38 protein-coding genes and 2 tRNA genes (1 of these 40 only partly in view) are annotated in these 48,239 nt (G+C 71.3%); 31 read left to right on the forward strand and 9 right to left on the reverse strand.

All coding sequences use genetic code 11. The annotated features are described in order from the left end of the window. Nucleotides 1-253 carry the 5' end (the start) of an FAD-binding oxidoreductase gene (locus ACFYOV_RS15890; protein ID WP_389087819.1) on the reverse strand. 1,085 nt of this gene lie to the left of the window's left edge, so 253 of the gene's 1,338 nt are visible here — the first part of the coding sequence; its start codon is at nt 251-253; its stop codon lies off the left edge, out of view. Between the two features lie 625 nt (nt 254-878). Beyond that, nucleotides 879-2,375 (reverse strand): amino acid permease, encoded by a 1,497-nt coding sequence (locus ACFYOV_RS15895; protein ID WP_389087821.1) that lies wholly within the window; start codon nt 2,373-2,375, stop codon nt 879-881. 259 nt (nt 2,376-2,634) lie between these two features. Here ACFYOV_RS15895 and ACFYOV_RS15900 point away from each other — a divergent pair, with 259 nt between their 5' ends. Beyond that, nucleotides 2,635-3,120, forward strand: coding sequence for a ribose-5-phosphate isomerase (locus tag ACFYOV_RS15900; RefSeq protein ID WP_389087824.1), 486 nt, complete (start codon nt 2,635-2,637; stop codon nt 3,118-3,120). A 103-nt stretch (nt 3,121-3,223) separates the two neighbouring features. After that, complete coding sequence (locus tag ACFYOV_RS15905; RefSeq protein WP_389087826.1) at nt 3,224-4,051, forward strand: Fpg/Nei family DNA glycosylase; 828 nt, start codon at nt 3,224-3,226, stop codon at nt 4,049-4,051. Between the two features lie 73 nt (nt 4,052-4,124). Here ACFYOV_RS15905 and ACFYOV_RS15910 read toward each other — a convergent pair whose 3' ends face one another. After that, nucleotides 4,125-5,390, reverse strand: coding sequence for a GNAT family N-acetyltransferase (locus ACFYOV_RS15910; RefSeq protein WP_389087828.1), 1,266 nt, complete (start codon nt 5,388-5,390; stop codon nt 4,125-4,127). Nucleotides 5,391-5,552: 162 nt separating this feature from the next. Between ACFYOV_RS15910 and ACFYOV_RS15915 the strand changes: the two genes are divergently transcribed. Further along, nucleotides 5,553-6,731 carry a PP2C family protein-serine/threonine phosphatase gene (locus tag ACFYOV_RS15915; RefSeq protein WP_389087830.1) on the forward strand — a complete coding sequence of 393 codons (1,179 nt, stop codon included), beginning with the start codon at nt 5,553-5,555 and terminating at the stop codon, nt 6,729-6,731. A 12-nt stretch (nt 6,732-6,743) separates the two neighbouring features. After that, nucleotides 6,744-7,265 carry an HD domain-containing protein gene (locus ACFYOV_RS15920; RefSeq protein WP_389087833.1) on the forward strand — a complete coding sequence of 174 codons (522 nt, stop codon included), beginning with the start codon at nt 6,744-6,746 and terminating at the stop codon, nt 7,263-7,265. Here ACFYOV_RS15920 and ACFYOV_RS15925 read toward each other — a convergent pair. Continuing rightward, a complete protein-coding gene (locus ACFYOV_RS15925) occupies nt 7,262-8,440 on the reverse strand; it encodes an acyltransferase family protein (RefSeq protein ID WP_389087835.1) in 1,179 nt (392 codons plus the stop codon). The two genes, ACFYOV_RS15920 and ACFYOV_RS15925, sit on opposite strands and share 4 nt — an antisense overlap. Nucleotides 8,441-8,984: 544 nt before the next feature. On the opposite strand from ACFYOV_RS15925, the gene ACFYOV_RS15930 reads away from it, so the two are divergent. Beyond that, nucleotides 8,985-9,179: a hypothetical protein gene (locus ACFYOV_RS15930; protein WP_365757329.1), complete on the forward strand. Its 195-nt coding sequence runs from the start codon at nt 8,985-8,987 to the stop codon at nt 9,177-9,179. Between the two features lie 332 nt (nt 9,180-9,511). On the opposite strand, the gene ACFYOV_RS15935 is transcribed toward ACFYOV_RS15930, so the two are convergent. Then, a tRNA-Gly gene (locus ACFYOV_RS15935) sits at nt 9,512-9,585 on the reverse strand. 179 nt (nt 9,586-9,764) lie between these two features. Between ACFYOV_RS15935 and ACFYOV_RS15940 the strand changes: the two genes are divergently transcribed. The 5 genes from ACFYOV_RS15940 to clpX all read left to right on the forward strand — a co-directional run bounded on the left by ACFYOV_RS15940 (nt 9,765) and on the right by clpX (nt 14,578). Further along, nucleotides 9,765-9,841: transfer RNA gene (locus ACFYOV_RS15940), tRNA-Pro, on the forward strand. A gap of 170 nt (nt 9,842-10,011) precedes the next feature. Next, entirely contained in the window at nt 10,012-11,415 is a 1,404-nt protein-coding gene (gene tig, locus ACFYOV_RS15945; protein ID WP_389087839.1) for a trigger factor, read from the forward strand. Between the two features lie 290 nt (nt 11,416-11,705). Next, the gene (locus ACFYOV_RS15950; protein ID WP_189287305.1) at nt 11,706-12,311 is read left to right on the forward strand and encodes an ATP-dependent Clp protease proteolytic subunit; all 606 of its coding nucleotides are present in this window, start codon (nt 11,706-11,708) and stop codon (nt 12,309-12,311) included. Between the two features lie 110 nt (nt 12,312-12,421). Beyond that, nucleotides 12,422-13,102, forward strand: coding sequence for an ATP-dependent Clp protease proteolytic subunit (locus ACFYOV_RS15955; RefSeq protein WP_389087841.1), 681 nt, complete (start codon nt 12,422-12,424; stop codon nt 13,100-13,102). A 189-nt stretch (nt 13,103-13,291) separates the two neighbouring features. After that, entirely contained in the window at nt 13,292-14,578 is a 1,287-nt protein-coding gene (gene clpX, locus ACFYOV_RS15960) for an ATP-dependent Clp protease ATP-binding subunit ClpX (RefSeq protein WP_389087843.1), read from the forward strand. A gap of 85 nt (nt 14,579-14,663) precedes the next feature. Here clpX and ACFYOV_RS15965 read toward each other — a convergent pair whose 3' ends face one another. Then, nucleotides 14,664-15,614, reverse strand: a complete 951-nt coding sequence (locus ACFYOV_RS15965) for a hypothetical protein (protein WP_389087845.1) — start codon at nt 15,612-15,614, stop codon at nt 14,664-14,666. Nucleotides 15,615-15,751: 137 nt separating this feature from the next. Here ACFYOV_RS15965 and ACFYOV_RS15970 point away from each other — a divergent pair, with 137 nt between their 5' ends. From ACFYOV_RS15970 to ACFYOV_RS16025, 12 genes are all read left to right on the forward strand, one after another. After that, nucleotides 15,752-18,376, forward strand: a complete 2,625-nt coding sequence (locus ACFYOV_RS15970) for a valine--tRNA ligase (protein WP_389087848.1) — start codon at nt 15,752-15,754, stop codon at nt 18,374-18,376. 181 nt (nt 18,377-18,557) lie between these two features. Beyond that, the gene (locus tag ACFYOV_RS15975; RefSeq protein ID WP_389087850.1) at nt 18,558-20,081 is read left to right on the forward strand and encodes a bifunctional folylpolyglutamate synthase/dihydrofolate synthase; all 1,524 of its coding nucleotides are present in this window, start codon (nt 18,558-18,560) and stop codon (nt 20,079-20,081) included. 5 nt (nt 20,082-20,086) lie between these two features. Next, nucleotides 20,087-20,437 (forward strand): DUF4233 domain-containing protein, encoded by a 351-nt coding sequence (locus ACFYOV_RS15980; RefSeq protein ID WP_389087852.1) that lies wholly within the window; start codon nt 20,087-20,089, stop codon nt 20,435-20,437. 66 nt (nt 20,438-20,503) lie between these two features. Then, complete coding sequence (gene ndk, locus ACFYOV_RS15985) at nt 20,504-20,917, forward strand: nucleoside-diphosphate kinase (protein ID WP_389087855.1); 414 nt, start codon at nt 20,504-20,506, stop codon at nt 20,915-20,917. Between the two features lie 293 nt (nt 20,918-21,210). Beyond that, on the forward strand, nt 21,211-22,230 hold the full coding sequence (locus tag ACFYOV_RS15990) for a rod shape-determining protein (RefSeq protein WP_389087857.1): 1,020 nt from the start codon (nt 21,211-21,213) through the stop codon (nt 22,228-22,230). A 171-nt stretch (nt 22,231-22,401) separates the two neighbouring features. Next, on the forward strand, nt 22,402-23,343 hold the full coding sequence (gene mreC / locus ACFYOV_RS15995; protein WP_389087859.1) for a rod shape-determining protein MreC: 942 nt from the start codon (nt 22,402-22,404) through the stop codon (nt 23,341-23,343). Between the two features lie 13 nt (nt 23,344-23,356). Beyond that, nucleotides 23,357-24,025 carry a rod shape-determining protein MreD gene (mreD, locus tag ACFYOV_RS16000; protein WP_389087861.1) on the forward strand — a complete coding sequence of 223 codons (669 nt, stop codon included), beginning with the start codon at nt 23,357-23,359 and terminating at the stop codon, nt 24,023-24,025. A gap of 115 nt (nt 24,026-24,140) precedes the next feature. Further along, nucleotides 24,141-26,459, forward strand: coding sequence for a penicillin-binding protein 2 (gene mrdA / locus ACFYOV_RS16005; RefSeq protein WP_389087863.1), 2,319 nt, complete (start codon nt 24,141-24,143; stop codon nt 26,457-26,459). Beyond that, complete coding sequence (rodA, locus tag ACFYOV_RS16010; RefSeq protein ID WP_389087865.1) at nt 26,456-27,658, forward strand: rod shape-determining protein RodA; 1,203 nt, start codon at nt 26,456-26,458, stop codon at nt 27,656-27,658. Before mrdA ends, rodA begins: the two co-directional genes overlap by 4 nt. A 68-nt stretch (nt 27,659-27,726) precedes the next feature. After that, nucleotides 27,727-29,343: a CHAD domain-containing protein gene (locus ACFYOV_RS16015; protein ID WP_389087868.1), complete on the forward strand. Its 1,617-nt coding sequence runs from the start codon at nt 27,727-27,729 to the stop codon at nt 29,341-29,343. 73 nt (nt 29,344-29,416) lie between these two features. After that, entirely contained in the window at nt 29,417-31,381 is a 1,965-nt protein-coding gene (locus ACFYOV_RS16020; protein ID WP_389087871.1) for a TIGR03960 family B12-binding radical SAM protein, read from the forward strand. A 53-nt stretch (nt 31,382-31,434) separates the two neighbouring features. After that, nucleotides 31,435-31,578 (forward strand): hypothetical protein, encoded by a 144-nt coding sequence (locus ACFYOV_RS16025; RefSeq protein WP_389087875.1) that lies wholly within the window; start codon nt 31,435-31,437, stop codon nt 31,576-31,578. Nucleotides 31,579-31,587: 9 nt separating this feature from the next. Here ACFYOV_RS16025 and ACFYOV_RS16030 read toward each other — a convergent pair whose 3' ends face one another. After that, a complete protein-coding gene (locus tag ACFYOV_RS16030; protein WP_389087877.1) occupies nt 31,588-32,583 on the reverse strand; it encodes a hypothetical protein in 996 nt (331 codons plus the stop codon). A 169-nt stretch (nt 32,584-32,752) separates the two neighbouring features. Next, a complete protein-coding gene (locus tag ACFYOV_RS16035) occupies nt 32,753-34,432 on the reverse strand; it encodes a SpoIIE family protein phosphatase (protein ID WP_389087880.1) in 1,680 nt (559 codons plus the stop codon). An 855-nt stretch (nt 34,433-35,287) separates the two neighbouring features. Here ACFYOV_RS16035 and ACFYOV_RS16040 point away from each other — a divergent pair. Further along, a complete protein-coding gene (locus ACFYOV_RS16040; protein ID WP_389087883.1) occupies nt 35,288-35,701 on the forward strand; it encodes a hypothetical protein in 414 nt (137 codons plus the stop codon). Nucleotides 35,702-35,825: 124 nt separating this feature from the next. Here ACFYOV_RS16040 and ACFYOV_RS16045 read toward each other — a convergent pair whose 3' ends face one another. Next, nucleotides 35,826-36,683: a hypothetical protein gene (locus ACFYOV_RS16045; RefSeq protein WP_389087885.1), complete on the reverse strand. Its 858-nt coding sequence runs from the start codon at nt 36,681-36,683 to the stop codon at nt 35,826-35,828. Between the two features lie 545 nt (nt 36,684-37,228). On the opposite strand from ACFYOV_RS16045, the gene ACFYOV_RS16050 reads away from it, so the two are divergent. The 8 genes from ACFYOV_RS16050 to obgE all read left to right on the forward strand — a co-directional run bounded on the left by ACFYOV_RS16050 (nt 37,229) and on the right by obgE (nt 48,077). Then, a complete protein-coding gene (locus ACFYOV_RS16050) occupies nt 37,229-38,377 on the forward strand; it encodes a hypothetical protein (RefSeq protein WP_389087888.1) in 1,149 nt (382 codons plus the stop codon). 48 nt (nt 38,378-38,425) lie between these two features. After that, the gene (locus tag ACFYOV_RS16055; RefSeq protein ID WP_389087890.1) at nt 38,426-39,217 is read left to right on the forward strand and encodes a TIGR03936 family radical SAM-associated protein; all 792 of its coding nucleotides are present in this window, start codon (nt 38,426-38,428) and stop codon (nt 39,215-39,217) included. A 256-nt stretch (nt 39,218-39,473) separates the two neighbouring features. Continuing rightward, entirely contained in the window at nt 39,474-43,763 is a 4,290-nt protein-coding gene (locus tag ACFYOV_RS16060; RefSeq protein ID WP_389087893.1) for an Rne/Rng family ribonuclease, read from the forward strand. A gap of 173 nt (nt 43,764-43,936) precedes the next feature. Beyond that, the gene (locus tag ACFYOV_RS16065; RefSeq protein ID WP_389087895.1) at nt 43,937-44,689 is read left to right on the forward strand and encodes a sugar phosphate nucleotidyltransferase; all 753 of its coding nucleotides are present in this window, start codon (nt 43,937-43,939) and stop codon (nt 44,687-44,689) included. After that, on the forward strand, nt 44,677-45,738 hold the full coding sequence (locus ACFYOV_RS16070; protein ID WP_389087898.1) for an iron-containing alcohol dehydrogenase family protein: 1,062 nt from the start codon (nt 44,677-44,679) through the stop codon (nt 45,736-45,738). The genes ACFYOV_RS16065 and ACFYOV_RS16070 overlap by 13 nt, the downstream gene beginning before the upstream one ends. A 195-nt stretch (nt 45,739-45,933) precedes the next feature. After that, entirely contained in the window at nt 45,934-46,254 is a 321-nt protein-coding gene (gene rplU, locus ACFYOV_RS16075; protein WP_006132815.1) for a 50S ribosomal protein L21, read from the forward strand. A gap of 14 nt (nt 46,255-46,268) precedes the next feature. After that, nucleotides 46,269-46,523, forward strand: a complete 255-nt coding sequence (rpmA, locus tag ACFYOV_RS16080; RefSeq protein WP_073938528.1) for a 50S ribosomal protein L27 — start codon at nt 46,269-46,271, stop codon at nt 46,521-46,523. A 105-nt stretch (nt 46,524-46,628) separates the two neighbouring features. Continuing rightward, entirely contained in the window at nt 46,629-48,077 is a 1,449-nt protein-coding gene (gene obgE / locus ACFYOV_RS16085; protein WP_389087902.1) for a GTPase ObgE, read from the forward strand. The last annotated feature ends 162 nt before the right edge of the window (nt 48,078-48,239 follow it).

Raw genomic sequence — 48,239 nt, forward strand, 5'->3', positions numbered from 1 at the left:
TGCGGTGCGTGGTGATCAGCACGCCACCCTCCGAAGGGCCGGGCGTCCCGTGTCCGGTGGCCCGCACTCCCACCCGCAGCCCGGCGCCCGCCGCGTACCGCACGGCGGCGGCCACCTCGTCGGCCGAGCGCGCGGGGACGACGAGAGCGGGGCGCTGGGTGAACCCCGTCTGGAATCCGGCGAGTTCATCGGGGTAGGCGGGGTCGGCGGGGCGCAGGACGGGCAGGCCGGTGATCGGCTCGTCGATGGTCATGGCGCCGAGCATGGCCGGATAACCTGACAGCTTCCGTCAGGTTATCGCCGATGGCCCGAGTCTCGGCGCCTTCGGGAAGGACCCCGCTGCCGGGACGCCCACCACGGCCGGGCCGCACCCGCCGCGAACAGCCTCGGAACGGCCGCGCCCCCGGCCCGCCCCGTCCCGGCCCAGGGCTCACGGCACCCCACGCCGACACCCCCCGTCGCCCCCGTCACCTCCGGGGGCACGACTGTCCCCGCCCACCCGGCGCTGTCTCCCCCGACCGCCCCCGCGCGGCGCCCCACCGCATCCGCCCGCCGACGGCGGCACCGGGCCCGCCCGCGGGTGCCGTCAGGCCGGCCGCGCTCCCGGTCGTGCGCGCCGGGAGGCAGGCAGGTTCGCCCGCGCTCCCCGTCGTCGGCGCCCGCGAGGCCGGACGACGGGCGGCGGGACGACGTACCGAGCGGGGGCCGAAGCGGGGCCGAGGTGCACTGCACTCGCCGGACGCCGGACGCCGGACGGGAACCGGCCGCCCGGTCCTCCTTCGCCCGCGGCGGCGTACGGGACACGACGGCCCGGGGCCCGCGGCGTGCGTGCCGCGGGCCCCGGGCCCTTCCGCAACGGTTCGAGGACGAGGGGGGCCTCAGCCCGCCGAGACCTCGTCCCGCGCCTCGGCGGCCGGTCGGCCCGCCAGTCGCTGCTTGACCACGGCGATGGCGAGCACGACGCCGGCGACCAGCATCGACAGCAGCACCGTGGTGCGGCCGTTGTGCTCGGTGTCGGTCAGCATGTAGCCGAGCACGAACACGATGAGCGCGGCGCTCGCCCAGGTCAGGTACGGGTACAGCCACATGCGCACGACCAGCTTCTCCGGCGCCTCGGCCTGGATGATCTTCCGCATGCGCAGCTGCGAGAAGCAGATCACCAGCCACACGAAAAGGGCCACCGCGCCGGAGGAGTTGACCAGGAAGAGGAAGACGGAGTCCGGGAACTTGTAGTTGAAGAAGACCGCCACGAAGCCGAACACCACCGAGACGATGATGGCGTTGCGCGGGACGCCCCGGCCGGTGGTCCGGGCGAACGCCTTCGGCGCGTCCCCGCGCTCACCGAGCGAGAAAGCCATGCGGGAGGCCGTGTAGAGCCCGGAGTTGAGGCAGGACAGCACGGACGTCAGCACGATGAAGTTCATGATCTGACCGGCGTGCGCGATACCGAGGGAGTCCAGGGCGGCGACGTAGGAGCCCTCCTCCTGGATGGACTCGGAGTTCCACGGCAGCAGGGCGACCACGACGAAGATCGAGCCCAGGTAGAAGACGCCGATGCGCCAGATGATGCTGTTGGTCGCCTTGGTGACGGCGCGCTGCGGGTCCTCCGACTCGCCGGCCGCGAGGGTCGCGATCTCACTGCCCATGAAGGAGAACACCACGAGCAGGATGCCGGTCAGGATGGCACCGGCTCCGTGGGGCAGGAACCCGCCGTGGTCGACGAGGTTGGCCACGCCGGCCTGGTCGCTGTCGACGCCGGGCAGCAGACCGAACACGGCCAGACCGCCGACCACGATGAACGCGGCGATGGCGACGACCTTGATGCCGGCGAACCAGAACTCGAACTCGCCGTAGGAACCGACCGACACCAGGTTGGTGGCGGTCAACACCACCATCACGATCAGCGCCCATCCCCACTGGGGAACGGCCGGTATCCACCCTTCGAGGATCTTCGCGCCCGCGGTCGCCTCCACCGCCAGCACGACGACCCAGAAGAACCAGTACAGCCAGCCGATGGAGAAGCCGGCCCAGGGGCCGAGCGCGCGGTCGGCGTGCGCGGAGAACGAGCCGGAGGTCGGGTTGGCGGCGGACATCTCACCGAGCATGCGCATCACCAGCACCACGAGCGTGCCGACGAGCGCGTACGACAGGAGGATGCCGGGGCCCGCGGTCGCGATGCCGGAGCTGGAACCGACGAACAGGCCGGCACCGATCACACCGCCGATGGCGATCATCGACAGATGGCGGTTCTTGAGTCCGGCCTGGAGCCCGGACCCGTGCCCTCCGGGACTGCTGGTGGTTTCTCGGGACGGTGCGGAGCCTCCGGGATCGCCGGGGCTGCCTCCGGTCGTCTTCAGGGTCGGCTGCGAGGTCATGGGACGGATTCCTTCTTCGCCGGGGAGCTGATCCCCGTCCGGCCGACCACGCGGGGGGTGTGTCGCGGCACTGCGACGGACGGGGCCTCGTACGAGCGGCGTACGAGCCGGTCCAGTGAATCGGAGGTGAATGAATTCGGGAACCTTCGAATCCATATTGTTACTTGAGGTTTCTCTGAGGTTTCGTAAGTGCCTCGGCCTTTTCGGCAATCGAGACCCCGCGCGCCGTCCCGGAAGCCCCCGTGTCACACTCGGAACCATGCGCGTGTACCTCGGTTCCGACCATGCCGGCTACGAACTCAAGAACCACCTCGTCGAGTGGCTCAGGAGCGCCGGTCACGAGCCCGTCGACTGCGGGCCCCACATCTACGACGCCCAGGACGACTACCCGCCCTTCTGCCTGCGCGCCGCCGAGCGGACCGCCGCGGACCCCGACGCCCTCGGTGTCGTGATCGGCGGCTCGGGCAACGGCGAGCAGATCGCCGCCAACAAGGTCAAGGGCGTGCGGGCGGCCCTCGCATGGAGCGCCGAGACGGCGGAGCTGGGCCGTCAGCACAACGACGCCAACGTGGTCGCGGTGGGTGCGCGCATGCATGCGGTGGACGAGGCGACGAAGTTCGTGGAGACGTTCCTGAACACCCCGTTCTCGGGGGACGAGCGTCACGCCCGCCGCATCGGGATGCTCGCCGACTACGAGACGACCGGCGACCTCCCCCCGATCCCGGCCCACCACCCCCAGCAGTAACCCGCACCCACCGTCCCCGCCGAGGAGCGATCGACCGCGGAGGGCTCCACGGCGGGGACGGTCACGGCCGGGACGGGACCGGCACAGCGAGAGAGAGGGACCCGTGCCCGAGGGTCACACCATTCACCGGCTGGCCGAGGACTACGCCGCCGCGTTCGCCCACGGCCGCCCCCTGCGCGTGACCAGCCCCCAGGGTAAGTTCTCCGACGCCGCGGCCCTGCTCGACGGCACCCCCCTGCACACCGCCGACGCCCACGGCAAGCACCTCTTCCTCGGCTTTCGCGACACCGCTCCCGGGCACACCGACTGGGTCCACATCCACCTCGGTCTCTTCGGCAAGGTCGGCTTCGGCGCGGCTCCCGCGCCGCCGCCCACCGACACCGTCCGGCTCCGCCTCGCCGACGACACGACGTACGTGGACCTGCGCGGCCCCACCACCTGCGCACTGATCACGGACACCGAGAAACGGGCGATACACGACCGCCTCGGCCCCGACCCGCTGCGTGGGGACGCCGATCCGGCCGCGGCCTACCGGCGCATCGGCCGCAGCCGGACCAGCATCGCCGCCCTGCTGATGGACCAGAAGGTCATCGCCGGCGTCGGCAACGTCTACCGCGCGGAGGTCCTCTTCCGGCACGGCATCGACCCCTACCGCCCGGGCCGCGACATCACCCCGTCCGCCTGGGAGACGATCTGGACCGACCTCGTCGCGCTCATGCGGGAAGGCGTCCGCAACAACCGCATCGACACCGTTCGTCCGGAACACACCCCCGAGGCGATGGGCCGCCCGCCGCGCGTCGACGACCACGGCGGCGAGGTATACGTCTACCGCCGGACGGCCCTGCCCTGTCACGTCTGCGCCACCGGGATCCGCACCGCGGCCCTCGCCGCCCGCAACCTCTTCTGGTGCCCCACCTGCCAACGCGGCTGACGCCGGGCGGGCGGCCGAGGCCCTCGCGGTGTCGCCGACCCCGCGCCGACGGGACGCCTCCCGGTCAGGGGCCTCAGAAACCGTGCGGCAGCCAGGGCGCCAGGGCACCCGGTCCGAAGGCCACCGATGCCTCCGCCAGCGCGCCGTGCCGCAGCTCCCGTACCCGCCCGGCCGCCGCCAGCGCGCCCAGCCCCACCCCGCCGAGATACGCCGCGCCCAACTCCCTCACCGACAGGGCGAGATCGGCCGCGTCCCGGGTGCGCACGCAGGACGCGCCCTTCGGGTCGCCACTCAGCCGCCAACGCCCGGAGTTCCAGGGGCAGAAGGCGTCCTCCACCTCGAACACCACGTCCACCGGCGCCTGATACGTGCGCGCCTCGAGCGCCGCGCCCACGTCGACCAGTCGCACGTACAGCGCGTCCCGCACGGCAGGCCGGCAGCGCCGGATGTCGGCCACCATGTACTGCCACGCCTCGTCCACCGGCCGCCCCTGTGCCACCAGCGTCGACGTCAGGTCGATGCCGAACAGGAAACGCCACAGCGCCCCCTCGGCCGCCGGGTCCAGCGCCGCGAGGCCGCTCAGCGACACCGTGCCGTCGGGCCCGCCCGGACCCCAGCCCGGCTTCACCCGGAACCGCGCGTACCCGACCGTCCCGCCGTCCCGCTCGGCGACGACGCACTGCAAGGGCGACGCCCCGTCCCGCTCGCTCTCCGGATCGAGCAACCCGACCCGCTCCCAGCCGGGCCGCCGGGCCAGCATCCCCGGCCGCGTCGGCACCAGCCGCGCGTACACCGCCTCGCACGCCCCGAGGACGTCGGCGGGCGCCGCGTAGCGCAGGCGTACGTCGTCCGTACCGTCCGGCACCGACAGTCCGGCCCGGCCGGTGTCGATCTCGGCGCTCACCTGGAAGGTCGCCGCGCCGTACCCGAACCGGCCGTAGATCGCCGGCTCGGAGGCGGTGAGCACCGCCAGGGGCTCGCCCCAGGACCGTACGTCGTCCAACTGCCGCCGCATCAGGGAAGTCAGCACCCCGCGCCGCCGGTGCGTGGCGGACACGCCGACCATCGTCACGCCCGCCGCCGGCACGGACGCGCCGCCCGGCACGGTCAGCCGGAACGAGAACGCCCCGGCCGTGCCCACGCACGCGTCCCCGTCCCAGACCCCCAGGGAGCGGTCGAACTCGGTCAGCGAGTTCCACAGGTCCCGCTCCTCGTCGGTCTCCGGAACCCCGCTGAACGCACGGACCAGCGTCCCGTACCACGTGTCCCATTCCTCCGGTACGAGAACCCGGAGTTCCGTTCCGCCGCCCGCGCCGGACGCCGTGCCGTCGTTCGCCATGCGCCATGCCTATCAGGGCAATGCGGGACGAGCGAGGGAATTTCCTCCGCGCGGCCACGGGGCGGCCTCCGGTGAAGTTGACTGTGAAGGCGATCCCCGGACGGGGGACAAGCTGGACCTCCCGTGCCAAGCGGCCGGTCCGATGGATAGGGTCCCGAACTAATGGCAGCAGGACGAGAGCGGCGCGCGGAAGCCGACACGTTCACGGCCCGGTTGAAGAAACAGTGGCACCGGGCCCGCGTCGGCATGCGCCGGTCCGCCGTCGACTACTTCCGCGGGGACGGTTCGGACTGGGTCGCGCTCGCCGGGCTGCTGCTGGCCATCCCGCTGATCGCGGCCGGCACCCTTGCCAACCCCGTGTGGTGCTCACCGGCCGCCCTGGTCCTGCCCATCGTCGTCGGCGGACTGCTGCTGCGCCCCGCCAGCCTGCTCGGCCTGTACGCCGCCGCGGCGACCGCGCTGATCGTGGAGTCCGTGCGGCTCGGCCCGTACACCGAGGGCGCCTCCCGGGTCACCCCCGGCGTGGTCCTCGTCGTCGCGGCCTGCGGTTTCTTCGGCCTGCTCGTCGCCCAGTTCCGCAGCCGGGTGGGCGTGCCCTGGCGACGCGGCGGCACCATGCTGTTCGACCTGCGCGAACGCATCCGGGTGCAGAGCAAGCTGCCCAAACTGCCGGAGGGCTGGCACCGGGAGATGGCACTGCGCCCGGCGGGCGGACAGTCCTTCTCGGGCGACTTCGTGGTCGCGGCCCGGACCAACGGCGGGCGCACCCTGGAGGTCGTCCTGACCGACGTCTCCGGCAAGGGCATGGACGCCGGCTCGCGCGCCCTGCTGCTGTCGGGGGCCTTCGGCGGACTGCTCGGCAGCCTGCCCCCGCACGGCTTCCTGCCCGCCGCCAACGGCTATCTGCTCCGCCAGGAGTGGGAGGAGGGCTTCGCCACCTCCATCCACCTGGTCCTCGACCTCGACTCCGGGGACTACGAGCTGTACTCCGCCGGGCACCCGCCGGGACTCCAGCTCAGCGCGGGCAGCGGCCGCTGGGAGGAGAAGGCCGCCGACGGGCCGCTGCTCGGCGTGTACGACGGCGCCCAGTTCGACCCCGTGAAGGGCTCGCTGCGCCCCGGCGACGTGCTGATGCTGTTCACCGACGGCCTGGTGGAGACCTCCGACCGGGACATCGTCGAGGGCATCGACCGCCTCACCGGCGAGGCCGACCGCTACGTCGCCGGTGGCTTCCACGGCGCCGCCTGGCACCTCATCGAGGCGGTCGCCAAGGACGTCAACGACGACCGGGCCCTGTTGCTGATCTGCCGGGAGGGCCCGACCGCGGCCGGGTCCCGCTGACACACTGGGCGGATGACCGACACCGCCCGAACCCCGCTGACCCCGTCCCAGGTCGAGGCCACCGCACGCGCCGCGCACGACGGCCAGACCGACAAGGCCGGCCGGCCCTACGCCGAGCACCTGCGGGCCGTCGCCGAGGGCGTGCGGGCACGCGGCGGGGACCCCGACCAGATCGCGGCGGCCTGGCTGCACGACGCCGTGGAGGACGACCGGCTGCCGGCCGCGTGGCTCGAGGAGGCGGCGCTGACCCGGCGGACCAAGGACATCGTCCGCGCGGTCACCAAGCGGTCCGGGGAGCCGCCCGAGGCGTACGCGGCCCGCATCCTCGCCACCCCCGGCGCCTTGCTGGTGAAGGAGGCGGACCTGGCGCACAACGCCGACCCGGCCCGGCTCGCGGTCCTCGACGAGGCCACCCGCACACGGCTGACCGAGAAGTACGCGCGGATGCGCGCACTCCTCGGTCTGCGGGGGGAACGGGACGACAGGACGGGCGACGGGGGAGCGGGTCACCCGGTGGCCGGCCGGGCCGACTAGGCGGAGACGGACTCCCGGGCGTGTGGCGCCCGCTGCTTCCCGGAACGGTCCGGCTCGGGGGCCGGACCCGCGGTGTCCGGCCTGAACGCCCACTCCATGCGCGGCTCCATGGCGAACCGGAAGGTCCGCCGCACCGGCCCGGTGCACAGCAGGGTCACCGCGACCGCACCCATCAGGGAGACGAAGGCCTGGCCGAGCGGCTGGTGCAGCGGGGCGTGGTCGAGCCAGCCCTCGTAGGCGGCGGTCTTCGTCACGAAGCCGTGCAGCAGGTAGCCGTACAGCGTGCCCGCGCCGAGCGCCGTGAACCACATGCGCCGGCCGGGCACCCAGGCGAAGAAGCAGGCGGTCAGCACGAGCGAGCAGCCGAAGAGGGCCAGCGTCACGACCGGTCCCGCCCACCACGGCATGCCCATCTCCTGCGCCGCCGCGCTCCGGTAGACCCACCGCGTGTCCATGTACGGCACCGCCCACCATCCGACGGCCAGCGCCACCAGCACCACCGGGACGGACAGGACGCGGACCGCGCGACGACGCACCATCTCGAAGTGCTCGCGCCTGAGGCACAGGCCGAGTACGAAGCACGGCAGGAACTGCAGGACGCGTTGCATGTCCAGGTCGTTGCGGATCTCGGGCGTCATGGACGCCAGCATGGCGACGCCGAGCGCCACCGGCAGCGGCCGGCGGAGCACCTTCCAGATCGGGGTGGTCAGCCGCCAGACGAACAGGGCGCACAGGAACCACGTCAGGTACCAGGGGTCCAGCAGACTGATCGCGAAGCCGGGGTCGTGGTCGACGACACGCTTGAACACCGAGTAGGCGATCTCGAAGAGGACGTAGGGCACGGCCACACCGGTGACCAGCCGCTTGACCCGGTCGGGGCGCATGTCGAAACTGCGCGAGAAGTAGCCGGAGACGATGATGAAGGCCGGCATGTGGAAGGTGTAGAGCACCAGGTACAGACCCTGCAGGCCCCGGCTGTCGTCATTGAGCGGGTCCCAGGTGTGGCCCATGGCCACCAGCACGATCGCCAGGTACTTGGCGTTGTCGAAGAAGGCGTCGCGCTGCTTGCCGGAGGGGGCCGGCCGGCTGTTCTGCTCGGGCTTCGGGCGCGGGCTCGGCACTGCGGGTGCCGGCGACTGAACCGCGCTTGCGGGGGACGAGGCAGCGTGAAACATCTGAGGCACCCTAGCGTTGTCCGCAGGTATTCGTAAAACACCCGACGTCATTACCGGTATTCACCTCGGATGCCCCGGATTGGTGAAAACGAACAGGGGGATGCGTGACGGCCAACACGCGTCGCCCGGAGGGGACTTCCGTAGCAAAGTGCCTTGCTTGTCACGATTATTCCGGACTAAACCACGCATAAGACCAGCAGGCGACTCCGGCGGAATGTCCCCTTCGGTCACCCTTCATCAGTCCGCCGAGGGGCCGTTGGGGCGTCCGCGACGGCAATTCGAATTACCTGCGAACGCGTTGTGTGGAAGCGGAAACGATCCGGTCGAATTGCCTGAGCGAGTGGCTGCTCGAATTTCCGTGCGGCCAACGGAGGTTGATACGGGTCACCAGGTACCCGTGTACCCGTGGCCGGCACTGTGAGACGGACGACGCGTCAGCCGCCGCATACCGGAGCGCCGTTGGTGGCACGATGGTTCTGGCGGGGTGCGCGGGGTCGCGTCGCCCGGACCGGGAGAGCGGAACCGACCGAGGGTGTGATCAGTTGTGGCCATTTCACTGTCTGTGGTGCTGCTGTTGGCGATCATCCTTGTTGTGATGATGAGAGGGGGGTCCATCAAGGCCGGCCCCGCGATCGTCGCGATCCTCTTCGGCTTCTTCCTCGCCTCGACGGGCATGGCGCCGTCGATCAACCGCTTCCTCAACTCGATAGCGGAGACGATCAACTCCATCAGCTTCTGACCCCGACCCCCGCGCGGGGCGTCCGAAGGTGATGCGCGGTGACGGGGCGGCGGGGGCCTGGCCGTGCCCGGCCGAACCCGTGGCTCTTCCCGCGGCCTCTCGCGCGCCCGGAGCCCCTCGGGCACGCCCCCGCCGGCACTCTCGGCGCCGAGCGGTCCGCCCCGCGTCCCGGCGGACGGCCCTCCGGCCGGCCCGCCGCAGTCGTCGACGGCCTTCGCCGGCGGCGCCCCGCGTCCGGCCCGGGAAGGCACTCCGGCGGCGCCCCCTTTCCGGCGCGGAAAAGCACTCAGGGCCGGTCGGAGGTTCGCACCTCCGACCGGCCCTGAGTCCCGTGGAGCGGGCGACGGGAATCGAACCCGCGTAGCCAGTTTGGAAGACTGGGGCTCTACCATTGAGCTACGCCCGCACAGCACGCGCCGCAGGTCGGATGACCGCGGCACTGACAGGCATCGTAGCGGGTGGTGCCCCCTCGTCGCACACCCCGTGGCCGCCCGCCCTCTCCGCCCCGCCGTCGGCGCCGCACCGCACCCGGGAAATGCGGCGGTCCGGGAGCCCGGCGGCATGTACCCTACGTGTCGCACCAGACGGGGTGTGGCGCAGCTTGGTAGCGCGTCCGCTTTGGGAGCGGAAGGCCGTGGGTTCAAATCCCGCCACCCCGACCACCATGTGTCACCCACCGGTGATCGCCTTTGGGGCGCCCTCGTCGCTGCCGTTACTATGCAAGCTGCACGCCCGTGTGTCGTCAGCGTCTGAAGTCCTCCGGGCGGCGAAATCCGCCGGGCCGCTCTGGCCCCGGCAGAAACCAAGAAGTCAGCCACAAGGAGACCGAACCGTGAAGAGCGCCGTGGAGACCCTGAACCCGACCCGGGTTCGGCTCACTGTCGAGGTGCCCTTCGAGGAGCTCAAGGACAGCCTCGACGCGGCGTACAAGAAGATCAACCAGCAGGTCACGGTGAAGGGCTTCCGCAAGGGCAAGGTCCCGGCCCGGGTCATCGACCAGCGGTTCGGCCGCGGTGCGGTTCTGGAGGAGGCGGTCAACGACGCCCTCCCGAAGTTCTACACCGACGCGGTCAACGAGGCCGAGCTGAGCCCCCTGGGTCAGCCCGAGGTCGACATCACGGAGCTGAAGGACGGCGAGACGCTGAACTTCACCGCCGAGGTCGACATCCGCCCGGCCATCGAGATCCCGGACTATTCCGGCATCGAGGTCGAGGTCGACGCCGTCGAGGTCACCGACGAGGACGTCGAGAAGTCGGTCGAGCAGCTCCGTGAGCGCTTCGCCTCCACCTCCCCGGTCGAGCGCGCCGCCGAGGACGGCGACGTGGTCACCATCGACCTGGAGGCCAAGGTCGACGGCGAGGTCCTCGAGGACGGCATCGCCAACGGCGTCTCCTACACCATCGGCTCCGGCGAACTGCTCGACGGCATCGACGACGCCGTCAAGGGTCTGTCCGCCGACGAGGAGGCCACCTTCACCTCCGAGCTGAAGGGCGGCTCCGCGGCCGGCAAGGAGGCCGAGGTCACCGTCAAGGTCACCCAGGTCGCCAAGCGCGAGCTGCCCGAGCTGGACGACGAGTTCGCGCAGCTCGCCTCCGAGTTCGACACCCTCGAGGAACTGCGGGCGGACAGCCGCAAGCGCCTGGAGCACATGAAGCAGTTCGACCAGGCCACGCAGGCCCAGGAGCGCGTCCTGGACAAGCTGCTCGAGCTGGTCGAGGTCCCGATCCCCGAGAAGCTGCTCGAGGACGAGACCAACACCCGCAAGCACAACCTCGAGCACCACCAGCTCGGCCAGATGGGTCTCACCCTCGACAAGTACCTGGAGATCCAGGGCAAGTCCGCCGAGGAGTTCGAGAACGAGACCCGCGAGGCCGCGGTCAAGGGCATCAAGACCCAGTTCGTGCTCGACGAGCTCGTCAAGCAGGAGAAGCTCAACGTCAACCAGGAGGAGCTCACCGAGCACCTCATGCGGCGCGCGGCCTCCTCCGGCATGTCCCCCGACCAGTTCGCCCAGGCGGTCGTCGAGGGCGGCCAGGTTCCGCTCCTGGTCGGCGAGGTCGCCCGCGGCAAGGCCCTGGCCGTCGTGGTCGAGAAGGCCACGGTCAAGGACACCAACGGCGAGATCATCGACCTCGAGGACGAGGACGAGACGGAGGCGGCCACCGAGGTCGCCACCGAGGCCACGGAGGCCGACGCCACCGAGGCCGACGCCGCCGAGGAGAAGACCGAGGGCTGACGCCCACGGCGCTGTGCACGACGGACAACGGACGGGCCCCGGGTCGCACGACGACCCGGGGCCCGTCTCGCGCCGAGCCCCGGGGGCCGGTCTCGCGCCGAGCCCCGGGGCCGGTCTCGCGCTACGCCCCCGGCGAACACTCCCCGGTCCGGGATTCCCCGAAGGGACCAGCGCGTTAGGGTCCATGAATACGAGGGCAGTGGAGTCCCCGAACGGCTCCAGCCCCGCAGGGAAACGTGAGACGGCCCGGCGCCGTCGTAAGACGAGCAGGTGGATACGTGACGAATCTGATGCCCTCAGCCGCCGGCGAGCCTTCCATCGGTGGTGGCCTCGGCGACCAGGTCTACAACCGGCTGCTCGGCGAGCGGATCATCTTCCTCGGCCAGCCGGTCGACGACGACATCGCCAACAAGATCACCGCGCAGCTGCTGCTCCTTGCCGCCGATCCGGACAAGGACATCTTCCTGTACATCAACAGCCCCGGCGGCTCGATCACGGCCGGCATGGCGATCTACGACACCATGCAGTACATCAAGAACGACGTGGTGACGATCGCCATGGGCCTCGCCGCCTCCATGGGTCAGTTCCTGCTCAGCGCCGGCACGCCCGGCAAGCGCTTCGCGCTGCCGAACGCCGAGATCCTGATCCACCAGCCCTCCGCCGGCCTCGCCGGTTCGGCCTCGGACATCAAGATCCACGCCGAGCGGCTGCTGCACACCAAGAAGCGCATGGCCGAGCTCACGGCGCAGCACACCGGCCAGACGGTCGAGCAGATCACCCGCGACTCCGACCGCGACCGCTGGTTCGACGCCTACGAGGCCAAGGAGTACGGCCTCATCGACGACGTGATCGCCACGGCCGCCGGCATGCCGGGCGGCGGCGGCACCGGGGCCTGAGCGGCCCCACGGGGTCCCGGAGCCCCGTGGGACCCACCGGGCCCCCGTCCGGGCCCGGCGCAGCCCCAGCAGCCCCAGCCGACCGCCTCAGCCCCTTCCCAGGAGACACCGTGAACGACTTCCCCGGCAGCGGCCTGTACGACCGCGCTCGTGCCGAGTACACCGGCCCTGCGGCCGAGTCCCGCTACGTCATCCCGCGCTTCGTCGAGCGCACTTCCCAGGGCATCCGAGAGTACGACCCGTACGCGAAGCTCTTCGAGGAGCGTGTGATCTTCCTCGGCGTGCAGATCGACGACGCGTCCGCCAACGACGTCATGGCGCAGCTGCTGTGCCTGGAGTCGATGGACCCGGACCGGGACATCTCGGTCTACATCAACAGCCCCGGCGGCTCCTTCACCGCCCTGACGGCGATCTACGACACGATGCAGTACGTCAAGCCGGACATCCAGACGGTCTGCATGGGCCAGGCCGCCTCGGCCGCCGCCGTGCTGCTGGCCGCCGGCACGCCCGGCAAGCGCATGGCGCTGCCCAACGCGCGCGTGCTGATCCACCAGCCCTACAGCGAGACCGGCCGCGGCCAGGTCTCCGACCTGGAGATCGCCGCCAACGAGATCCTGCGGATGCGCTCGCAGCTGGAGGAGATGCTGGCCAAGCACTCCACCCGGCCGATCGAGAAGATCCGCGAGGACATCGAGCGCGACAAGATCCTCACGGCCGAGGACGCGCTGCAGTACGGCTTGATCGACCAGATCATCACCACCCGGAAGATGGACAACTCCAGCCTGCGCTGACGCGGGGTCTCCGGGAGGCTGTATCGTCTGCCGCCCCTTGGCATGGTTTGGCACGGTTCACGTCAAGGCGAACCGTGCCAAGGGGGGCCCGAACGGGGGGCACGGCAAGGTACCGTCGGACATAAGGCAGCACCAGGAGCCGCTGGACGTTGACGTCCAGGCGTCTCCCAGGCGAAGGGGAAGCACACCGTGGCACGCATCGGTGACGGCGGCGATCTGCTCAAGTGCTCGTTCTGTGGAAAGAGCCAGAAGCAGGTCAAGAAGCTCATCGCAGGGCCCGGTGTGTACATCTGCGACGAGTGCATCGATCTCTGCAACGAGATCATCGAGGAAGAGCTCGCCGAGACCAGCGAGGTGCGCTGGGAGGAACTGCCCAAGCCCCGCGAGATCTACGAGTTCCTCGAGGGCTACGTGGTCGGCCAGGAGGCCGCCAAGAAGGCCCTGTCCGTGGCGGTGTACAACCACTACAAGCGGGTCCAGGCCGGCGAGAACGGCGGCGCGAGCGGCCGTGACGACGCCATCGAGCTGGCGAAGTCCAACATCCTCCTGCTGGGCCCCACGGGCTCCGGCAAGACCCTCCTCGCCCAGACCCTCGCCCGCATGCTGAACGTCCCCTTCGCCATCGCCGACGCCACGGCGCTGACCGAGGCGGGGTATGTCGGCGAGGACGTCGAGAACATCCTGCTGAAGCTCATCCAGGCCGCCGACTACGACGTCAAGAAGGCCGAGACCGGGATCATCTACATCGACGAGATCGACAAGGTCGCCCGCAAGAGCGAGAACCCGTCGATCACGCGCGACGTCAGCGGCGAGGGCGTACAGCAGGCCCTGCTGAAGATCCTCGAGGGCACCACCGCCTCCGTCCCGCCGCAGGGCGGGCGCAAGCACCCCCACCAGGAGTTCATCCAGATCGACACGACGAACGTCCTGTTCATCGTGGGCGGCGCCTTCGCGGGCCTGGAGAAGATCATCGAGTCGCGGGCGGGTGCCAAGGGCATCGGCTTCGGCGCCCAGATCCGCTCCAAGCGGGAGATGGAGTCCAAGGACACCTTCGAGGAGGTCATGCCGGAGGACCTGGTCAAGTTCGGCATGATTCCCGAGTTCATCGGCCGCCTCCCGGTCATCACCTCGGTCCACAACCTCGACCGCGAGGCCCTGCTGAAGATCCTCGTCGAGCCGCGCAACGCTCTGGTGAAGCAGTACCAGCGCCTGTTCGAACTCGACGGTGTGGAACTGGACTTCGAGCGCGAGGCCCTGGAGGCCATCGCCGACCAGGCCATCCTCCGCCAGACCGGCGCCCGCGGCCTGCGCGCCATCATGGAGGAGGTCCTCCAGGGCGTGATGTACGAGGTCCCGTCCCGCAAGGACGTGGCCCGCGTGGTCATCACCGCGGACGTGGTCCTCTCCAACGTCAACCCGACCCTCATCCCGCGCGACGCCCGCGGGCGGGGACCGGGCGAGCAGAAGACGGCGTAGCCGCCGCACGCCGCGCGGCGAAGGACACAGAAGGGGCCCCGGTCGCTCGACCGGGGCCCTGCGCGTGTCGTGTGCCGACCGGCCGTCAGGCCTTGACACGCACCTCGTCGCGGAGCTTCGTGGTGATGTCCGCGGCGGCGTCCTTGGTGATGTCCTTGGTGTTGTCCCCGGGGGAGACCACGGCGATGGTGCTGTAGTCGGCCCAGGCGCAGAACCAGTTGGTGGTCGGCTTCTTGGTGAGGTTGTTGGTGCCCTTGCCCGCCTGGCACTTCATCACCGCGCCGTCGATCTCGACCTCTTCGGGCTCGCCGACCAGTTCGGTCATGAGCGGATTGTCCGAGGAGTTCTCCTTGGTCTCCTTCTTGACCGACGCGAAGATCTTGTCGAGCGCCCCCTCGGGGTCCTTGATCTCGCCGTAGGCCCCGAAGAACGTCACGCCCTTGGCCTGCAGCAGCTCGGCCTGGTCGGGCAGCGTGGAGGGGTCGCTCGGGTCGTAGCTGCTGAAATCGGCCGTGGAGTAGGAGGCACCGACGGACTTGCCGTCCTTGACGCCGCCCTCCGCCAGGTCGTCCACCGTGCTGGAGCTGGAGTCCTGGCCGCCCTCGCCGACCCGCGTGTACTCGCCGAGCAGCTTCGTCGGCGTGGCCAGCTTGTGCGGTCCGTCGTCCTCCAGGCTGCCCGCGCCGCCGCCGCCGAACACGAAGTACGCGCCGACGCCGATCGCCGCCACGACCGCGACCGCGCCGATGATCAGGCCGGTCTTCTTGCTGCCGCCGCCCGGAGCCGGCGGCTGCGGCGGCATGCCGTACGGCGCCTGGCCGTACGGCGCCTGGCCGTAGGGGGGCTGCTGGGGCGGTACGCCCGGGCCGGGCTGCTGGGGGTAGCCGTAGCCGGGCTGGCCGGGCGGGGGAGCCTGCTGGGGGTAGCCGTAGCCGGGCTGGGGAGCCTGCGGCGGCTGGCCGTAGGGGCCCGGCTGGCCGTACGGTCCGGGCTGCTGGGGCTGCCCGCCGTACGGGCCCGGCTGGTTGTAGCTCATTACTGGGTTCCCCTCCGGATGCTTACGTGTCGTTGACATCCTTGCTCAGGAGCGACCGCTTCCGGCCATCGGGGGGTGCACCGTTACAAAGGAATCGCGTTTCGGGACTGCGCCGTGACACCCGTAAACTGACGCCCGTGACCGAGAACACTCAGCAGCCGCACGCAGCGCCCACGACCGAACTGCCGACCCAGTACGCGCCGGCCGACGTAGAGGGGCCGCTGTACGAGCGCTGGGTAGAGCGCGGTTACTTCGAGGCCGACGCCAAGAGCGAGAAGCCTCCGTACACCATCGTCATCCCGCCGCCGAACGTCACCGGCAGCCTGCACCTCGGGCACGCCTTCGAGCACACCCTCATCGACGCCCTGACCCGCCGCAAGCGCATGCAGGGTCACGAGACGCTGTGGCAGCCAGGTATGGACCACGCCGGCATCGCCACGCAGAACGTCGTCGAGCGGGAGCTCGCCAAGGAGGGCAAGTCCCGCCACGACCTCGGCCGGGAGGCCTTCGTCGAGCGGGTCTGGCAGTGGAAGGCCGAGTCCGGCGGGCAGATCAGCGGCCAGATGCGCCGCCTCGGCGACGGCGTCGCCTGGTCGCGGGAGCGCTTCACGATGGACGAGGGCCTGTCGAAGGCCGTCCAGACCATCTTCAAGCGGCTCTACGACGACGAGCTGATCTACCGCGCCGAGCGCATCATCAACTGGTGCCCGCGCTGTCTGACCGCCATCTCCGACATCGAGGTCGAGTACCAGGACGACGACGGCGAGCTCGTCTCCATGAAGTACGGCGACGGGGACGACACCATCGTCGTCGCCACCACCCGCGCGGAGACCATGCTCGGCGACACGGCGGTCGCCGTCCACCCCGACGACGAGCGCTACCGGCACCTCGTCGGCAAGCTGATCAAGCTGCCGCTGACCGACCGCTCCATTCCGGTCGTCGCCGACGAGCACGTCGACCCCGAGTTCGGCACCGGCGCCGTCAAGGTGACGCCCGCGCACGACCCGAACGACTTCGAGATCGGCCAGCGCCACGACCTGCCCGCCGTCGCCGTGATGGACGAGCACGCCGTCATCACCGCCCACGGCCCCTTCCAGGGCCTGGACCGGCTCGAGGCCCGCTCCGCCATCGTCGCCGCGCTGCGCGCCGAGGGCCGGATCGTCGCCGAGAAGCGGCCCTACGTCCACTCCGTCGGCCACTGCTCGCGCTGCAAGACCACCATCGAGCCGCGCCTGTCCATGCAGTGGTGGGTCAAGGTCGGCCCGCTCGCCAAGGCCGCCGGTGACGCGGTCCGTGACGGCCGGGTCAGGATCCACCCGCAGGAGATGGAGAAGCGGTACTTCGACTGGGTCGACAACCTCCACGACTGGTGCATCTCGCGGCAGTTGTGGTGGGGCCACCGGATCCCCGTCTGGTACGGGCCCAACGGCGAGATCGTCTGCGTCGGACCGGACGACGAGGCGCCCACCGGCGAGGGCTGGCGCCAGGACACCGACGTCCTCGACACCTGGTTCTCCTCCGGCCTGTGGCCGTTCTCCACGCTCGGCTGGCCCGAACAGACCGAGTCGCTCGCGAAGTTCTACCCGAACTCCGTCCTGGTCACCGGCTACGACATCCTCTTCTTCTGGGTCGCCCGGATGATGATGTTCGGCCTGTACGCGATGGACGGCACCCCGCCGTTCCACACCATCGCCCTGCACGGCATGGTCCGCGACCAGTTCGGCAAGAAGATGTCGAAGTCCTTCGGCAACGCGGTCAACCCGCTGGACTGGATGGACAAGTACGGCTCGGACGCGCTGCGCTTCACGCTCGCCCGCGGCGCCAACCCCGGTGTCGACGTCCCCATCGGCGAGGACTGGGTCCAGGGCTCGCGCAACTTCGCCAACAAGATCTGGAACGCCACCCGCTTCGCGCTGATGAACGGCGCCACGGTCGAGGGCCCGCTGCCGGACGCCTCCCGGATGTCCTCCACCGACCGCTGGATCCTGTCCCGGCTGAACTCGGTCGTCGCCGAAGTCGACGCCTACTACGACGACTTCCAGTTCGCCAAGCTGTCGGACGCGCTGTTCCACTTCGCCTGGGACGAGGTCTTCGACTGGTACGTCGAGCTGTCCAAGACCACCTTCCAGGCGGGCGGCGGACCGGCCGAGGTCAGCAAGCGCGTCCTCGGCGAGGTCCTCGACGTCACGCTCCGGCTCCTGCACCCGGTCGTCCCCTTCGTCACCGAGACGCTGTGGACGACGCTCACGGGCGGCGAGTCGGTGGTCGTCGCGGACTGGCCGAGGGACAGCGGCTTCCGGGACGCCGACGCCGAGCGCGAGATCGAGAGCCTCCAGTCCGTCGTCACCGAGGTCCGTCGCTTCCGCGCCGACCAGGGTCTCCAGCCCGGCCAGCGGGTCCCGGCCCGGCTCACCCTGGACGGCACGCCGTTCGCGCCGCACGAGGCGGCCATCCGGCAGCTGCTGCGCCTCCAGCCGGAGGGTGACGCCTTCACGGCCACGGCCACCCTCCCGGTCGCGGGTGCGGAGGTCGCCCTCGACCTCTCCGGCACGATCGACGTCGCGGCGGAGCGCAAGCGCCTCGCCAAGGACCTGGCGGCGGCGGAGAAGGAGAAGGCGCAGGCCAACGCCAAGCTCGGCAACGAGGCGTTCCTGGCCAAGGCCCCCGACCACGTCGTCGAGAAGATCCGCACCCGCCTCGCCAAGGCGGAGGAGGACATCGCGCGCATCCAGGCCCAGCTGGACAGGCTGCCGCAGGCGTAGCGACCCGCGAGGTCGTGGAGGCCCCGGTGCGACCGGCACCGGGGCCTTCGCGCGTGCGGGGCGCGGCATTGGACGGCGTGCGGCTCCGCCGCGTGGGCCCGCCCGCCCCCGCGGACCCGGCACCGGCCCGTGGACACAAGCCACTGCGGGTGATGTCGGCCGGTCTCCGTAGACTGGCCCCGTGAGCGAGCTCCCCCCGAACGGCAACCACGACGACCAGCCCGGCCCCCTCGACTCCTTCGACGAGATCATCGAGGCGGAGACCACCCGCGACCCCGATCTCGCGGTGATCGAGGCCGGCAGCCGCACCCTGCGCACCCAGGGCGGCCCGCCGCAGGCCGACGGGCCCGCGCGGCCGGAGGACCCCGAGGTCGACGAGGCCCTGCGGGAGGTCGAGAGCGAGCTGGCGACGCGCTGGGGCGAGACCAAGCTGGAGCCCTCCGTCAGCCGCATCTCCGCGCTGATGGACGTGCTGGGCGAACCGCAGCGGTCGTACCCCTCGATCCACATCACGGGCACCAACGGCAAGACCTCCACCGCCCGCATGATCGAGGCCCTGCTCGGCGCCTTCGAGCTGCGCACCGGCCGGTACACCTCGCCGCACGTGCAGTCGATCACCGAGCGGATCAGCCTCGACGGGGCGCCCATCTCCGCCGAGCGGTTCGTCGAGACGTACCGGGACGTCAAGCCGTACGTCGAGATGGTCGACGCGCAGCAGGAGTACCGGCTGTCCTTCTTCGAGGTGCTGACCGGCATGGCCTACGCCGCGTTCGCGGACGCGCCCGTGGACGTGGCGGTCGTCGAGGTCGGGATGGGCGGCAGCTGGGACGCGACCAACGTGATCGACGCGAGCGTCGCCGTGGTCACGCCCATCGACCTCGACCACACCGACCGGCTCGGCGGCACGCCCGCCGAGATCGCCACCGAGAAGGCCGGCATCGTCAAGCGGGACGCCACCGTGATCATGGCTCAGCAGCCGGTGGACGCCGCGCAGGTGCTGCTGAAGAAGGCCGTCGAGACCGACGCGACCGTGGCCCGCGAGGGCCTGGAGTTCGGGGTCGTCGCCCGGCAGGTCGCCGTCGGCGGTCAGCTGCTGACCCTGCGCGGACTCGGCGGCGAGTACACCGAGGTGTACCTCCCGCTGCACGGCGCCCACCAGGCGCACAACGCGGCCGTGGCGCTCGCCGCCGTGGAGGCGTTCTTCGGGGTGGGCGCCCAGCGCGCCGAACCGCTCGACGTCGACACCGTGCGCAAGGCCTTCGCGGCGGTCGCCTCACCGGGCCGCCTGGAGGTCGTACGGCGTTCGCCCACCGTCGTCCTGGACGCCGCGCACAACCCGGCGGGCGCGCGGGCGGCGGCCGGGGCGATCGGGGAGGCGTTCCAGTTCAGCCGGCTCGTCGGGGTCGTCGGCGCGAGCGGCGACAAGAACGTGCGCGGGCTGCTGGAGGCGTTCGAGCCGGTCTTCGCCGAGGTGGTCGTCACCCGCAACTCCAGCCACCGCGCGATGGACGTCGACGAACTGGCCGCGATCGCCGTCGAGGTGTTCGGCGAGGACCGGGTCCAGGTCGAGCCCCGGCTGCCCGACGCGCTCGAAGCCGCGATCACGCTGGCCGAGGAGGAGGGCGAGTTCGCGGGCGGCGGCGTGCTCGTCACCGGTTCCGTCATCACCGTCGGCGAGGCCCGACTGCTCCTGGGGAAGGGCTGAGAGACGTGCGGACGCTCTGTTCTTCGACGCTGATCGGCGAGTTCTTCATCATCGGCTTCGCCGGACTGGTCGCGATGAAGGACCCGGACATGTCCACCGGCACCGTATGGACGGTCTGCGGTATCGCGATGTTCGTGTCCGTGGCGCTGTGCGGGATGATCACCCGGCCCGGCGGCGTGGCCCTCGGCTGGGCCCTTCAGATCGCGCTGATCGCCTCCGGGGTCTTCGTCCCCGTGATGTTCTTCATGGGCGCGCTGTTCGCCGTGCTGTGGTGGGCCTCGGTGCACTTCGGGAGAAAGGTGGACGAGGCGAAGGCCCGGTTCGCCGCCCAGGCCGACCAGCCTGACGCTGCGTAACGGGCGACCGGACCTGCCCGGTAACCTCATCACCCCGCACACCCTTGATTCATAAGGAGCTCCGCCGTGACCCAGCGCACCCTCGTCCTCCTCAAGCCCGACGCCGTCCGTCGCGGCCTGACCGGCGAGATCATCAGCCGCATCGAGCGCAAGGCCGGCTGGCGGATCACGGCACTGGAACTGCGCACCCTGGACCAGGACACCCTCGAGCAGCACTACGGCGAGCACAAGGGCAAGCCGTTCTACGAGCCGCTGGTGGAGTTCATGGCCTCCGGCCCCGTCGTGGCGATGATCGTCGAGGGTGAGCGGGTCGTCGAGGGGCTGCGGCAGCTGGCCGGCCCTACCGACCCGATCGCGGCCGCGCCCGGTTCGATCCGCGGGGACTACGGCGTCATCGTCCGCGAGAACCTCATCCACGCCTCCGACTCCGATGAGTCCGCCGAGCGCGAGGTGAAGATCTTCTTCCCGGGGCGCGCGTAACGATCGTGTCGCGGCCGCGCGCGAGAACCCACGGCCGCCCTTCGGACGGTCTGGGGGCTTTGCCCCCGGACCTCCTTGGCATATGCGCGGCGTTCGGGGGAACGGATGCCCCCGATGGCCCGTCTCCACAAGCAGCGCGACGCGCCATCTGCTGACAATGGCGAAGACCCTCGCGCAGTGTTCGCGAAGGCGCGTCTACCATGGAAGCCTTCACGTCACAGCACCCACCTCGCCGACCTGATAAGCCCTCAAAAGCTCGTGGGAAGGCCAGACGAATCCTGATGGGGAACTCAATGTCGTTCATCGGCCGTGACATGGCTGTCGACCTCGGGACCGCCAACACGCTGGTGTACGTCAGGGGTCGTGGGATCGTACTCAACGAGCCGTCCGTCGTCGCGATCAACACCACCACCGGTGGCATCCTCGCGGTCGGTGCCGAAGCAAAGAAGATGATCGGGCGCACGCCCGGGAACATCGTCGCCGTGCGTCCGCTGAAGGACGGCGTCATCGCCGACTTCGAGATCACCGAGCGCATGCTCCGCTACTTCATCCTGAAGGTCCACAAGCACCGGTACCTGGCCCGCCCGAGGGTCGTCGTCTGCGTGCCCTCGGGCATCACCGGCGTGGAGCGCCGCGCCGTCATCGAGGCGTCGTCCCAGGCCGGCGCCCGCCAGGTGCACATCATCGAGGAGCCCATGGCGGCGGCCATCGGCTCCGGCCTGCCGGTCCACGAGGCCACGGGCAACATGGTGGTGGACATCGGCGGCGGCACCACGGAGGTCGCGGTCATCTCCCTCGGCGGCATCGTCACCGCGCAGTCCATCCGCGTCGCGGGCGACGAACTGGACAACGCCATCATCCAGCACATCAAGAAGGAGTACTCCCTCCTGCTGGGTGAGCGCACGGCCGAACAGATCAAGATCACGATCGGTTCGGCGTACGACCTGGACACCGACGAGCACACCGAAATCCGCGGCCGGGACCTCGTCTCCGGACTGCCCAAGACCGTCGTCATCTCCGCCGCCGAAGTGCGCAAGGCGATCGAGGAGCCGGTCAACGCCATCGTGGACGCCGTGAAGACGACCCTCGACAAGTGTCCGCCGGAGCTGTCCGGCGACATCATGGACCGAGGAATCGTTCTGACCGGCGGCGGAGCGCTGCTGCGCGGACTGGACGAGCGGCTGCGCCGGGAGACGGGCATGCCGATCCACATCGCCGAGGACCCCCTCGACAGCGTGGCGCTCGGCTCCGGCCGCTGCGTGGAGGAGTTCGAGGCGCTCCAGCAGGTGCTGGACGCCCAGCCCCGCAGATAGCACCGCAGTTCGATTCCGCCGTACGGGACGGTCATCCCTCGTACGGCGGATCGTTGATATGGAGGCATAAGCTCCCCACAGCGCCTCGCACACCTGAAGAACGCCCCCGCAAGCCCGATGAAGACCCCCACCTCCTACCCGTTCTCGACGAGGAAGGCACGGCCGCCGCACGTGAGGGACACACGAGAGAGCCGGCTGCTCCTGGTGCTGCTGATCGCCATCGCGTTCGCACTGATCACGGTGGACATCCGCGGCGGGGAGGATTCACCGGTCGACGGTGCCCGACAGGCCGCGGCGACCGTCTTCGGCCCGATCGAGAACGGGGTGTCCAGCGCGGTCGACCCGATCGGCAACGCGGTCTCCGCCGTCCGCGAGTCCGGCGAGCGCCACGACCGGCTCGCCGAGCTGGAGCGGGAGAACGCCGCCCTCAAGGCCGAACTCGGCAGCGACGACCGCAGCCGCAGCCGCCTCAAGCAGCTCGACAAGATGCTGAAGACCGCCGGCCAGGGCCAGTACGGCATCAAGGGCGCCCAAGTCATCGCCATCGGAGCCGCCCAGGGCTTCTCCTGGACCATCACCATCGACGTCGGCGCCAACGACGGCATCAAGCGCGACATGACCGTCCTCAACGGCGACGGACTCGTCGGCCGCGTCACCACCGTCGGCCCCGACACCGCCACCGTGCTGCTCGCCAGCGACCCCGACTTCACCGTCGGCACGCGCATGGAGGGCAGCGACGAACTCGGCTTCGCCTCCGGCCAGGGCGACCGCCCGCTGCGCGTCGAACTCCTCAACGGCAAGGCCGAGGTGAAGAAGGGCGACCGCCTGGTCACCTTCGGCTCGCAGGCCGACAAGCCCTTCGTGCCCGGCGTCCCCGTCGGCGTGGTGTCCCGCGTCGACCCCTCCGGCGGCGACCTCACCCGCACCCTCTACGTCACGCCGTATGTCGCCTTCAGCAAGCTCGACATCGTCGGCGTCGTCGTCCAGGCCCCCGGGAAGGACCCGCGCGACACGGTGCTGCCCAGGAAGCCCAAGCCGACCCCCACACCGACCGTGACGGTGACCGTCACCCCCTCCGCCCCTGCCGACGGCCTGAACCAGCAAGAGCAGTAGGAGCTGTCACCCCATGCGCGTCAACCGGATCCTGCTCTCCAGCTCGCTGATCGTCGTCGCCCTGGTGATCCAGGTGAGCGTCCTCGCCCGCCTCCACCTCCCGGGCGCCGTGCCCGACCTGCTGATGCTCACCGTCCTCGGTCTCGCCCTGGTGTACGGCCATGTCGGCGGCGCCCTCGTCGGCTTCGGCGCCGGTCTCCTCGCCGACCTCGCCCCGCCCGCCGACCACGCGGCCGGCCGCTACGCCCTCGTGCTGTGCGTCATCGGCTACCTCGCCGGCCTCGTCAAGCCCGAGACCGGCCGGCTGAAGTCGGCCACCGGCCCCATGGCCGTGGTCGTCGCCGCCGCGATCGGCTCCACCCTGCTCTACGCCGGGGTCGGCGCCCTCGTCGGCGACACCGCGGCCCGCCATGTGGGCCTCGGCGGGCTGCTGTTCACCGCCGCCCTGTACGACCTGCTGCTCGCCCCGTTCGTGGTCCCCGGCGTGATGGCCCTGGCCCGGCGCGCCGAGAACGACCCGCTCGCCGAGACCGGCTCCGCCCCCTCCACCGACATCTCCTCCGGCTGGCTCTCCGGAGGCACCGGACTGCGCATCGGACGCCAGCGCAACGGCCTGCGCGCCAAGGCCGCCAAGGCGCGGGTGGCACGCGCCGGCCGCATCAAGGGGGTCAAGCGCCTGTGACCTCACGGAAGTTCACCGGATCGGGTGAGCGGCGGCGGAACCCCGCCGGACCGGCCGGGCGTTCATCACTCGTACACCCGCACCCGCACGCGCACGGAGAGGGGGAGGAAGCCGCGTGACCAACATTCCCGAGACCGGCCGCAGCCCACGGGTCCAGATCCGGCTCGTCGTCATCCAGGTCCTCGTCCTCTCCCTCCTCGGCACCCTCGGCGGGCGCCTGTGGTACCTCCAGATCCGCGAGGGCGACCAATACGCCAAGGAGGCGTCCGGCAACCACGTCCAGCAGGTCGTCCAGCCCGCCGTCCGCGGCTCCATCCTGGACGCGCGCGGTGTGCCCCTCGCCGACAACGAGACCCGCCTGGTCGTCTCCGCCTCCCGCACCGATCTGCTGAAGATGCCGGACGACGGCAAGGCGGTCCTCACCAAGCTCGCCGGCGTCCTCGGCATGGCCCCCGAGGAGGTCAGGGAGAAGGTCCGGCTGTGCGACGCCAAGACCCCCCAGCCCTGCTGGAACGGCTCGCCCTACCAGCCCATCCCCATCACCGACGAGGCCACCCCCAAGCAGGCCCTCCAGATCCGCGAGCGCGCCGAGGACTTCCCCGGCATCACCGCCGAGCCCCAGGCCGTGCGCCGCTACCCGGGCCACGGCACGGCCAACACCGCCCAGGTCCTCGGCTACCTCTCGCCCGTCACCGACGAGGAGATCCAGAAGGCCCAGGACACCAGCTCGCCGTACCTGCGCTCCGACCAGGTCGGCCGGTCCGGACTGGAGCGCCAGTACGACAAGGAACTGCGCGGCAAGGCCGGCGTCACCCGCTACGAGGTCGACAACCTCGGCCGCGTCATCGGCAAGGCCCGCTCCGACGCCGCCCGGCCCGGCGCCAACCTCGTCACCAGCATCGACGCCCGCGTGCAGCGCATCGCCGAGTACGAGCTCAACGAGGCGATGAAGGCCGCCCGCAAGGAATGGGACCGCAACACCAACCGGAACTACAAGGCCGACTCCGGCGCCGTCGTCGTGATGGAGGCCAAGACCGGGCGCGTCGTCGCCATGGCGTCCAACCCGACCTACGACCCCAACGCCTGGGTCGGCGGCATCTCCGCCAAGGACTACGCACGCCTCACCGGCAAGACGTCCAACTACCCGCTGCTCAACCGCGCCATCCAGGGCCAGTCGGCACCCGGCTCCATCTTCAAGGTCATCCCCACGGCCGCAGCGGTCAACGCGGGCTACTCCTTCGACGGCCCCTACAACTGCTCCAGCTCGTACGCCATCGGCGGCCAGGTCTTCAAGAACTTCGAGTCCCAGAACCACGGCCCGATCAGCCTCGGCCGCGCCCTGGAGGTGTCCTGCGACACCGTCTTCTACCGGCTCGCCCACGAGGAGTGGAAGCGCGACGGCGGCAACAAGCCGAAGAAGAAGGCCGAGGACTGGTTCTACAAGACCGCCCACCAGTTCGGCCTCGGCAAGGAGACCGGCATCGACCTGCCCAACGAGGTCACCGGCCGCGTCCCCGACCGCCGATGGAAGCTGGACTACTGGAAGGCCAACAAGGACGCCTGGTGCAGGACCGGCAAGAAGGACGGCGACTACGCTCAGCGCATCGCCTACGAGAACTGCCTCGAAGGCAACCGCCTGCGCGCCGGTGACTCCGTCAACTACTCCATCGGCCAGGGCGACACCCTCGTCACGCCGATCCAGATGGCCACCATCTACGCGGCCATCGCCAACGGCGGCACCCTCTACAACCCCACCGTCGGCAAGGCCGTCATCAGCCCCGACGGCAAGCAGGTCACGGAGATCAAGCCCGAGGCGCACGGCAAGCTGCCGATGACGAAGAAGACCCGCGACGAGATAGACGAAGCCCTCGAGGGAGTCGCCACCCGCGGTACGGCCGCCTGGCGCTTCGGCGGCTGGCCGCAGGACGAGATCCCGATGCACGCCAAGACCGGTACCGCCGAGGTCTACGGCAAGCAGACCACCTCCTGGTTCGCCACCTACACCGAGGACTACTCGGTGGTCATGACGATCTCGCAGGGTGGTACCGGCTCCGGAGCCTCGGGTCCCGCCGTGCGCAAGATCTACAACGCGCTGTACGGCGTCTCCGAGGACGGCGCCATCGACAAGAAGAAGGCACTGCTGCCCACCCCGCAGAAAAAGCTGCCGAAGGTCAGGACGGACGGCACCATCACCTCCCCGAAGATCTCCAAGGACCCGGCCAAGGACCGGCCCACCGCCACACCCGACGCCCGGGCCACCCCGGCAGACGACGGCGCCACCCCCGCCGACCCGCAGCAGACGGCCACCGTGCCCTCACCGGAGGCCAACCGCGACACCCGGCGCCGCCGCAGGCGCCGCGGCAGCGACCCCGGGCGACCACGGTGCGGCACCGGGGGCCGACGCGGCACGGCACACCGGAGGTCGGTGACATGACCGGCGGTGTGAACAGCTTCCAGGTCTCCGGTTACGGACCCCAGCGGGCCGGCTGGACGCGGCTCTTCGCCCGCGACTCCCTGGCCCGCCGCCTCGACTGGCCGATACTGCTCTGCGCGATCGCCCTGTCACTGATCGGCTCGCTCCTGGTGTACTCCGCGACCCGGAACCGCACCGAGCTCAACCAGGGCGACCCGTACTACTTCCTGGTCCGGCACTGGCTCAACACCGGCATCGGACTGGCCCTGATGATCGGCACGATCTGGCTCGGCCACCGCACCCTGCGCACGGTCGTGCCGATCCTGTACGGCGTCTCCGTCTTCCTGATCCTGCTGGTGCTCACCCCGCTGGGCTCCACCATCAACGGCGCCCACTCCTGGATCAAGCTCGGCGGCGGCTTCTCGCTCCAGCCCTCGGAGTTCGTGAAGATCACGATCATCCTGGGCATGGCCATGCTGCTCGCGGCCCGGGTCGACGCGGGCGACAAGCAGTACCCCGACCACCGCACGGTCCTCCAGGCCCTCGGACTGGCCGTCGTCCCCATGCTGATCGTGATGCTCATGCCCGACCTCGGCTCGGTCATGGTCATGGTCATCATCGTGCTCGGCGTGCTGCTCGCCTCCGGCGCCTCCAACCGCTGGGTCTTCGGCCTGATCGGCGCCGGAGCGATCGGCGCGGTCACCGTCTGGCAGCTCGGAGTCCTCGACGAGTACCAGATCAACCGCTTCGCCGCCTTCGCCAACCCCGAGCTCGACCCCGCCGGCGTCGGCTACAACACCAACCAGGCCCGCATTGCCATCGGCTCCGGCGGCCTCACCGGCTCCGGTCTCTTCGAGGGCTCCCAGACCACCGGTCAGTTCGTCCCCGAGCAGCAGACCGACTTCGTCTTCACCGTCGCCGGCGAGGAACTCGGCTTCATCGGCGGCGGACTGATCATCGTCCTGCTCGGTGTCATCCTGTGGCGCGCCAGCCGCATCGCCCGCGACACCACCGACCTGTACGGCACGATCGTCGCCGCCGGCATCGTCGCCTGGTTCGCCTTCCAGTCCTTCGAGAACATCGGCATGACCCTGGGCATCATGCCGGTCACTGGCCTGCCCCTGCCGTTCGTCTCCTACGGCGGCTCCTCGATGTTCGCGGTCTGGCTGGCGATCGGCCTGCTCCAGTCCATCCGGGTGCAACGCCCGATGTCCGCCTAGCGGACCGCCACCCACCGGTGCGGGGCGGTCCCCTGCCGCTCCGCACCCGGGCCGACTAGATTCAATCCATGGCGGACACCAAACGCGAGATCGAGCGGAAGTACGAGTCCGAGGACGGCGCACTGCCCGACCTGACCGGCGTCCCGGGCGTCGACTCCGTTCTCGACAAGGGCGTCGCCCACCTCGACGCCACCTACTACGACACCGCCGGCGAACTCCTGGCCGCCGCCTCCGTCACCCTGCGCCGCCGCACCGGCGGCTCCGACGCCGGATGGCACCTGAAGTTCCCCGTCGCCCCCGGAGTGCGCGACGAGATCCACGCCCCGCTCTCCGACACCGTCCCGGAGAGCCTCGCCCGGCTGGTGCGCTCCCGGGTCCGCGACGCCGAACTGCGGCCAGTGGTCCGCCTGCGCTCCGACCGCGACGTCCGCCACCTCGTGGACGCCGACGGCCGCCTCCTCGCCGAGGTCAGCGCCGACGCCGTGCACGCCCAGCGCCTCGCCGACGGCGGCGGTACGGCCGAGTGGACCGAGATCGAGGTCGAACTCGCCGACGGCGGCGACCCCGCCTTCCTCGACAAGGTCGAGAAGCGGCTGCGCAAGGCGGGGATACGGCCGTCGAAGTCGGCGTCGAAGCTGGCACGGGCCCTGGCGCAGACCGCCCCGGCAGCGGGACACCCGTCCGCGTCCGACCGGGCCCCGGACCGGGCTCCGGCCCCCGCGTCAGCACCCGCCGAAGCACCGAAGCGGACGAAGAAGAAGCAGTCCGAGAAGCAGACCAAGAAGAAGCGGACGAAACAGTCGGCCGGGACACCCGTCACCGCCGGCGACCACGTCCTCGCCTACGTCCGCGCCCAGCGCGACGCACTCGTCGAGCTCGACCCCGCCGTACGCCAGGACGTGCCCGACTCCGTGCACCGCATGAGGGTCGCCACCCGCCGCCTGCGCAGCACCTTCCGCACCTTCCGCGGCGTACTCGACCGGGCGGCGACCGACCCGCTCGCCACCGACCTGAAATGGCTGGCCGCCGAACTCGGCCGGGACCGCGACCGGGAAGTGCTCGCCGCACGCCTGACCACGGCTGTGGAGGAACTGCCCCGCACCCTCGTCCACGGCCCCGTCGCCGACCGCCTGCGCACCTGGGCCGAGGCCGGCCACAGGGGAGCCCACGCCCGCCTCACCGGCGTCCTCGACTCCCACCGCTACCTGGCCCTGCTCGACGCCCTCGACGTACTGCTGGCCGACCCGCCGCTGCGCACGAAGGCCGGGGCCAAGCCGCGGAAGGTGCTCGCCAAGGCCGTACGCAAGGACCTCGACAAGGTGTCCGCCCTGGTGAGCCGCGCCCTGGAACTGCCCCCCGGCCAGGACCGCGACGTCACCCTGCACGAGGCCCGCAAGAAGACCAAGCGCACCCGCTACGCCGCCGAGGCCGCCGCCCCCGTGCTCGGCGACCCGGCGACCGGCCTCGTCACGGCGATGAAGGACCTCCAGGGCCTGCTCGGCGACCACCAGGACAGCGTCATGGCCAGGGGTACCCTGCGCGAGCTGTCCGCCGTGGCCCACGCGGCGGGGGAGAGCGCCTTCACCTACGGCCTGCTGTACGGCCGCGAGGAACGCCGGGCGGAGATCGCCGAGGCGGCCCTGCCGGAGACCTGGGCATCGATCGGAGAGGACGTTCGGCCCTAGACGGCGTACGGGGGAGTGCCCCGGCCGCGTTAGGCTTGATGGTCACCCCTGTCCACACACGAAGGTTCGCAAGATGCCTGCCGAAGCCGCCGAGTCTGTGTTCCCGCAGCTCGAAGCTCTGCTCCCGCATGTGCAGAAGCCGATCCAGTACGTCGGCGGAGAGCTCAACTCCACGGTCAAGGACTGGGACTCCTGCGACGTGCGCTGGGCGCTGATGTACCCCGACGCCTACGAGGTCGGCCTGCCCAACCAGGGCGTGCAGATCCTCTACGAGGTCCTCAACGAACAGGACGGTGTCCTCGCCGAGCGCACCTACAGCGTGTGGCCGGACCTCGAGGCACTCATGCGCGAGCGCCGCGTCCCGCAGTTCACGGTCGACAGCCACCGCCCGGTGGGGGCCTTCGACGTGTTCGGCCTGAGCTTCTCCACCGAGCTCGGCTACACCAACATGCTCACCGCCCTCGACCTCGCGGGCATCCCCCTGGAGTCCCGGGACCGGACCCTGGACGACCCGATCGTCATGGCCGGCGGCCACGCGGCGTTCAACCCCGAGCCGATCGCCGACTTCATCGACTGCGCGGTCATCGGCGACGGCGAGCAGGCCGTCCTCGAGGTCACGCGGATCATCCGCGCCTGGAAGGCGGAGGGCCGCCCCGGCGGCCGCGAGGAACTGCTGCTCCGCCTGGCGAAGACGGGCGGGGTGTACATCCCCGGCTTCTACGACGTCGAGTACCTGCCCGACGGCCGCATCGCCCGTGTCGTCCCCAACCGCTCCGGCGTCCCCTGGCGCGTGTCCAAGCACACCGTGATGGACCTCGACGAGTGGCCCTACCCCAAACAGCCCCTCGTCCCGCTCGCCGAGACGGTCCACGAGCGCATGTCGGTCGAGATCTTCCGCGGCTGCACCCGCGGCTGCCGCTTCTGCCAGGCCGGCATGATCACCCGTCCTGTGCGGGAGCGCTCGATCACCGGTATCGGCGACATGGTCGAGAAGGGTCTGAAGGCGACGGGCTTCGAGGAGGTGGGCCTGCTCTCCCTGTCCTCAGCGGACCACTCGGAGATCGGCGACATCGCCAAGGGCCTGGCCGACCGCTACGAGGACGACAAGATCGGCCTCTCGCTGCCCTCGACCCGGGTCGACGCCTTCAACATCGACCTGGCGAACGAGCTCACCCGCAACGGCCGCCGCTCCGGCCTGACCTTCGCCCCCGAGGGCGGCTCGGAACGCATCCGCAAGGTCATCAACAAGATGGTCTCGGAGGACGACCTGATCAGGACGGTCGCCACGGCCTACGGCAACGGCTGGCGCCAGGTGAAGCTGTACTTCATGTGCGGCCTGCCGACGGAGACCGACGACGACGTCCTCCAGATCGCCGACATGGCGACGAGGGTCATCCAGAAGGGCCGCGAGGTCTCCGGCTCGAACGACATCCGCTGCACGGTGTCGATCGGCGGCTTCGTCCCCAAGCCCCACACGCCCTTCCAGTGGGCCCCGCAGCTCTCGGCGGAGGAGACGGACGCCCGCCTGGCCAAGCTGCGCGACAAGATCCGCGGCGACAAGAAGTACGGCCGCTCCATCGGCTTCCGCTACCACGACGGCAAGCCGGGCATCGTGGAAGGTCTCCTGTCCCGCGGGGACCGCCGCATCGGCGCGGTCATCCGCGCGGTCTACGAGGACGGCGGCCGCTTCGACGGCTGGCGCGAGCACTTCTCCTACGACCGCTGGATGGCCTGCGCCGACAAGGCCCTCGCGCCGTTCGGCGTCGACGTCGACTGGTACACCACCCGCGAGCGCACCTACGAGGAGGTCCTGCCCTGGGACCACCTGGACTCGGGCCTCGACAAGGACTGGCTCTGGGAGGACTGGCAGGACGCCCTCGACGAGACGGAGGTCGAGGACTGCCGCTGGACCCCGTGCTTCGATTGCGGCGTGTGCCCGCAGATGGACACGCACATCCAGATCGGACCCACGGGCAGGAAGCTGTTGCCTCTGACGGTCAGGAACGCGGCGCCGGCTCCCAGCGGGCACGGGCACTGAGGGAGCGACGCACCCGTCCGGGTGGGGGATGCCCCGGCGGGAGCGAGTCGCGAGTGAGGACGACGTGGCTGCTGCGCCGGCTGCTGTCGGGAGCCGATCCGACAGCGGTCGGCGCGCTGTGGCCGTCCGGCCACCACGGGCCGCTCCTGGCGGCACCCGAGGGAACCGCCGTGCCGCAGCACTCGGGCCATGGGTGAGGGTGGGCCCTACGGCAGGAACAGGTCGGCGAGATAGGTCGGGTTCTCCTCTATCTCCGCATAGCGTCCGGTCTCCTTCGACCACGTGACGTTCCCGGCGGTGAGCGCGTGGAAGTCCTTGACGCAGCGCATCGCGTCGTCGACGACGTCGTCGGGGATGCCGGAACGCGACAGTCGGGCGGGCAGGACCTCCTCGAGGTCGACGATGCGCTGGACGTATCCGGCCTGCATCACCGCCACGCGCTCCACTGCCTCCTGGAGGCTGCACCGGTGATGATGGCAGATCACCGTGACGGCGTTGAACGCGTAGTCGTGTGCGAGTTCCTTGGGCAGGGAGTAGAGGTCGTTGATGCAGGCGTTCGCGTAGATCACCGCCTCCCGCATGTCCGCGAAGGCCGGGTGGGCGTGCAGCTGGTCGGGCAGGTCGACGCCGGTACCGATCTCCACCAGGTCGAGGACGGCGTCGAAGGCGAATGAGGCGCGGCGGTGGGCGAGATACTGCTGCAGGCCGGGTACGCGCCCCTCCTCCCGATGGATCATGTCGGCCCGGTAGCTGTCGAAATACCACAGAAGGTGCGGGACGAACCTTCGCTGCCAGGCGGAGGAACGGATGGCCTTGGTGCGGCGCCAGAGATCGGCCAGGGAGCGCGCCAGGCGCCCGGCCGAGACGGTCCCTTCGAATACGGCGAACAACGGTCCGAAGGATTCCCGCCACAGCTCGGGCTGGTAGCCGCGCACCGGATCGTCGTCGAATTGGTCGTCCAGCTGGAACAGCCATGCGTTCCACTGGGTGATCAAGGACAGGGCCTCCCGTGGGGCGTTCGGGCACAACCACGCGGTGAGCCGGTCCACACGAGTGCGCTGCACGTGCCGGCGTGCTTCCTCGGTGGGGACCAGGTCGAACTCGTCCAGCCACGCCTCGGCGGCAGCCGCCGACTCCTGGAGCTCCGGATTGAGCGCTGCCGGTACGGGTGTGCGGAGGTCCGGGATCCGGAAATTGTCCATACGTCAGCTCGCTTCTCGGTGATTCTCTGCCATTCGCGACATCCGGCGACATGGCCGATGCGGCACGCCCATGGGCAGGATGGAGCATGACCAGGCAGTCCCAGCCACCGACGTAAATTACCCTGCAGGTTGACGGCGTTAGCGGGGAACCGGCCGGGCCGGGACGGGGTCAGCTGCGGTTGCCGGGCCGGTTCAGACGAGCCAGGAGGAGGGCGACGTCGTCGCCCAGACCGTAGGCCTTCCGCGTGTTGGCGAGGAGGTCGTCGACAACGGTTTCCAGATCCGCGGTGGGAGCTCCCCGCAGACCCTGGAGGAACTTCTCGATGCCCTGGTCGATGTCCTTGTCCACGGCCTCGAGCAGGCCGTCGGTGGTCAGCGCGAGCACGCTGCCCGGAGCGATGCGCAGGCGCGTGGTCGGGTACCGCTGCTCCCGGTCGATCCCCAGAGGGAGGCCGCCGGGGACCTCCAGCAGGCGCGGCGGCTTCCGGGGGGTGATCAGCGCCGGGGACGGATGACCGGCCCGGCACACCCGGAGCGTTCCGTCGGAGGGGTTGAGCGCCACGTAACAGCATGTGGCGAAGAGGGCGCTGTCCGGGTCGGTGTTCAGCTCGGCCAGCAGGCGGTTGGTGCGTTCCAGGACGGCCGCGGGCGGGTGCCCCTCGTTCGCGTAGGCGTGCACGGCGGTACGCAGCCGCCCCATGAGGGACGCGGCGTGGACGCTGTGGCCCTGCACATCTCCGATGACCAGGGCCACGCCGCCGTCGGGCAGGCTGATGGCGTCGTACCAGTCGCCACCGATCCACATGCCGGAGGTGGCGGCCTGGTAGCGGGCGGCGATGGTCACGCCCGGCACCGTGAGCGGCCCGCGCGGGAGCATGCCGCGCTGGAGCTCGGTGGCGAGTGCGTGTTCCGACTCGTACATGCTGGCTCGCTCCAGTGACTGGGCGAGCAGTCCCGTGGCGGCGACCAGGAGAGCCCGCTCCTCGGGCAGGAACTCCTGCGGCTGGGGGAAACTGACGAGGCAGGAGCTGACCCGGCCGCGCGAGTCCGTGAGCGGCACGGCCGCCCACGCCTGCGGGGCCGACTCGGCGAGTGGTGCCAGGTGCGGGTGCTCGGTGATCAGCGCGTCCGCGGAGCCGACGAGAACGGGAGCCCCGCGGTCGAGCGATGCCTCCACGAGCGTGCGGGCCGTCGCGTCGAGGACGCGGGGGGCGGCCTCACCCTGGTCCTCGTCGGCGCACGAGGCGATGACGGTCAGCCGGTTGCCCTCCGGGGCGATCACCGCCAGCGCCTCCGCTCCGAACGTGCGCAGTCCTGCCTGTGCGGCCGTCATGATGTCCTTGACCGTCACCGCGGCGGCCAGGGCCGCGGTGAGCTCCCGCATCCAGCGATCACGGGTGGCGCGCTCGTACAGCCGCCGCTTCTCCGCCTCGTGGCGTTCATGGACGGCCGTGGTGTCCATGACCACGCCGACCATGCGGACCGGCAGGCCGTCGGCGCTGGGCAGGACGCGGCCCCGGGCTTCCAGGGACCGGTACCGGCCGTGGCCGGACATGACGCGGTACTCGATCTGGTAGTTGCCGCAGGATTTCGCGATCAGTCCCAGGGCGTCGCGCACATCGGCCAGATCGGACTCGTGCACTGCCGCCAGGAAGCTGGAGATGTCCGACGGGCCGTGCTCGGGCATGCCGTGCAGGGCGAGGGTGAGCGGATCGCAGCTCACCTCGCCGGTGGCGATCTCCCAGCAGAAGAAGCCCGCCTGCACGATGCTCGCGCTGGCCTGGAAGGCGCCGGAATCGGACTCCTCGTCCCGGAACACGGCAGTACGCACCGACCCGACGTCTTTCACCAGATCTCCCTGCGGCGGTGTGAACCACTACCCTTCGAAGGATCGACCGTGCTCGATCGGATCGGCCCCGCGCTGCGGTGCGCGGTCGATGAGAACCAGCCAGTGGGGCCGTCCGCGAGCCTACGGGATCGCGACACCATTGCCTCCCAGAGGTGACGGCGCTCTCGTGAGGACTGCGCTTCCGCACGCCCAGGGAAGATCGCCTGACCGCCCCGACCGTGGCCGGATCGTGCGCATGGTAGTGACTTTCTGGATCTTGCGCTAGACAGCTCACCCCGCAGAACGCGTCGGCCGGGCATGCGCACGCGTTCCTCCGCCCGGATCAGGTTTGCTGCGACACAACGGGGCCGTGGTGGGCAGGATTCCGCTGCCTACGACGGTCAGGAACGATGGTCCGGCGCCTGCTTCCCATGGACACGCGAGGCGTGAGTGAACCACTCGATCGGGTGATTGAGTGCGGAGCGGGCCTCTGGAGGCGGAGGTCCTCCCCTGTCCCCGGACGGTGTCCACGGCCGACGGCCGCCCCTCGCGCTCGCGGGAAGGGGGGCCGACAGGGGCGGGACCGGGGCCGGCAGAGGGGATCGGAGTCGGCGGACGTCCGCCGAGGCTGTCGCCCGGCTGGCCGTTCCTGATTCGCCCGGTGTTCCCCGGCTTCCTAGCGTGGCGGCATCCGCTACGGAGGAGGTAGACGTGCCAGCGAATGAGCCGCCCGCGGGCGGACCGTCGGCCGGTGGCCCTCAGTGGGGGAACCCGGGAGGCGGCGGTCCCACCGGTTCCGGGCAGTGGGCAGGGCCGCGGCAGACGAAGGGGCGGGGTCGTGGCTGTCTGTGGGGGTGCGCCGGGGCCCTGGCCGCGGTGGTCGTCATCGCGGTGGCTCTGGTGGTCGTGTCGGGGGACGGGGAGGACACCACCACGACTCCCGCGCCCAGGAGCACCACCGAGAAGGGGTCGCAGGAGGAGACGCGGGAGGCCGCGGACAAGGGCGAGCGGGCGGACCTGGTCGACTTCCGGCTGGACGACCGTTCACAGGCCGGAATCACCGACATCTGGGTCGTTTGGACGATCAAGAACAGCAGCAGCGAGAAGTCCGACTACTTCTGGGAGTGGGAGGCGGTCGACGCCGACGGCACCCGGCTGGAGAACAGCTCTGAATGGGAGACCGACGTGCGACCCGGCCAGACTGCGCGGGGGGAGTTCTTCACCACGCTCGACAGCATGGAGGGCGTGAAGCTCAACGTCACCGACTTCAACCGCTCTGCCTCCTACTGACGGAGGCGTCGTGCAGGGGGGAGTGCTCCGGCGACGGGCGCGGATGCTGCCGACGGTGTGTGGACCGTCGGCAGCCGGGGCGCGGGGGCGTGCCGGTGGGTTGGGGTCGGGAGGCGAACGGGAGTCAGAACGGGCGGCGGGTACGCGGGGGCGCGAGTGGGATGTGGGGTTCCGTGGCGGACCGGAGGCGGTGGCGGGGGATCGCCCGGCGCGGGGGGCGGGTCAGGGTGATCTGGCGGACGAGTTGCTGGAAGCAGGCCAGGGCGGCGACTCCCGGCAGTGCCGCCGCGGCCGTGTCGGTGATCGTGCGCGGTGCCTGGGCGACGCACAGCAGGACCGCGACCGAGGAGAACAGCAGGACGACGAACCAGGAGTGCAGGGCGCGGCGCTGGTGCAGGGCCGCGCGGAGGACGGACAGGGAACCGGCCAGCCAGGGTCCGTAGACCAGGATGGGCCACCAGGCGGCCGAACTGCCGTGGCTGTGTGCCGTCGTGACCAGGAGCAGGGGTTCGTAGGTGACCACGCCGCTGAAGACGCTGACCATCGACACGGTGACCGCCGCCAGTGCGGCGATGACGTAACTCGCCACCCGCACCCCGTCCGGTCGGCGGCGGGGGGTGAGTTTGCGGTGTCCCCGTGCTGCCCGGCGCAGGGGCGGCAGTTCGGCGGTGATCTCCTGGAGGTTCTCGAGGGGACTGCCGGCCTGCGGCGGGGTGACCGGCCTCTCCTCGCGGGGGTTCGGCACGGGGGGTGGCTGGGAGAGCGGAGAGGCCTGGGGTGCGGCCGTCCTGGCGTAGTCCTCGTTCCCGGCTTCCCTGAGCAGGTAGGCGAGTTCCTCGGCCGGGTCCCAGGGTGGGACCGTGGGCTCCACCGGCTCCGCGTACACGGCCGCCGCCCGGTGCCGGCCGGTGGCCGTCGTCGTGTCGGCCTGGTCCGGGAAGTCGGCGCGGTACCAGAAGTGGTCGAAGCGTTCGTCGTTCATGTCACGATTGATTCGTCGGCTCGGCGGACGGAGTGGTTGTCGGGCGGGCCGATCCATCGGCCGGCCAGGTCGGACTCCAACTGCCGGACCACCGCGAAGAAATGGCTCGGGAGCGGCTCGGTTCCCTGCCATGGGGCGGGAACGCCGTCGTTGCCGGGTGTGCCCCTGGTGCGGGTGTGCGCGCCCATGGTGACCTCGTGGGCGCCGGCCGGGCCGCTCGGCCCCCCGCCGGGCCTGAGTGGCCCGGGCTCGCTTGCCTTAGTCATGTATCGAATAACGGTGGCCCTATCACTTGGATGCGCGGCGAAAGAGTGAACGGCGGTCATTTGAATCGCTTTTCGCAGGGCCTTGGTGATCTTGGGAGACGGTGCCCGAAAAGCGGGTCTGCCTGCTCGTTCGAGGGTTCCCGGCCGTGTTCCGGTCCTTTCCCCGCGATCCTCGGCCATTCATCCATTCGGCCACACCGCACGGCGCGGGACCGGCGGGCCGGTGGGCGGCTCGAGCGGTACGGGATCCGGACCGGCCCCTGCGGCGTCTACGTCGGTATGGATCTGGAGAAGTCACAGGCCGCGGGCCCCGCTCGGGAGGAGTCGGACGTGCGTCCCGACAGGCGTGGTGAGCCGGCGCCCGTCGTACGGGGAGACGCGCGGGGCGGTGAGGGCTGCCTCGTCACGGCGATCCGCCTTCCCGTGCGCATCGTCGCCCTCGTCGTCGTCCTGCCGGTGCGGATGGCGTGGGACGCGCTCGTCGTCGCCGGGCGGTTCCTGAACGACGTCCTGTTCCGGCCCGTCGGGCGGGCCCTGCTGTGGCTCGGGCGGGCGCTGTTCGTCTGGCCGTTCGTCGGGCTGTGGCGGTACGTCCTCGTGCCGCTCGGCAAGGGGTTCGCCTGGCTCGGGCACGTGCTCCTCGTCGTCCCCGCGGTGTGGTTCCACCGGTACGTACTGACGCCCCTCGGACATGCCGTCGAGTGGTTGTACGCGCGCGTGCTGACGCCGATCGGGCACGGGGTGCTGTGGGTGCTCCGGGGACTCGGCGCCGTGGGCGCCGTCGGGCTCGGCGTCTGGACGGTCGTGTCCTGGCTCGTGCGGTACCTCGTCGTGGTGCCCGCGGTGTGGCTCTACACCTGGGTGCTCACGCCGGTCGGGCACGCGGTCGCGTGGTGCGCCGGGGGTGTCGCGTGGCTCGTCGGCACGCTCGTCACCGGGATCGGGACGGCCCTGTACTGGATCGTCCGGATCCTTCTCGTCCTGCCCGCCCTCGCCGTCCGGCGCTGGGTCCTCGCGCCGATCGGCCGCTTCCTCGCCGTCGTGGGACGGGAGATCGTCGACGCCCTGGGGCACGCCTGGCGCATCGCCGGGCACATCTCGCTCGCCGTCGGGCGCTTCCTCGCCACCCTCCTGCGCTGGGTCTTCGTGGAGCCCGTGCGCTGGATGTACCGCAGCGTGCTGACGCCGATCGGGCACGTCGTGCGGGAGGCGGTGCTGCGGCCCGTCGCCGAGGCCGCGCGCGGCGTGGGACGGGCCACCCGGCAGGCCCTCGCCGCCGCCCGCGAGTCCGTCCGGCAGGCCCGCGCCGACTTCCGCCGCATGCTGTTCGGGGAGCCGGGGAAAGCGCAGATCACCCACCGGCGGGAACCTCCCGGCCGGGAGAGACGTACTCTTGGTAGCAGTAAGACCGCTCTCACGAAGGACTGAACGACACTGGGGAAGCGACAGCCCGTAGGCCCGCCGCCCGCACCCGCGGTGCAGCGCATCCGACTGCGCTACACCAAGCGCGGCCGCCTCCGGTTCACCAGCCACCGTGACTTCCAGCGCGCCTTCGAACGCGCGTTGCGCCGTGCCGAGGTGCCGATGGCGTACTCGGCGGGGTTCACGCCGCACCCGAAGGTGTCCTACGCCAATGCCGCACCCACCGGCACGGGCAGTGAGGCGGAGTACCTCGAGATCGCGCTCACCGAGCCGCGCGACCCGGAGCGGCTCAGGGCCCTGCTCGACGAGTCACTGCCCACCGGGCTGGACATCGTCGAGGCGGTCGAGGCCCACACGTCGGGGCTCGCCGACCGGCTCACGGCTTCCGTCTGGGAGCTGCGGCTGAACGGTGTCGCCCCCGAGGACGCCCGCCGCGCGGTGGACGCCTTCAACGCGGCCGAGACCGTCGAGGTCCAGCGCATGACCAAGAACGGCGTCCGCACCTTCGACGCCCGCTCCGCGGTCGCCGGGCTGGAGAGCGTCGATCCCGAGCGTGCGCCCACGCATCCCACGCAGGCCGATAGGCCGACCGACCAGCCCTGTGCGATACTGCGGCTGGTTGTTCGGCACGTGACGCCTGCCGTACGACCCGACGACGTCCTGTCCGGTCTCCGCGCCGTGGCCGACCTGGCGCCGCCGGTCCCCGCAGCGGTGACCAGGCTGGCGCAGGGGCTGTTCGATGAAGAGACCGGCACCGTGACCGACCCGCTCGCGCCCGACCGCGAGGCAGCAGCGACCGAGCCGCACACGGCCGGCGCCACTGCCGCCGCGACGGCGCCGGCGTAGGAAGGTCCCGCCAGGGACGGACGTCGTAGCGCCGCCCTCGAACTCGGGAGCCACCTGGGTCGGGCAGCGCACCGACCAGAAGACTTTCGCCAGGCCGTGCGCATTCGGCGTACGGAACCGGCGAGACAGGACAGAGAGCTCCCGTGCGGCGCCCGCGCCCCGGACGGCGGCAACCGCGCATCGCGCGAGCCGCGGACGTCACCGGCATCGCCGGACCAGGTGCGGCGCCCGGGAGCCTGACGGGAGAAACGCCCGCATGCTCGAACCGACCGAGCCCGTCGAGGGCTCCGAACCCAACACCCCGAGCGACACCCTGCCGCCGCGCAGGCGTCGCCGTGCCGCGTCCCGGCCGGCCGGTCCGCCGGCCGCCACCGCGCAGACGGAGGCCGAGGCCGCTGCCCCGGCCGAGACCGGGACGCCTGCCGCACCGGCGACGGTGTCCGCCGACTCGATCGAGTCCCCCGCCTCCGCGGAGACCGCAGGTACTGCCGAGACCACAGAGGCTGCTGACACCGCGGAGGAGGCGGCCGAGGCCGCCTCCGCCGGGCGCCGGCGTCGTCGTGTGGTCCGCCGGGCGTCCGCGCCCGCCGGGGCCCCGGCGTCCGCGGAGGCCGCCGAGAGCGTCGTAGCGGCGACGGCGCCGCCCGCCGCCCCCGAAGCCACCCCAGAGGCGGCCGCCGAGCCCGCCGGGCCGGTGGAGACCGCCGGGGACGCCGCCCCCCGGCGCACCCGTCGGCGTGCGACGCGCACCGTGACCTCGCCGACCGCGGGTGAGACCGCCGCCGAGAACGCGCACGGCACCACCGAGCCGACCTCCGAGCCCGCCTCCGAGCCGGTCACGGAACCGGTGGCGGACGAGGCCGCCGAGGAGGCGGCTCCGCGCCGCACCCGTCGCCGGGCCGCGCGCCGGGCGTCCGCGCCCGCCGGGGCGCCCGAGGCCGCGGAAGCCGTGCAGTCCGTCCCGTCCACCGAGGAGAAGGCCCCGGTGACGACGACCGAGACCCCCGCACCGGCCACCGAGACCCCCGCCCCGGCCCCCGAGGCGCCCGCCGCCGCGGCCGCGCAGGCCCCGCAGACCGCCGAGCCCGCCGCCACCGCCGACGAGGACACCGCGCCGCGCCGCCGGCGCCGGGTGGTCCGCCGGGCCGCCGCCGGGTTCGCCGAACCCGCGAAGCCCGCCGACGCCCCGTCCGGCCGCCGTGCCGCCGAGAAGCGCGGGAAGCCGGCCGAGGCGGAGCCCGAGGCGGTCCCGAAGCGCCCCGCGCGCCCCGCCGTAGCCGTCTTCCAGGCGCCGGTGTTCACCGAGCCGAGGTTCCAGACCCCGCAGCGGGCCGCCGCCGAAGCGGCCGCCGAGGCCGCCGGGGCGGAGGAGCCCGAGGAGACCGAGGAGTTCCCGGAGGAGCAGCCCACCGCGGCGCGCCGTCGTCGCCGGCGCCGGGGCGCGGACGACGAGCCCGAGGCCGCGCGTCCCGCCGTCACCCGCGCCGAGGCCCCCGCCGAGGAGGAGACCGGGGCCGAGGAGGCCGACGAGACGGCCGACGAGACGGTCGACGAGACGATCGAGGACCAGGCCGACGGCGAGGACCACGAGGAGAGCGAGGGCTCCGGTTCGCGCCGCCGCCGTCGCCGTGGTGGCCGCCGCCGCAGGCGCGGCGAGGCCGCCGACGCCGACGCCGAAGCCGGAGAGGGCGGCGACGCCGACACCGAGCGGCTCTCCGCCGAGCAGGCCGCCCAGGACGCCGAAGACACCGCGGAGCAGGCCGAGGAGGACGCCGAGGAGGGCGCCGAGTCGGCCGAGGACCGCGAGGAGTCGGGCGCAGGCTCCAGCAGCAGCCGTCGCCGTCGCCGCCGTCGCCGCCGCGCCGGGGACAACGGCGCCGAGCCCGAGCCCGCCGCCGACGACCCCGAGCGCACCGTCGTCAAGGTCCGCGAGCCGCGCAAGGCCACCGAGCCCTCGGACGAGGTGCAGTCCATCAAGGGCTCCACCCGTCTGGAGGCCAAGAAGCAGCGCCGCCGCGAGGGCCGCGAGCAGGGCCGCCGCCGGGTGCCGATCATCACCGAGGCCGAGTTCCTGGCCCGCCGCGAGGCCGTCGAGCGCGTCATGGTGGTCCGCCAGCACGGGGACCGCACGCAGATCGGCGTCCTGGAGGACGGCGTGCTCGTCGAGCACTACGTCAACAAGGAGCAGGCGGTCTCGTACGTCGGGAACGTCTACCTCGGCAAGGTGCAGAACGTGCTGCCGTCGATGGAGGCCGCCTTCATCGACATCGGCAAGGGCCGCAACGCCGTCCTCTACGCGGGTGAGGTGAACTTCGAGGCGCTGGGCATGGCCAACGGCCCGCGTCGCATCGAGTCCGCGCTGAAGTCGGGCCAGTCCGTGCTCGTCCAGGTCACCAAGGACCCGATCGGGCACAAGGGTGCCCGGCTGACCAGCCAGGTCTCCCTCCCGGGCCGCTACCTCGTGTACGTCCCCGAGGGCTCGATGACCGGCATCAGCCGCAAGCTGCCCGACACCGAGCGGTCCCGCCTGAAGACGATCCTCAAGAAGATCGTGCCCGAGGACGCGGGCGTCATCGTGCGCACCGCCGCCGAGGGGGCCAGCGAGGAGGAGCTGCGCCGCGACGTCGAGCGGCTCCAGTCGCAGTGGGAGGACATCCAGAAGAAGTCCAAGAACGGCAACGCCCCGTCGTTGCTGTACGGCGAGCCGGACATGACCGTCCGGGTCGTGCGGGACATCTTCAACGAGGACTTCTCCAAGGTCGTCGTCAGCGGTGACGACGCGTGGGCGACCATCCACGGGTACGTCTCGCACGTGGCGCCCGACCTGGCCGACCGGCTGCAGAAGTGGACCAGCGAGGTCGACGTCTTCGCCGCCCACCGGATCGACGAGCAGCTCGCCAAGGCGCTGGACCGCAAGGTCTGGCTGCCCAGCGGAGGTTCGCTGGTGATCGACCGGACCGAGGCGATGGTCGTCATCGACGTCAACACCGGCAAGTTCACCGGTCAGGGCGGGAACCTCGAGGAGACGGTCACCAGGAACAACCTGGAGGCGGCGGAGGAGATCGTGCGCCAGCTCCGGCTGCGCGACCTCGGCGGCATCATCGTCATCGACTTCATCGACATGGTGCTGGAGTCCAACCGGGACCTGGTGCTGCGGCGCCTGCTGGAGTGCCTGGGCCGGGACCGTACGAAGCACCAGGTCGCCGAGGTGACCTCGCTGGGCCTGGTCCAGATGACCCGCAAGCGGGTCGGCCAGGGCCTGCTGGAGTCGTTCTCGGAGACCTGCGTCCACTGCAACGGGCGCGGTGTCATCGTGCACCTCGACCAGCCGACGACCGCCGGTGGCGGCGGCAAGCGCCGGAAGCGGGCGCGGGCCGGTGCCGGTGAGCAGCCGCAGGAGCACGAGGCCGTCGACACCTCCGTGACGGCGGAGCAGGAGGCGGAGGCCGAGTCCGAGACCGAGACGGCGGCCGAGGTCGCCGCCGAGGCCGCGGCACCGGTCGCGCTGCCGGCGCCGGAGTTCACCCCGGACGAGGAGCTGTACAGCAGCGCCGCCGAGGCGGAGGCCGCGGCCACCCGCGGGCGGTCGCGCCGCCGCGCGAGCCGCCGGGCCTCCGCTCCGGCCGGTTCGCCGAAGGGCGCCCGGGCCGGGAGGTCGCGCGCCGAGGAGCTCACGACCGAGGCGTTCAGGGCCGAGGAGCCCAGGACCGACGGGCTGACGGCCGGCGAGTCCGAGGCGCAGGCGCCGACCGCTCAGGACGTCACGGCCGCGCAGGAGGCCGCACGCCCGGTGCAGCCGGAGGGTGCCGCCGAGGCGCACGCCGAGCCGGTCGCCGCGGAGGACCCGGTCGTCGAGGCGCCGGTCGCCGAGCCTGCCGAGACGCCGGTCACCCAGGCTCCGGCGGCCGAGGAGGCCGCGCCCAAGGGCCGTACGCGTCGGCGGGCCACCCGCAAGGTGTCCGCGCCGGCCGGTTCCCCGGCAGGAGCCGAGGCCGCCGTGGTGACGGTGGCGGACACCGCGCCCGCGGTCGCCACGACGCCCGGACCGCAGCCCGAGGAGGCCCCGGCCGCCCCGGCCGAGGCCGCCGCCGAGCCCGCGGCTCCCGCCCGCCCGCGCCGCCGGGCGGTGCGCAAGCCCACCACGCCCACCGCGTCGGAGGAGGCGGCCGTCGTGGTCGTCCCGTCGGCCCCGGTGGAGCAGGCCCCGGCCGGCGAGCCGGCCGCCGCCGAGGCGGACGAAACCGCGCCCGCGCAGGCCCCGTCCGGCGAGGAGACCGCCGACGGGACGGCTCCGGCCAAGAAGACCGCCCGCAAGGCGGCCAAGAAGGCCACGGCGAAGAAGGCCGCCACCAAGACGGCCGTGAAGAAGACGGCGGCGAAGAAGACCGCCGCCAAGAAGACGACGGCCAAGAAGGCGGCGACGGCCACCAAGACAGCCGCGAAGAAGGCCACCACCAAGACGACCGCCAAGAAGACGGCGTCGAGGACGACCGCGGCGGCCCAGCAGCCGTCCGCCTCGGTCACGGCCGTGACCGAAGAGGGCTGACCGGCCGTCTACGCTGTGTGGTCCTGTCCCCCGTGGACAGGACCACATCCGTTCCACGCCCTGTCGCAGCGGTCCCCGGTGCGGTGGGCGCGCCCGTCAGTTGAGTTTCCGCCGCCGAGATGACACCCTCCCCGACTCGGCGGGATCCGGGGAACGTAAGGAGAAGAACCGCGATGATAGGCCTCGTGCTTGCGGCCGGCGCCGGACGGCGTCTGCGCCCCTACACCGACACCCTCCCCAAGGCCCTCGTGCCCGTGGGGGCGGAGGACGGACCGGACGCGCTGACCGTCCTGGACCTGACCCTCGGCAACTTCGCCGAGGTCGGTCTGACCGAGGCCGGGATCATCGTGGGTTACCGCAAGGAGGCCGTGTACGAGCGCCGGGAGGCGCTGGAGAAGAAGTACGGGCTCAAGCTCACGCTGATCGACAACGACAAGGCCGAGGAGTGGAACAACGCCTACTCCCTGTGGTGCGGGCGTGACGCCCTCAGGGACGGGGTGATCCTCGCCAACGGCGACACCGTGCACCCGGTCTCCGTGGAGAAGACCCTGCTCGCGGCCCGCGGGGACGGCAAGCGGATCATCCTGGCGCTGGACACGGTGAAGTCCCTGGCGGACGAGGAGATGAAGGTCGTCGTCGACCCGGAGAAGGGGATGACGCGGATCACCAAGCTGATGGACCCGGCCGAGGCCACCGGCGAGTACATCGGCGTGACCCTGATCGAGGGCGAGGCCGCGGACGACCTGGCCGACGCCCTGAGGGCCACCTTCGAGCGGGACCCGCAGCTGTACTACGAGGACGGCTACCAGGAGCTGGTCGACCGCGGCTTCCGGATCGACGTGGCGCCCATCGGCGACGTCCCGTGGGTCGAGATCGACAACCACGACGACCTCGCCCGCGGACGGGAGATCGCGTGCCAGTACTGACCAGGCTCATCCCCTCGCCGGTCGTCGTGGACATCCGCCCGGGTGCCCTCGACGACCTGGCGAGTGTCCTCGCGGACCAGCGGATCTCCCAGTCGGGAAGACTGGCCGTCGCCATCAGCGGCGGCTCGGGCGCCCGGCTGCGCGAGCGGCTCTCACCGGCCCTGCCCGGTGCCGACTGGTTCGAGGTCGGCGGCGGCACGATCGACGACGCGGTCCGGCTGGCCGACGAGATGAAGTCCGGCCGCTACGACGCGGTCGTCGGGCTCGGCGGCGGCAAGGTCATCGACTGCGCGAAGTACTCCGCGGCGCGCATCGGCCTGCCCATGGTCGCGGTGGCCACCAACCTCTCCCACGACGGCATCTGCTCGCCGGTGTCCATCCTGGACAACGACGCGGGCCGGGGCTCCTACGGCGTACCGACGCCGATCGCGCTGCTCATCGACCTCGCGGTGATACGGGAGGCGCCGATCCGCTTCGTGCGCTCGGGCATCGGGGACGCCCTGTCCAACATCTCCGCGGTAGCGGACTGGGAACTGGCCAACCGCGTCAACGGCGAGAAGGTCGACGGCCTTGCCGCCGCCATGGCGCGCCAGGCCGGCGAGGCCGTGCTGCGTCACCCCGGCGGCTGCGGCGACGACGGGTTCCTGACCGTGCTGTCCGAGGGGCTGGTGCTGTCCGGCATCGCCATGTCGATCGCCGGTCACACCCGGCCCTCCTCCGGGGCCTGCCACGAGATCAGCCACGCGCTCGACCTGCTGTACCCCAGGCGCGCGGCGAGCCACGGCGAACAGGTCGGCATCGGCGCGGCCTTCGCCATGCACCTGCGGGGCGACGAGGAGAACTCCCGGCTGATGGCCGAGACGCTGCGCCGGCACGGGCTGCCGGTCCTGGCGCAGGAGATCGGCTTCAGCGACGACGAGTTCGTCCGGGCCGTGGAGTTCGCCCCGGAGACCCGGCCGGGCCGTTACACCATCCTGGAGCACTTGGAGCTGCCGCCGGCGCGGATCAAGGCCGCGTACGCCGACTACGTCGCGTCGGTCGGCGGGTGAGACAGGGGTCCGGTTTGACCCCCATGGGCCGGGCCCCGTAACCTTGACCGTCGGCGTGTCCATCTGGATCGCCACATCCCCGTAAACCTCTTCCTCCCGGGCGCGGGCCGCGGCCGGGAGAGGTCGTCCGCGCGTCAGGCGCGGGGCGGCTGGCCTGCGGGGGTGCCGTTCATCGAGTGAGAGAGTGAGATCCGCGTGTACGCCATCGTGCGCAGCGGTGGTCGCCAGCACAAGGTTGCTGTCGGCGACATCGTTGAGGTTGACAAGATTTCCACTGCCAAGGTTGGCGACACGGTCGAGCTCTCGACCCTGCTCGTTGTCGACGGCGACTCCGTGACCAGCGACCCGTGGGTGCTGGCCGGCATCAAGGTCCAGGCCGAGGTCGTGGACCACCACAAGGGCCAGAAGATCGACATTCTGCGCTACAAGAACAAGACCGGCTACCGCCGTCGTCAGGGCCACCGCCAGCAGTACACGGCGATCAAGGTCACTGAGATCCCCGCGGCTGCGAAGTAAGGGACTGAGGAGACATGGCACACAAGAAGGGCGCATCGTCCACCCGGAACGGCCGCGACTCGAACGCCCAGCGCCTCGGCGTGAAGCGCTTCGGTGGTCAGGTCGTCAACGCGGGTGAGATCCTCGTCCGCCAGCGCGGCACCCACTTCCACCCGGGCGCCGGCGTCGGCCGTGGCGGCGACGACACGCTGTTCGCGCTGCAGGCCGGTGCGGTGCAGTTCGGCACCAGCCGTGGCCGCAAGGTCGTGAACATCGTTCCGGTCGCCTGATCGGAAACCTTCGCGAGGCGGACCTCACTTCCCGGCCGGGAAGCGGGTCCGCCTTTCGCTTGTTGGGTTGAGAAACATCTCGTACGTCTCTGGAGGCACCGAACCATGACCACCTTCGTGGACCGCGTCGAGCTGCATGTCGCCGCGGGTAACGGAGGTCACGGCTGTGCCTCCGTCCACCGTGAGAAGTTCAAGCCGCTGGGCGGTCCCGACGGCGGGAACGGCGGGCGCGGCGGCGACGTCGTCCTGACCGTCGACCAGTCCGTGACCACGCTGCTCGACTACCACCACTCCCCGCACCGCAAGGCCACCAACGGCAAGCCCGGTGAGGGCGGCAACCGGTCCGGCAAGGAAGGACAGGACCTGATCCTGCCCGTGCCGGACGGGACGGTCGTGCTGGACAAGGCGGGCAACGTGCTCGCCGACCTCGTCGGACACGGCACCTCCTACGTCGCCGCCCAGGGCGGCCGGGGCGGGCTCGGCAACGCCGCCCTCGCCTCCGCGCGGCGCAAGGCGCCCGGCTTCGCGCTGCTCGGCGAGCCGGGGGACGTGCAGGACATCGTCCTGGAGCTGAAGACCGTCGCCGACGTGGCGTTGGTGGGGTACCCCAGCGCGGGCAAGTCCTCGCTGATCTCCGTGCTCTCCGCCGCCAAGCCGAAGATCGCCGACTATCCGTTCACCACGCTCGTGCCGAACCTGGGCGTCGTCACCGCCGGCTCGACCGTGTACACCGTCGCCGACGTGCCCGGCCTGATCCCCGGCGCCAGCCAGGGGCGGGGCCTGGGGCTGGAGTTCCTGCGGCACGTGGAGCGCTGCAGTGTCCTCGTGCACGTGCTGGACACGGCGACGCTGGAGTCCGACCGTGACCCCGTCTCCGACCTCGACGTCATCGAGGAGGAGCTGCGGCAGTATGGCGCCGGGCTGGAGAACCGGCCCCGGATCGTCGTGCTCAACAAGATCGACGTGCCGGACGGCAAGGACCTCGCCGAGATGGTGCGGCCCGATCTGGAGGCGCGCGGTTACCGTGTCTTCGAGGTGTCGGCCGTCGCCCACATCGGGCTCAAGGAGCTGTCGTACGCCCTCGCCGAGCTGGTGGCCGCGGCCCGCGCCGCCAAGCCGAAGGAGGAGGCGACGCGGATCGTCATCCGGCCCAAGGCCGTGGACGACGCCGGCTTCACCGTCACCCGTGAGGAGAGCGGTGGCGAGCCGCTGTTCCGCGTGCGCGGCGAGAAGCCCGAACGCTGGGTCCGCCAGACCGACTTCACCAACGACGAGGCCGTCGGCTACCTCGCCGACCGGCTCAACCGCCTCGGTGTCGAGGACGAGTTGATGAAGGCCGGTGCCCGCTCCGGCGACGGCGTGGCCATCGGGCCGGAGGAGAACGCGGTCGTCTTCGACTGGGAGCCGTCCGTCACGGCCGGCGCCGAGATGCTGGGCCGGCGCGGCGAGGACCACCGGTTCGAGGCACCCCGCCCGGCGGCGCAGCGGCGGCGCGACCGGCAGGCGGAGCGGGACGAGTTCGAGCGCGAGTACGACGACTTCGAACCGTTCTAGGCACGCCCCCGCCCTGCGACGAGCCGTGGGGGGGCCCCCCGGGGGGCCCCCCCGGGGCCCCCCCCCCGCGCCGCCCCGCCCCCGGGGGGGGGGGGGGCCCCCGGCCCCCCCCCCCCCCCCCCCCCCGCCCCCCAACACTCACCGGGGGGGGAGAGGCAACCC

The sequence above is a fragment of the Streptomyces sp. NPDC005931 genome, from assembly GCF_042871235.1.
In the GTDB taxonomy this organism is placed as follows: domain Bacteria; phylum Actinomycetota; class Actinomycetes; order Streptomycetales; family Streptomycetaceae; genus Streptomyces.

Coding starts and splice junctions, on each gene's coding strand:
- ACFYOV_RS15895 (WP_389087821.1), bottom strand. CDS start 2,375: ATGACCTCGCAGCCGACCCTGAAGACGACCGGAGGCAGCCCCGGCGAT.
- ACFYOV_RS15900 (WP_389087824.1), top strand. CDS start 2,635: ATGCGCGTGTACCTCGGTTCCGACCATGCCGGCTACGAACTCAAGAAC.
- ACFYOV_RS15910 (WP_389087828.1), bottom strand. CDS start 5,390: ATGGCGAACGACGGCACGGCGTCCGGCGCGGGCGGCGGAACGGAACTC.
- ACFYOV_RS15915 (WP_389087830.1), top strand. CDS start 5,553: ATGGCAGCAGGACGAGAGCGGCGCGCGGAAGCCGACACGTTCACGGCC.
- ACFYOV_RS15920 (WP_389087833.1), top strand. CDS start 6,744: ATGACCGACACCGCCCGAACCCCGCTGACCCCGTCCCAGGTCGAGGCC.
- ACFYOV_RS15925 (WP_389087835.1), bottom strand. CDS start 8,440: ATGTTTCACGCTGCCTCGTCCCCCGCAAGCGCGGTTCAGTCGCCGGCA.
- ACFYOV_RS15950 (WP_189287305.1), top strand. CDS start 11,706: ATGCCCTCAGCCGCCGGCGAGCCTTCCATCGGTGGTGGCCTCGGCGAC.
- ACFYOV_RS15965 (WP_389087845.1), bottom strand. CDS start 15,614: ATGAGCTACAACCAGCCGGGCCCGTACGGCGGGCAGCCCCAGCAGCCC.
- ACFYOV_RS15990 (WP_389087857.1), top strand. CDS start 21,211: ATGTCGTTCATCGGCCGTGACATGGCTGTCGACCTCGGGACCGCCAAC.
- mreD (WP_389087861.1), top strand. CDS start 23,357: ATGCGCGTCAACCGGATCCTGCTCTCCAGCTCGCTGATCGTCGTCGCC.
- rodA (WP_389087865.1), top strand. CDS start 26,456: ATGACCGGCGGTGTGAACAGCTTCCAGGTCTCCGGTTACGGACCCCAG.
- ACFYOV_RS16015 (WP_389087868.1), top strand. CDS start 27,727: ATGGCGGACACCAAACGCGAGATCGAGCGGAAGTACGAGTCCGAGGAC.
- ACFYOV_RS16020 (WP_389087871.1), top strand. CDS start 29,417: ATGCCTGCCGAAGCCGCCGAGTCTGTGTTCCCGCAGCTCGAAGCTCTG.
- ACFYOV_RS16030 (WP_389087877.1), bottom strand. CDS start 32,583: ATGGACAATTTCCGGATCCCGGACCTCCGCACACCCGTACCGGCAGCG.
- ACFYOV_RS16045 (WP_389087885.1), bottom strand. CDS start 36,683: ATGAACGACGAACGCTTCGACCACTTCTGGTACCGCGCCGACTTCCCG.
- ACFYOV_RS16050 (WP_389087888.1), top strand. CDS start 37,229: ATGGATCTGGAGAAGTCACAGGCCGCGGGCCCCGCTCGGGAGGAGTCG.
- ACFYOV_RS16060 (WP_389087893.1), top strand. CDS start 39,474: ATGCTCGAACCGACCGAGCCCGTCGAGGGCTCCGAACCCAACACCCCG.
- ACFYOV_RS16065 (WP_389087895.1), top strand. CDS start 43,937: ATGATAGGCCTCGTGCTTGCGGCCGGCGCCGGACGGCGTCTGCGCCCC.
- rpmA (WP_073938528.1), top strand. CDS start 46,269: ATGGCACACAAGAAGGGCGCATCGTCCACCCGGAACGGCCGCGACTCG.
- obgE (WP_389087902.1), top strand. CDS start 46,629: ATGACCACCTTCGTGGACCGCGTCGAGCTGCATGTCGCCGCGGGTAAC.